General features: G+C 61.6%; 48 protein-coding genes and 1 tRNA gene (1 of these 49 only partly in view). 36 read left to right on the top strand and 13 right to left on the bottom strand.

Annotated features, from left to right (window positions below; all coding sequences use genetic code 11):
• The first annotated feature begins 16 nt into the window (after window positions 1–16).
• Both ACZ5G6_RS13045 and lplAB read left to right on the top strand, forming a co-directional pair.
• Window positions 17–274 carry a type B 50S ribosomal protein L31 gene (locus ACZ5G6_RS13045; RefSeq protein WP_223932840.1) on the top strand — a complete coding sequence of 86 codons (258 nt, stop codon included), beginning with the start codon at window positions 17–19 and terminating at the stop codon, window positions 272–274.
• Between the two features lie 87 nt (window positions 275–361).
• Window positions 362–1,480 (top strand): lipoate-protein ligase LplAB, encoded by a 1,119-nt coding sequence (gene lplAB / locus ACZ5G6_RS13040; protein ID WP_498685892.1) that lies wholly within the window; start codon window positions 362–364, stop codon window positions 1,478–1,480.
• Between the two features lie 12 nt (window positions 1,481–1,492).
• Here lplAB and pepN read toward each other — a convergent pair whose 3' ends face one another.
• Entirely contained in the window at window positions 1,493–4,096 is a 2,604-nt protein-coding gene (pepN, locus tag ACZ5G6_RS13035) for an aminopeptidase N (RefSeq protein ID WP_498685891.1), read from the bottom strand.
• A gap of 4 nt (window positions 4,097–4,100) precedes the next feature.
• Entirely contained in the window at window positions 4,101–5,165 is a 1,065-nt protein-coding gene (locus tag ACZ5G6_RS13030) for a YeiH family protein (RefSeq protein ID WP_498685890.1), read from the bottom strand.
• A gap of 111 nt (window positions 5,166–5,276) precedes the next feature.
• Between ACZ5G6_RS13030 and ACZ5G6_RS13025 the strand changes: the two genes are divergently transcribed.
• The 3 genes from ACZ5G6_RS13025 to ACZ5G6_RS13015 all read left to right on the top strand — a co-directional run bounded on the left by ACZ5G6_RS13025 (window position 5,277) and on the right by ACZ5G6_RS13015 (window position 8,690).
• Complete coding sequence (locus tag ACZ5G6_RS13025) at window positions 5,277–6,833, top strand: circularly permuted type 2 ATP-grasp protein (protein WP_498685889.1); 1,557 nt, start codon at window positions 5,277–5,279, stop codon at window positions 6,831–6,833.
• An 82-nt stretch (window positions 6,834–6,915) separates the two neighbouring features.
• Entirely contained in the window at window positions 6,916–7,842 is a 927-nt protein-coding gene (locus ACZ5G6_RS13020; RefSeq protein WP_144648266.1) for an alpha-E domain-containing protein, read from the top strand.
• Window positions 7,839–8,690: a transglutaminase family protein gene (locus ACZ5G6_RS13015; RefSeq protein WP_498685888.1), complete on the top strand. Its 852-nt coding sequence runs from the start codon at window positions 7,839–7,841 to the stop codon at window positions 8,688–8,690. Before ACZ5G6_RS13020 ends, ACZ5G6_RS13015 begins: the two co-directional genes overlap by 4 nt.
• A 3-nt stretch (window positions 8,691–8,693) precedes the next feature.
• Here the strand turns inward: ACZ5G6_RS13015 and ACZ5G6_RS13010 are convergent, their stop codons facing one another.
• The gene (locus ACZ5G6_RS13010) at window positions 8,694–10,145 is read right to left on the bottom strand and encodes an SDR family NAD(P)-dependent oxidoreductase (protein WP_223932834.1); all 1,452 of its coding nucleotides are present in this window, start codon (window positions 10,143–10,145) and stop codon (window positions 8,694–8,696) included.
• Window positions 10,146–10,221: 76 nt separating this feature from the next.
• The gene (gene glgC, locus ACZ5G6_RS13005) at window positions 10,222–11,634 is read right to left on the bottom strand and encodes a glucose-1-phosphate adenylyltransferase (protein WP_223932833.1); all 1,413 of its coding nucleotides are present in this window, start codon (window positions 11,632–11,634) and stop codon (window positions 10,222–10,224) included.
• Window positions 11,635–11,727: 93 nt separating this feature from the next.
• Here glgC and glgA point away from each other — a divergent pair, with 93 nt between their 5' ends.
• On the top strand, window positions 11,728–12,924 hold the full coding sequence (glgA, locus tag ACZ5G6_RS13000; protein WP_498685887.1) for a glycogen synthase: 1,197 nt from the start codon (window positions 11,728–11,730) through the stop codon (window positions 12,922–12,924).
• Between the two features lie 121 nt (window positions 12,925–13,045).
• Here glgA and ACZ5G6_RS12995 read toward each other — a convergent pair whose 3' ends face one another.
• Window positions 13,046–15,169 (bottom strand): acyl-CoA dehydrogenase family protein, encoded by a 2,124-nt coding sequence (locus ACZ5G6_RS12995; protein WP_498685886.1) that lies wholly within the window; start codon window positions 15,167–15,169, stop codon window positions 13,046–13,048.
• Window positions 15,170–15,214: 45 nt separating this feature from the next.
• Window positions 15,215–16,015 carry a TetR family transcriptional regulator gene (locus tag ACZ5G6_RS12990; RefSeq protein WP_498685885.1) on the bottom strand — a complete coding sequence of 267 codons (801 nt, stop codon included), beginning with the start codon at window positions 16,013–16,015 and terminating at the stop codon, window positions 15,215–15,217.
• On the opposite strand from ACZ5G6_RS12990, the gene ACZ5G6_RS12985 reads away from it, so the two are divergent.
• From ACZ5G6_RS12985 to ACZ5G6_RS12970, 4 genes are all read left to right on the top strand, one after another.
• Window positions 16,014–17,390 carry an acetyl-CoA C-acetyltransferase gene (locus ACZ5G6_RS12985; protein WP_498685884.1) on the top strand — a complete coding sequence of 459 codons (1,377 nt, stop codon included), beginning with the start codon at window positions 16,014–16,016 and terminating at the stop codon, window positions 17,388–17,390. The genes ACZ5G6_RS12990 and ACZ5G6_RS12985 overlap by 2 nt on opposite strands.
• A 10-nt stretch (window positions 17,391–17,400) precedes the next feature.
• A complete protein-coding gene (locus ACZ5G6_RS12980) occupies window positions 17,401–18,741 on the top strand; it encodes a 3-oxoacyl-ACP reductase (protein ID WP_498685883.1) in 1,341 nt (446 codons plus the stop codon).
• A complete protein-coding gene (locus tag ACZ5G6_RS12975; protein ID WP_498685882.1) occupies window positions 18,738–19,664 on the top strand; it encodes a MaoC/PaaZ C-terminal domain-containing protein in 927 nt (308 codons plus the stop codon). Before ACZ5G6_RS12980 ends, ACZ5G6_RS12975 begins: the two co-directional genes overlap by 4 nt.
• A gap of 70 nt (window positions 19,665–19,734) precedes the next feature.
• Window positions 19,735–20,676 carry a glycosyltransferase family 2 protein gene (locus ACZ5G6_RS12970; RefSeq protein ID WP_498685881.1) on the top strand — a complete coding sequence of 314 codons (942 nt, stop codon included), beginning with the start codon at window positions 19,735–19,737 and terminating at the stop codon, window positions 20,674–20,676.
• Window positions 20,677–20,739: 63 nt separating this feature from the next.
• Here the strand turns inward: ACZ5G6_RS12970 and ACZ5G6_RS12965 are convergent.
• Window positions 20,740–20,822: transfer RNA gene (locus ACZ5G6_RS12965), tRNA-Leu, on the bottom strand.
• 267 nt (window positions 20,823–21,089) lie between these two features.
• Between ACZ5G6_RS12965 and ACZ5G6_RS12960 the strand changes: the two genes are divergently transcribed.
• A complete protein-coding gene (locus ACZ5G6_RS12960) occupies window positions 21,090–22,394 on the top strand; it encodes a M20/M25/M40 family metallo-hydrolase (protein WP_498685880.1) in 1,305 nt (434 codons plus the stop codon).
• A 27-nt stretch (window positions 22,395–22,421) separates the two neighbouring features.
• Window positions 22,422–23,582 (top strand): acyl-CoA dehydrogenase family protein, encoded by a 1,161-nt coding sequence (locus tag ACZ5G6_RS12955; RefSeq protein WP_498685879.1) that lies wholly within the window; start codon window positions 22,422–22,424, stop codon window positions 23,580–23,582.
• Between the two features lie 59 nt (window positions 23,583–23,641).
• On the opposite strand, the gene ACZ5G6_RS12950 is transcribed toward ACZ5G6_RS12955, so the two are convergent.
• Window positions 23,642–23,875: a DUF5703 family protein gene (locus ACZ5G6_RS12950; RefSeq protein WP_216925728.1), complete on the bottom strand. Its 234-nt coding sequence runs from the start codon at window positions 23,873–23,875 to the stop codon at window positions 23,642–23,644.
• A gap of 39 nt (window positions 23,876–23,914) precedes the next feature.
• Between ACZ5G6_RS12950 and ACZ5G6_RS12945 the strand changes: the two genes are divergently transcribed.
• The 13 genes from ACZ5G6_RS12945 (at window position 23,915) to ACZ5G6_RS12885 (ending at window position 38,913) form a co-directional block, all read left to right on the top strand.
• Complete coding sequence (locus ACZ5G6_RS12945; protein WP_223932823.1) at window positions 23,915–24,172, top strand: hypothetical protein; 258 nt, start codon at window positions 23,915–23,917, stop codon at window positions 24,170–24,172.
• A 284-nt stretch (window positions 24,173–24,456) separates the two neighbouring features.
• Complete coding sequence (locus tag ACZ5G6_RS12940; protein WP_498685878.1) at window positions 24,457–26,136, top strand: sugar transferase; 1,680 nt, start codon at window positions 24,457–24,459, stop codon at window positions 26,134–26,136.
• Window positions 26,137–26,227: 91 nt separating this feature from the next.
• Entirely contained in the window at window positions 26,228–27,337 is a 1,110-nt protein-coding gene (locus ACZ5G6_RS12935; protein ID WP_498685877.1) for a Gfo/Idh/MocA family protein, read from the top strand.
• Window positions 27,334–28,353, top strand: a complete 1,020-nt coding sequence (locus ACZ5G6_RS12930; RefSeq protein WP_498685876.1) for an NAD-dependent epimerase/dehydratase family protein — start codon at window positions 27,334–27,336, stop codon at window positions 28,351–28,353. The genes ACZ5G6_RS12935 and ACZ5G6_RS12930 overlap by 4 nt, the downstream gene beginning before the upstream one ends.
• Complete coding sequence (locus ACZ5G6_RS12925) at window positions 28,350–29,516, top strand: DegT/DnrJ/EryC1/StrS family aminotransferase (RefSeq protein ID WP_498685875.1); 1,167 nt, start codon at window positions 28,350–28,352, stop codon at window positions 29,514–29,516. Before ACZ5G6_RS12930 ends, ACZ5G6_RS12925 begins: the two co-directional genes overlap by 4 nt.
• Window positions 29,513–30,175 (top strand): acetyltransferase, encoded by a 663-nt coding sequence (locus ACZ5G6_RS12920; RefSeq protein WP_223932818.1) that lies wholly within the window; start codon window positions 29,513–29,515, stop codon window positions 30,173–30,175. The genes ACZ5G6_RS12925 and ACZ5G6_RS12920 overlap by 4 nt, the downstream gene beginning before the upstream one ends.
• On the top strand, window positions 30,172–31,635 hold the full coding sequence (locus ACZ5G6_RS12915) for an oligosaccharide flippase family protein (RefSeq protein WP_498685874.1): 1,464 nt from the start codon (window positions 30,172–30,174) through the stop codon (window positions 31,633–31,635). Before ACZ5G6_RS12920 ends, ACZ5G6_RS12915 begins: the two co-directional genes overlap by 4 nt.
• Window positions 31,632–32,897 carry a glycosyltransferase gene (locus tag ACZ5G6_RS12910; protein ID WP_223932816.1) on the top strand — a complete coding sequence of 422 codons (1,266 nt, stop codon included), beginning with the start codon at window positions 31,632–31,634 and terminating at the stop codon, window positions 32,895–32,897. Before ACZ5G6_RS12915 ends, ACZ5G6_RS12910 begins: the two co-directional genes overlap by 4 nt.
• Window positions 32,894–34,954 (top strand): glycosyltransferase, encoded by a 2,061-nt coding sequence (locus ACZ5G6_RS12905; RefSeq protein ID WP_498685873.1) that lies wholly within the window; start codon window positions 32,894–32,896, stop codon window positions 34,952–34,954. The genes ACZ5G6_RS12910 and ACZ5G6_RS12905 overlap by 4 nt, the downstream gene beginning before the upstream one ends.
• 140 nt (window positions 34,955–35,094) lie before the next feature.
• Window positions 35,095–35,682 (top strand): hypothetical protein, encoded by a 588-nt coding sequence (locus ACZ5G6_RS12900; protein ID WP_498685872.1) that lies wholly within the window; start codon window positions 35,095–35,097, stop codon window positions 35,680–35,682.
• 2 nt (window positions 35,683–35,684) lie between these two features.
• Window positions 35,685–36,350 (top strand): YveK family protein, encoded by a 666-nt coding sequence (locus ACZ5G6_RS12895; RefSeq protein ID WP_223932813.1) that lies wholly within the window; start codon window positions 35,685–35,687, stop codon window positions 36,348–36,350.
• Between the two features lie 45 nt (window positions 36,351–36,395).
• The gene (locus ACZ5G6_RS12890) at window positions 36,396–37,778 is read left to right on the top strand and encodes an O-antigen ligase family protein (RefSeq protein ID WP_498685871.1); all 1,383 of its coding nucleotides are present in this window, start codon (window positions 36,396–36,398) and stop codon (window positions 37,776–37,778) included.
• Window positions 37,759–38,913 (top strand): glycosyltransferase family 4 protein, encoded by a 1,155-nt coding sequence (locus tag ACZ5G6_RS12885; protein WP_498685870.1) that lies wholly within the window; start codon window positions 37,759–37,761, stop codon window positions 38,911–38,913. Before ACZ5G6_RS12890 ends, ACZ5G6_RS12885 begins: the two co-directional genes overlap by 20 nt.
• 31 nt (window positions 38,914–38,944) lie before the next feature.
• On the opposite strand, the gene ACZ5G6_RS12880 is transcribed toward ACZ5G6_RS12885, so the two are convergent.
• Entirely contained in the window at window positions 38,945–41,716 is a 2,772-nt protein-coding gene (locus tag ACZ5G6_RS12880) for a WecB/TagA/CpsF family glycosyltransferase (protein ID WP_498685869.1), read from the bottom strand.
• 305 nt (window positions 41,717–42,021) lie between these two features.
• On the opposite strand from ACZ5G6_RS12880, the gene ACZ5G6_RS12875 reads away from it, so the two are divergent.
• Window positions 42,022–42,882, top strand: coding sequence for a glycosyltransferase (locus ACZ5G6_RS12875; protein ID WP_498685868.1), 861 nt, complete (start codon window positions 42,022–42,024; stop codon window positions 42,880–42,882).
• Here ACZ5G6_RS12875 and ACZ5G6_RS12870 read toward each other — a convergent pair.
• Both ACZ5G6_RS12870 and rfbB read right to left on the bottom strand, forming a co-directional pair.
• Window positions 42,874–44,283 carry a sugar nucleotide-binding protein gene (locus ACZ5G6_RS12870; RefSeq protein WP_498685867.1) on the bottom strand — a complete coding sequence of 470 codons (1,410 nt, stop codon included), beginning with the start codon at window positions 44,281–44,283 and terminating at the stop codon, window positions 42,874–42,876. The genes ACZ5G6_RS12875 and ACZ5G6_RS12870 overlap by 9 nt on opposite strands.
• A gap of 3 nt (window positions 44,284–44,286) precedes the next feature.
• Complete coding sequence (gene rfbB / locus ACZ5G6_RS12865; RefSeq protein WP_223932807.1) at window positions 44,287–45,285, bottom strand: dTDP-glucose 4,6-dehydratase; 999 nt, start codon at window positions 45,283–45,285, stop codon at window positions 44,287–44,289.
• A gap of 53 nt (window positions 45,286–45,338) precedes the next feature.
• On the opposite strand from rfbB, the gene rfbA reads away from it, so the two are divergent.
• Complete coding sequence (gene rfbA, locus ACZ5G6_RS12860) at window positions 45,339–46,205, top strand: glucose-1-phosphate thymidylyltransferase RfbA (protein ID WP_223932806.1); 867 nt, start codon at window positions 45,339–45,341, stop codon at window positions 46,203–46,205.
• 12 nt (window positions 46,206–46,217) lie between these two features.
• Here the strand turns inward: rfbA and ACZ5G6_RS12855 are convergent, their stop codons facing one another.
• Window positions 46,218–47,150 (bottom strand): aldo/keto reductase, encoded by a 933-nt coding sequence (locus ACZ5G6_RS12855; RefSeq protein WP_223932805.1) that lies wholly within the window; start codon window positions 47,148–47,150, stop codon window positions 46,218–46,220.
• 51 nt (window positions 47,151–47,201) lie between these two features.
• Here ACZ5G6_RS12855 and ACZ5G6_RS12850 point away from each other — a divergent pair, with 51 nt between their 5' ends.
• Window positions 47,202–48,035, top strand: a complete 834-nt coding sequence (locus ACZ5G6_RS12850; protein ID WP_498685866.1) for an undecaprenyl-diphosphate phosphatase — start codon at window positions 47,202–47,204, stop codon at window positions 48,033–48,035.
• A 15-nt stretch (window positions 48,036–48,050) separates the two neighbouring features.
• Window positions 48,051–49,328, top strand: a complete 1,278-nt coding sequence (mshC, locus tag ACZ5G6_RS12845) for a cysteine--1-D-myo-inosityl 2-amino-2-deoxy-alpha-D-glucopyranoside ligase (protein WP_223932803.1) — start codon at window positions 48,051–48,053, stop codon at window positions 49,326–49,328.
• 88 nt (window positions 49,329–49,416) lie between these two features.
• On the opposite strand, the gene ACZ5G6_RS12840 is transcribed toward mshC, so the two are convergent.
• Window positions 49,417–50,322: a PAC2 family protein gene (locus tag ACZ5G6_RS12840; protein ID WP_223932802.1), complete on the bottom strand. Its 906-nt coding sequence runs from the start codon at window positions 50,320–50,322 to the stop codon at window positions 49,417–49,419.
• 122 nt (window positions 50,323–50,444) lie between these two features.
• Here ACZ5G6_RS12840 and ACZ5G6_RS12835 point away from each other — a divergent pair, with 122 nt between their 5' ends.
• The 7 genes from ACZ5G6_RS12835 to prcB all read left to right on the top strand — a co-directional run.
• Window positions 50,445–51,164 (top strand): HAD family hydrolase, encoded by a 720-nt coding sequence (locus ACZ5G6_RS12835; RefSeq protein WP_223932801.1) that lies wholly within the window; start codon window positions 50,445–50,447, stop codon window positions 51,162–51,164.
• Complete coding sequence (locus ACZ5G6_RS12830; RefSeq protein ID WP_223932800.1) at window positions 51,165–52,328, top strand: site-2 protease family protein; 1,164 nt, start codon at window positions 51,165–51,167, stop codon at window positions 52,326–52,328.
• Between the two features lie 111 nt (window positions 52,329–52,439).
• Complete coding sequence (locus ACZ5G6_RS12825; protein ID WP_223932799.1) at window positions 52,440–53,516, top strand: tRNA (adenine-N1)-methyltransferase; 1,077 nt, start codon at window positions 52,440–52,442, stop codon at window positions 53,514–53,516.
• Window positions 53,517–53,612: 96 nt separating this feature from the next.
• Window positions 53,613–55,421, top strand: coding sequence for a proteasome ATPase (gene arc, locus ACZ5G6_RS12820; protein WP_223932798.1), 1,809 nt, complete (start codon window positions 53,613–53,615; stop codon window positions 55,419–55,421).
• A gap of 50 nt (window positions 55,422–55,471) precedes the next feature.
• Window positions 55,472–57,091 (top strand): depupylase/deamidase Dop, encoded by a 1,620-nt coding sequence (dop, locus tag ACZ5G6_RS12815; protein ID WP_498691850.1) that lies wholly within the window; start codon window positions 55,472–55,474, stop codon window positions 57,089–57,091.
• A 117-nt stretch (window positions 57,092–57,208) separates the two neighbouring features.
• Window positions 57,209–57,412, top strand: coding sequence for a ubiquitin-like protein Pup (locus ACZ5G6_RS12810; RefSeq protein WP_216925702.1), 204 nt, complete (start codon window positions 57,209–57,211; stop codon window positions 57,410–57,412).
• A 79-nt stretch (window positions 57,413–57,491) separates the two neighbouring features.
• A protein-coding gene (gene prcB / locus ACZ5G6_RS12805; RefSeq protein WP_223932797.1) for a proteasome subunit beta crosses the window boundary here: on the top strand, window positions 57,492–57,671 show its start. It continues 630 nt past the right edge of the window; only the first 180 of its 810 coding nucleotides appear in the window; it begins with the start codon at window positions 57,492–57,494; its stop codon lies off the right edge, out of view.

Here is a 57,671-nt window from a genome sequence, read left to right as displayed (position 1 = left end):
AACAAAAGGTCCCATTATGAAGTCTGATATCCACCCGAAGTACGAAGCTGTTGTTTTCAACGACCTGGCTTCCGGCACGAAGTTCCTGACCAAGTCGACTGTGTCTTCCTCGAAGACCATCGAATGGGAAGACGGAAACACCTACCCGGTTATCGACGTCGAAATCTCTTCGGAGTCCCACCCGTTCTACACGGGCAAGCAGCGCATCATGGACTCCGCTGGCCGCGTCGAGCGCTTCAACGCTCGCTTCAAGGGCTTCGGCGGCTCGAAGTAACCACTTCACCCCAAGGCTTTTCGAAGGCCCGCATCGCTGGAATTTCCGGCAATGCGGGCTTTTTCGTTTTCCGGCAAGATGGAACGCATGACGTCCCAGCCCGCACCCGAAAAACGCCTTAACGACATTACCGAGATTAACGACGACGGCACGCGCCTTCACGGGGAGTATAAGGTTCCCGGCGGCAAACTGGTGGTGGTGGACCTGGATGTCCGGGATGGTCGCCTGGCCAACGTTTCACTGAGTGGTGACTTCTTCCTGGAGCCCGATGAAGCCCTGCAGGACATCAATGCAGCGCTGACAGGACTGCCTTCCAGCACGCCTGCAGCGGACATCGCTGCGGCTGTATCAGCCGGGTTGCCCCAAGAGTCCGTACTGTTTGGATTCTCTGCAGAGGCGGTTGCCGTGACCGTCCGCCGTGCGCTGTCCAAAGCGACAGGCTGGCCGGACCACCAATGGGAAGTGATCCCGCCCTCGGTCCTGCCCACACACGTCAACGTGGCACTTGACGAAGTACTTACCGAAGCGGTGGGGTCAGGCAGCCGGAATCCCACCCTGCGCTTCTGGGACTGGGAAGAACCCTCAGTTGTCATCGGAAGCTTCCAGTCCGTCCGCAACGAAGTCGATCCGGCGGGTGTGTCCAGGCACGGCATCACCGTAGTCCGCCGTATCAGTGGTGGCGGGGCCATGTTCATGGAGGCCGGCAACTGCATCACCTATTCCCTTTACGTACCACAAACGTTGGTGGACGGCATTAGTTTCGCGGATTCCTACGCCTTCCTTGATGCATGGGTCATGGCAGCGCTCGAGAAGCTTGGCATTATGGCCTTCTATGTTCCCCTCAATGACATTGCCACTGACCAAGGCAAGATCGGGGGCGCGGCCCAAAAGCGTCTCGCCAATGGAGGCATGCTGCACCACGTGACCATGAGTTACGACATTGACGCCGACAAGATGGTGGACGTCCTGCGCATCGGTAAGGAAAAGCTTTCAGACAAAGGCACGCGGAGCGCCAAGAAGCGCGTGGATCCGTTGCGCCGTCAAACAGGCCTGGCCCGCGCCGCCATCATTCAGGCCATGCAGGAAGTGTTTACGGAACGGTACGGAGCTGTTGAGTCCCGCCTCACAGACCACGAACTTTCGGAGGCCAGGAAGCGGGTGGAAACGAAGTTCGGCACCGAGGACTGGCTCAACAGGGTTCCTTAAAGGCAGGCTTCCCTACCCGGCCGCCTGCGCAGTCAGCGCCCGCAGCAAGTGGCTGCGCTGTTCGATGATGATGCGGCGCAGGGCCCGCGGTGCGTCGTTGTGGTCATGCAGCCACTGGTCGGTTCCCAGAAGCACCGGATGCATGGTGGGCTCCGTGCCGGCCGCCAAGTCCTGGGCGCCGGGGTAGAGGCCCCTGACAATCCTGCCTGCGATCTCGATACTACGTTCGGCCCAGACACGTTCCAGGCATTCAAAGTAGGGCTCGATGTATGGCAGCAGGAGGTGCCCGGGGGCAATTGCGAAGCCGGTGATTGTTGCACTAAGGATCTCGTTGGACAGCCCGGTAGTGTTGACGGCCGCGTCCCACGCCGCAGCCTTCACCGAGGCGTCGGGGCGGGCCGCTGAGGCCACCGCGTGGCCCTCCCGGCCGGAGGCTGTCTTGTCCGCCTCAAGTTCAGCGTCCAGGTCGCGCTGTGTCGCTTTCCCCTGGGCGGCCAGCGCTTGCCAGAAACTCCATCGCAGCTCGGCGTCCACGGCCAGGCCGTCGATGATCGTGCTGCCATCCAGGATGCCGCGTACCAGGGCGAGCTCGCTGTCACCGTGCCTGGACACATCAGCCAGGGTTCGTGCCCACGCAAGCTGCTGGTCGGATCCAGGGGCCGCGGCTTGCAGCTGCGCGGCGGTCACTGCAAGGAAATCCTTGCGGACGCTTTCCCGCATGACGGCGGGGACATACCGTTCAACGGCGGTGGCGGCGTTGCCCAGCACGTTGAGGAGGACGCCGATGCCGCTTTCGGTGGGAGCGAATCGTTCGACGGCGGCGACGTACCGTACCGCTGGCGTCACGCCGTCGCGAGCCGAATCCCAAAGGGCGGTCCAGCACAGCGCCCGCGCCATGGGATCCTGGAGTGTGCCAAGGGAATGACGGATAGTGCGCTCGGAAACGGCATCCAGGCGGACCTTGGCGTAGCTAAGATCGTCATCGTTGACCAGCAGCAGGGCGGGCCGGGGCTTCCCCGCCAGTGCTGCCACCAGCGTGCTGGGGCCGGAGACGTCCAGCTCGATACTTTCTGTCCGGACGAGGCTCCCGGATGAATCGGAGTCATACAAGCCCAAACGGAGTCGGTGAGGCCGCAACTCCTGCTTACCCGTCAGGGGGTCGATGGCCTCTTGCTGGAGGGTTACAGCGCCCATAGTGCCGTTGTCGTCCACGATGTCCGCTGTGATCGTGGAAATGCCCGATGTCTGCAGCCACTGACGCGCCCAGCCGGCAAGGTTCCGACCGGAAGCGGAGCTGAGCGCTTGGAGAAGGTCCTGCAGGGACGTATTACCGAACTCGTGGTCCCGGAAGTACTGGCGGGAACCGGCAATAAAGTCGTCGAAACCCACGTAGGCCACCAGCTGCTTCAAAACTGAGGCGCCTTTGGCATAAGTGATTCCATCAAAGTTCTGTTTGGCCGCTTCGAGGTCCGGAATATCGGCAACGATGGGATGGGTGGTTGGCAACTGGTCCTGCACATAGGCCCAGGCTTTGCGCTTGCTGGCGAAGTTTACCCATGCCGTATCCCAGTCGGTGGCCCGATCCACTCCGAGCGTCCCCATGTAGTCGGCAAACGATTCCTTGAGCCAGAGGTCGTCCCACCAGGTCATGGTTACGAGGTCGCCAAACCACATGTGCGCCATCTCATGCATCAGCGTGTTGGCGCGGGCCTGGTACTGGGCGTCTGTTGCCCGGGAAGCGTAGACGTACTTTTCGGTGAACGTCACCAGCCCTGGGTTTTCCATCGCGCCGAGGTTGTATTCGGGCACGAACGCCTGATCGTATTTGCCCCACGGATAGGGATAGTCGAAGAGTTTGTTGAAGAACGCCAACCCGTTTTTTGTCAACCGGAAGAGTTCATCGGCATCGAATGACTCCGCCAAAGACGCCCGGCAGTAAAGGGCCAGCGGTACGTCAAGGCGGGTGCCGTCGTCGAGCGTGGCTCCCCAGTGGTCAGTCGCCTTGTAGTAGGGCCCGGCAAGGATGGTGGTGATGTACGTGGACATCCGGTGGGTGGCGGCGAAGTCCCAGCGGTGGGCCGCCGCGTCATCCTCCAGAGGCGTGCGAGAGGCCACCGCGCCGTTGGATGCTACCTCCCAGGCTGCGGGAGCGATCACATGGAAAGCGAATTCTGCTTTGAGGTCGGGCTGTTCAAAGTTCGCGAAGACGCGGCGGCTGTCAGCCGGTTCGTACTGGGTGTAGAGGTAGCACTGGCCATCGGCAGGATCTACGAAACGGTGCATGCCCTCTCCGGAGCGGCCGTACAGGGCCGTGCCTGACACCGTTACTACATTCTCGGCCAGCAAGCCTTCCAGGATGATCCTGTCGCGGTCCACCGCTTTATCCACATCCAGGGACTGCCCGTTCAACACAACGCTGTTCACGGCACCACTGATGAAATCAAGGAACGTGGCGGTTCCGGGTTCCGCTGAAAACTTGATGGTGCTGGTGCTCGGATAGCCGGCGACCGCGGGATCTGCCGCATTCCGGATATCGAGGGTGACGTCGTAGCTGTGGGTGGTGATCAGGGCTGAACGGCTTGCGGCTTCGTCGCGTGAGAGATTGTGATTCGACACACAGCTATCTAATCATGATCCATACGGCACCCAGGCCCAGCGTTGCAATCAGCAGCCATGATCCCAATGCCACCGCGACGGCGCGGCCTCCGGTGTGGATCAGGGTGCGGACACGCACGGCGGAACCGAGCCCAAACAGGGCAGTCGCGAGCAGGATGTCCTGTACTCCAGCGGCCGCTTCCAGCGCTGCAGGTGGCGCCCATCCCAGGGTGCGGACGCCCACCATCGCGATGAAGCCGAGGACGAACAGAGGGACAATCGGGGGAAACCTGCCGTCGCCGTCGTCCTTTCCTGATTGGCCTGGCATTCCGTTCGCCCGTCGCCGTACGTGCATCACCCGCTGGTGCAGCCCTGCTGCCGCGGCGATGGGCGCCAAGAGGACCACGCGCGTCAGTTTCACGACGACGGCGACAGCCAGCGCCGCTGTTCCGGCAGTTTGGGCGGTGGCAACCACTTGGCCGACATCATGCACCGACGCACCTGTCCACGCACCGAATTGTTCCGGGTTCAGGCCCAGGGGGTGCATGAGGAGGGGCAGCACGCCAATCGCCAGAGTTCCACACAAGGTCACGAGCGCCACAGGAAGTACTGTGTCCTGGTGTTTGACCCGCCTCACCGCTGCCATGGCACCGATGGCCGACGCACCACAAATCGAGAACCCCGTGGCGATCAGGAGAGCAGCCTCGTCCGGAAGGCGCAGGATTTTTGCGAGCCCGTAGGTCCCCGCGAAACTCAGTAAGACCACGGCCGCAATAAGGAGCAGTGCCAACCAGCTCAATCCAAGGACGTCGCCCATGCTCACCTTGAGCCCGAGCAGGACGATTCCGGCACGCATGAGGTGCTTCCCGGCGAAGTCCAGGCCAGGCCTGGCGCGCCCCGCGGCCCAGACTGCGGTACCCGGTATATTTGCAGAGAGCAGGCCCAATGCAACAGCGAGCGTCATGACGGGAATGACCCCAAATGCGGGAAATACCGCGTGGACGGTGAAGGCGACCCCCGTTGCGGCAATGCTCAGGACCAACCCGGGCCCCAGCCGGGACAGGTGGGGTGCAAGACTGTTGAAGGGCATGCCTCAACCCTGCCGGATGGGGGCACGGAAAGGCGAACCGGGAGTCCCCGGAAACCACGACACAATCAGTGCGAAATGCGCTTGACTCAAAAAGGTGATTGTCTAATTCCCATGTCTGACCTATTCCAGGATTATTCCGAGGCCGCTGCGCGCAGTGGCGCCTATGACGAGATGTTTGCACCAGGCCACGTCGCCAGAAAATCCTACGGTCAGGTTGCCGGTGCACTGCGCGAGCTCTCCCTGGCCGATGTCACCGCACGTGCCGATTCCATGGCGCGCACGTTCCTGGACCGCGGCGTGACATTCGACTACGCGGGGGAGGAGCGGCCGTTCCCGCTGGACATCGTCCCGCGCGTGGTCCCGGCGGACGAGTGGGACGTCCTTGAACGCGGCGTGGCACAGCGGGTCAAGGCGCTTGAAGCGTTCCTCAACGATGTCTATGGCCGGATGGCCGTGGTTACCGACGGCGTTATTCCCCGGCAACTCGTTACCACAAGCGCCCACTTCCACCGTGAGGTTCATGGCTTCGAACCTTCCGGTGGCGTGCGCGTCCACGTGTCCGGTATCGACGTCGTCCGTGATGCCGCCGGCACCTTCCGGGTCCTCGAGGACAACGTCCGCGTGCCCTCCGGAGTGAGCTACGTACTGGAGAACCGCCGCGCCATGGCCAAGGGCCTGCCCGAGGCCTTCGGCCAGCAACACATTCGGCCGGTAGAGGAGTACCCCCGCAGGCTCCTCTCGGCACTGCGCAAGACCGCACCAGCCGGCGTCGACGACCCCACGGTTGTGGTCCTCACCCCCGGGGTCTTTAACAGCGCGTATTTTGAGCACACCCTCCTTGCCGGACTCATGGGCGTGGAGTTGGTGGAAGGGCGGGACCTGATCTGCCGCGGCAACCGTGTGTACATGCGGACCACCGCGGGCGAACAGCGCGTGGATGTCATCTATAAGCGCATCGACGACGACTTCCTGGACCCCCTGCAGTTCCGTTCGGATTCCATGCTTGGTTGCCCAGGCCTGGTCAACGCTGCCCGTGCTGGCGGCGTGACCATCGCCAACGCCGTGGGCAACGGCGTAGCCGATGACAAGCTCGTGTACAGTTACGTGCCTGACCTGATCCGGTACTACCTTCACGAAGAGCCGATCATCGCCAACGTCGACACTTTCCGGCTCGAGGAAAAGGAAGCCAGGGAACATGTTCTGGACCGCTTGGAGGAGCTGGTGGTCAAGCCGGTCGACGGTTCAGGCGGCAAGGGCCTGGTTATCGGTCCTGACGCCTCCAAGGATGAGCTTGATGCTTTGCGGAAGCGCGTGATTGCTGATCCCCGTGGCTGGATCGCCCAGCCCGTCCTTCAACTCTCCACGGTGCCCACGCTGTCCGGAGACAAATTCGGCCCCCGGCACGTGGACCTGCGTCCCTTTGCGGTCAACGACGGCGACGACGTCTGGGTCCTGCCCGGCGGCCTGACCCGGGTGGCGCTGAAGGAAGGTTCCCTGATTGTGAATTCCAGCCAAGGCGGCGGTTCCAAGGACACCTGGGTGTTGGCCAATTCGCCGCAAATGCCGGCTGAGATCATTCCGCGCCAGTCGGTGACCGTCCGCGAACAGGTTTCTGTATGGCCTGTGGAAAGCAACTGGCGCGACCGCCAAACGGAGCAGCAGCAGTGAACAGGGCCCCAAGCCTCAAAGGAACCCTTATTTCATCAACCTCTGAACTTCGACAAGCACCACGCGAAGGAGGCACAGTTCCATGCTGAGCCGTATTGCCGAGTCACTTTTCTGGATCGGACGCTATGTAGAGCGGGCCGACGGCACTGCCAGGATTCTGGATGTGCACCTGGAGCGCCTGAACCACTTGCCCTTGGAGGAACAACGCAGTGTGGCCAGGGAACTCCTCGCCGTCATGGGTGCAAAACCACAAAGCGAAGATTTCGGACTGCCCGAGTTGTTGCATGCCCTTGCCTATGACAAGCAAAGCGCATCGTCCATCGCAGGCTCGCTTGGTGCTGCCCGCGAGAATGCTCGCAGGGCGCGGGAGACCGTCTCGCAGTCGCTCTGGGAAAGCCTTAACACCACGTATTACGGCCTCAACCAGCATCGCAAGGACGTCGTGGGAACCTACCGTTTCTGCAATTGGGTCCTGGAACGGACCGCCATGGTGCGTGGGCTGGCGGACACCACCGTTAGCCACGACGAGAGCTGGCTGTTCATGGTGCTCGGGCGCTCCCTTGAGCGTGCCGATATGACTGCCCGCATGCTTTCCACGCGCGACGTCCAGTCCGCCGGAATGTCGTGGGTCAACATGTTGCGGTGCGCTGGCGCCTACGAGTCCTTCATCCGGACCCGGAGGGCGGCATTTGGCGACCAGCACGCAGCTGAGTTCCTGCTTCTGGACCGGCTGTTCCCGCGCTCGATCGTCTACGCGCTCCGTGACGCCGACGAGTGCCTGGCGAAGCTGGATCCTTCCGCGCAGCGGGTCGGCTTTATCAACGATGCCCGTCGCATCGTTGGGCAGGCCAGAACGTTCCTTGAATTCCATCGGACGGATGACCTGATGTCCGAATTGCCCGAGCATATGGAACGTGTGCAGAAAGCCGTGACCCAGGCTTCGGACGCGATTTCCCGTAAGTATTTCAATCAGGCTGATGAGCACGCCTGGGTGGGAGAAGTTTCATGACCAGGCTGAATATCGTCCACAAGACGGCCTACAAATACAACCGGCGCGTGACGTTGTCCTACAACGAGGCGCGCATGACTCCGCTGACGGACGGCCAGCAGGTGGTCCTGGAATCCTCGTTGAAGGTTTCGCCCAATCAGGCTTCTGTCAGCACCTACCGCGACTACTGGGGGACCCGGGTCACTGCCTTCGACATGCAGATGCCGCATGAGAGCCTTGAGGTCCTTGCGACGGCCACCGTGGAAGTGCACCGGACCGAGCGTGTGGCAACCGAGGATGACATCGTGGGCTGGGACGTCATCGCGTCCGGAAAGATCCAGGACGAATTCAGCGATTGGTTGCCCCAGTCCCGCCTGAGCGGTCCCGGCGAGGAAGTCCTGGGCATTATTCCAGGCGTGGTTCAGGGTAAGAACCCTCACGAGGCCGCGCTGGCGGTCTTTTCGTGGATGGCCGGCGAGATGACGTACATGAAGGGCACCACAGGTGTCACGACGAATGCCGAACAGGCGTGGAACCAACGCCAGGGCGTCTGCCAGGACCTTGCCCACTTGGCTATCGGCGCGTTGCGCAGCCGGGGCATTCCTGCCCGCTACGTTTCGGGCTACATCCATCCCCGCTCGTCCGCTGATATCGGCGAAACGGTTGCCGGGCAGTCCCACGCGTGGCTGGAGTGGTGGGACGGTGAATGGCGCAGCTGGGATCCCACCAACCATAAGCCTGCAGGCGATTACCACGTGACAGTGGCCAGGGGGCGGGATTACCGGGATGTACCGCCGCTGAAAGGCATTTTGTCTGGCGGCGGCGGTTCGGGGCTGTCTGTTTCCGTGGAGATTACCCGCCTCGCGTAGGGCCTACCAGGGCGAGGGCTTGTAGTCCTTGAGGAACACGCCGTACTGGTCCTCGCCCTTTTCACCCATCACGATGGGGTCATAGACGCGGGCGGCGCCGTCCACCAGGTCCAGGGGTGCGTGGAATCCTTCTTCCATCAGCCGCACCTTGGTGTAGTGCGGGCGTTCATCGGTGATCCAGCCGGTGTCCACCGCTGTCATGAGGATGCCATCGGAATCCAACATTTCCTGCGCGCTGGTGCGCGTCATCATGTTCAGGGCAGCTTTGGCCATGTTGGTGTGAGGATGTCCCGGTCCCTTGTAAGCACGGGAGAACTGGCCTTCCATGGCCGAAACGTTCACGATGTACTTTCGTCGCGCCGTCGAGCGTTTCATGGCATCGCGCAAGCGGCTGACGAGCAGGAACGGTGCCGTCACGTTACAGAGCTGTACTTCGAGCATTTCGAGCGGATCCACCTCGTCCACCACCTGCGTCCAGCTGTTGATCGTGGCGAGGTCCGGGACCAGCCCACCGGCGTCAATAGCCGTTCCGGATTCGATACGGGCCAAAGATGCCGAACCCGTGGAGAGCGCCAGGGAAGTGATCGCATCGCCGGCAAGGACAGGATGTTCGGTGACGCTGCTGGCCAGGGCCAGCGGATGCTTGTCATGGGCGTGCCCGAACGTGACCAGCTCGGGTCCGCCGTTGGCAGCCTCCAAAGCGGCGGGCAACGGCTCGTCCTCGGCGTCAACCAGAGGTTTGTAGGCGTTTCCTGAGCGCCGCACAGTCTGGGCGGCGTTATTGATGATGATGTCCAGCGGCCCGGCTTTGTTCAGGGAGTCCGTCAGGGCCATTACCTGCGCGGGATCACGGAGGTCGATGCCAACGATCCGCAGGCGGTGCAGCCAATCCGCGCTGTCTTCCATGGCGGCAAACCGGCGTGCCGCGTCCTTGGGGAAACGGGTGGTGATGGTGGTGTGGGCGCCATCCCTGAGCAGGCGGAGCGCAATGTACATACCGATCTTGGCACGCCCACCGGTCAACAAGGCATTTCGGCCGGTGAGGTCCGTACGGGCATCACGTTTGCTGTGGCTGAAGGCCGCGCACTCGGGGCACAGCTGGTGGTAGAACGCGTCCACCTGCGTGTAGTGCTGCTTGCAGATATAGCAGGGACGTGAACGGATCAGGTGGCCCGCGATTTCGCCAGTTGCTGACGGAGCAAGCTTGTTGCCACGGGTTTCGTCATCAATGCGGTCCGGTGCGGCTGTGGCGGTGAGGGCAATGACTGCACGGTCCGCTTCCGCAATCAGATCCCGCTTGGTCACGCGGCGGTGGCGCTTGACAGCTTTAAACATCTTGCCCGTTGCACGGCGAACCGCGACGTAGTCCGGGTGCTCCTCGTCGTAGACGTGGATTGTGGTCAGAACCTTGAGGCAGGCCTGGATCTCTTCAGGCGTCAGATCGGTGGAGCTCATTGACCTGATTTTACAGCCTTGGGAGACTACGGCCTGCCTCGGGTTCTGCTACTGCAGCGGCTGGTGGGACGGGACCCTAGCGGGCAGCGCCCTGTGACGTTGCGTCTACCACCCTGGCCTGGATTCCGGCAGCTACCTTTTCGGCCGAATCCCGGATCACGGGGTCATCCTGCGTGGCAGCCTTGACGGCTTCCGGCAGACTCCGGCGGTACTCCGCGGACAAGGCGAGCTCTGCTTCGCCAGGTTCCGGGACAAGCTGCCCCTTGGCAAGGACGGTGATCCCGGATTCGGTGACCTTGTATCCGCGGGCCTTGTCCAACGCCGGATCCAGTCCGATCGCGGCGCCGGCGGGGACCTTGACGTTCTTGTCCAGGATTGCCCGCTTGATCACGGCACCTTCGCCAACGCGGACCTTATCCATCAGCACGGAGTCCTGGACGCGGCTGCCCGCCTCCACGAAGACGTCGTTGGACAGTACGGAACCTTCGACGATGCCGCCTGAGATCACCACTCCGCTGGCAACAATGGAGTCCAGGGCAGTACCCACGGTGCTGTTACCACCGCGCACAAACTTGGCGGGAGGGGAGATGCTCTGGCGGGTGTAGATGGGCCATTCGGAGTTGTACAGATTGAAGATCGGCATGGGGGAGATGAGGTCAACGTGGGCGTCGTAGAAGGAGTCGATGGTGCCGACGTCCCGCCAGTAGGTACGGTCACGTTCCGTCGCACCAGGAATGTCGTTAAGCGTGAAGTCGTAGACCCCGGCTTCGCCCTTGTCCACGAAGTAGGGAATGATGTCGCCGCCCATGTCGTGCTTTGTATCAAGGCGCTCGGCGTCAACGTGCAGCGCCTCAACCAGGGCGTCGGCGTTGAAGACGTAGTTGCCCATGGAGGCGAGGAACTGGGTGGGATCGGCTGCCAGCCCGGGCGTGCTGGCCGGTTTCTCGACGAATGCTGCAATCTTCTGGGGATCGTTCTGGTCAACCTCGATGACGCCGAACTGGTTGGCCATGTTCAGCGGCTGCCGGACGGCTGCTACGGTAGCCTTCGCGCCGCTGGCAATGTGCTGTTCCACCATTTGAGAGAAGTCCATGCGGTAAACGTGGTCTGCGCCGACCACAACCACAATGTCCGGAGCGTCGTCGTGAATAAGGTTCAGCGACTGGTAAATGGCGTTCGCACTGCCAAGGAACCAGCTCTTGCCGACGCGTTGCTGCGCCGGAACGGAGGCTACATAGCGGCCCAACTGCGTGGACATACGCCAAGTCTCGGAGATATGGCGGTCCAGGCTGTGCGACTTGTACTGCGTCAGGACCACGATTCTCAAATATCCCGAATTGACCAGATTCGATAGTGCAAAGTCAATAAGTCTGTAGCCCCCTGCAAACGGAACTGCTGGCTTGGCCCTGTCCGCCGTCAAAGGCATGAGACGGTTGCCTTCGCCGCCAGCCAACACGATTGCCAATACTTTCTTCAACGCCATGGTCATAGCTCCCCGTACGTCTTCGTAGCCCCCAAAAGTCCGATTTTCCGGACTCTTTCACACTAGAACACATAAGCCGGAACGACTACGTTGGGTAACGTGCGAATAGACATTGTGACTAAAGAATTCCCTCCGGAAATTTATGGCGGTGCCGGTGTCCACGTTGCCGAGCTCAGCCGGGTGCTGGCGAAGCACGTGGATCTTCATGTTCGGGCGTTTGGCGCCCCACGTGACGCCGACTACCATGGCGCCACCGTCGCCTCCTACGCCACGCCCGAAGACCTCGGTGACGCCAACGCCGCCATCCAGACCCTGGGCGTTGATCTTCGGATCGTTCCGGACATTGCGGGAGCGGACCTCGTCCACTCGCACACCTGGTACGCCAATATGGCAGGACACCTGGCTTCGCTGTTGCACGGCATTCCGCACGTGCTCAGCGCCCACAGCCTTGAGCCGCTGCGCCCTTGGAAGGCCGAACAGCTTGGGGGCGGCTACGCGTTGTCATCGTGGGTTGAGAAGACGGCCTACGAAGCGGCTGCCGCGATCATCGCCGTATCGGATGGAATGCGGCAGGACATCCTGCGCAGCTACCCCGACGTGGACCCGGCCAAGGTTCGTGTGGTCCACAACGGAATCGACGTTTCGTTGTGGGAACGGGACGAAGAGGACGACGCCATCCGCGCGTTGGGAATCGATCCTGCCAAACCGAGCGTGGTTTTCGTTGGCCGGAACACGCGTCAAAAAGGCGTGCCCTACCTGCTGCGCGCCGCTTCCAGCCTTCCCGCGGACGTGCAGCTTGTCCTCTGCCTGGGCGCGGCCGATACTCCCGAATTGGCGGCTGAAACGGCACGCCTGATTGAGGAACTCCAGAGCAAGCGTGAGGGTGTCATCCTGATTGAGCGGATGCTCCCGCGCCGGGAACTCATCCAGGTCCTCAGCCACGCCACCGCATTCGCCTGCCCCTCCATCTACGAACCGCTGGGCATCGTTAATCTTGAAGCTATGGCTTGCGGCGCCGCCGTCGTGGCAAGTGCTACCGGCGGCATTCCAGAAGTCGTCCAGCATGGCGAGACCGGCCTCCTGGTTCCGTTGGAGCAGGTCACTGACGGTACGGGAACACCGCTTGATCCTGAAAAATTCGTGGCCGATTTCGCTGCAGCCCTGAACGAAGTAGTCGCCGATCCAGAGCGCGCCCGCAAGATGGGCATTGCGGGCCGGCGCCGTGCCGAGGAACATTTCTCGTGGGAATCCATCACCGAAACGACGCTCGAGGTGTACCGGTCAGTGCTTAACTGAGCAACAAACCGTCCTGAAAAGCAGGCCAAACCACGACGGCGCCGCCCCCTGCCTGGGGGACGGCGCCGTCGCGCTTTGGCGAAACTTCCGAAAAAGTTCACCGTTCGGAAATCACGTCCTGCTAGCGGGACTTTGACGCTTTCAAGGCCAGTAACGACTTCTCGTCGGCCGGTGCGGAGCCGCTGGCGCGCTGTTTACGGAAGTGGATGGCGGCCTCATCCTGTCGCCGCGCTTCAGCGCCGGTCGCGATTGCGGCGCGCAGGTGCTCGGGGCCGTAGCCAAAGGCCTCCACAAGGTCAAGCGCGTGCGGACGGATCTTGACCAGCAGCCGGTTGATGTAGGTGCCCACGGTCCGGCCACGCTGCATCGAGAGCCGGCCGTTCATGAGGTACCACGCCAGGTGCTTCTCGATAAGCGAAAGACCGAACAGATCACGCAGCCATGTGAGGACCCGCTTGGTTCCGTCGTCGGAAACCTCGGCCAACGCCTCCGTGAAGGCTTCCCACTGGAGCAACTCGGCGTGTGCCTGCGCGGCTTCTATGAGTTCGTGCTGGTGCTGGTTGAAGAGGGCCGCGGCCTGGTGCTGGGGCAGCTTATTGGCGCCTTTCAGCGCAGCCCCGACTTCCGCCACCATGGACTGCACGCGGTCAGTCAGCAGGGTCCTCTGGCCTTCCTCGTCGCGCAAAGCCAGCGCTGCTTTCTGCACCGAACCCGTGTCCGCTACGAACTGGGCAACTTGGCGAAGTCCCGTCCGGTGCAAAGCGACGCCAGCGGCCTGGTCCACTACGTAACGTGCGAGCACGCCGAAGTCGGCACTGCGGAATTCCTTGGCATAGTCAGCCAGGAGACGTTTGGCCACCAACTGCAGCAGGACGGTGTTATCGCCTTCAAACGTCACATAAACGTCAAGGTCCGCACGCAGCGAGGCAAAGCGGTTCTCGATCAGGAATCCCGCGCCACCGCAGGCTTCACGGCATTCCTGCAGGGTGTCCAGGGCGTGCCACGTGCTGAGCGGCTTCAGAGCCGCTGCCAATGTTTCCAGGTCCTGGCGGTCGGCGTCAGTGTCGTGGGCACCGGAGAAGACGTCGTCGAACTTCTGCAGAAGCTGCTCGTGGGCAAAACTGGCAGCGTAGGTGGTGGCGAGCCGGGTGAACAGGCGCCGCTGGTGACGCTGATAGTCCAGCAGGACTTCTTCATCAGTGGGGGAAGATGCATTGAACTGACGGCGCTCGGTGGCGTACTGGATGGCTGTTTTGAGCGCCACCTTGCTGGCTGCCACAGCGGCACCGTCCAGGGAGACCCGGCCTTGGACCAAGGTTCCGAGCATGGTGAAGAAGCGGCGGCCGGGGCTTTCGATCGTTGATGAATACGTACCATCCACGGCTACGTCGCCATAGCGGTTCAGGAGGTTGGTGCGGGGGATACGCACATCAGTGAAATGCAGCCTTCCGTTGTCAATGCCGTTGAGGCCGCCCTTGATTCCGTCGTCCTCCCCGCCAATCCCTGGCAGGAACTCTTTGGTGACGGGATCCCGCAGCTCTACATAGAAGGCGTGGACGCCGTGGTTGACGTTCCTGGTGACCAGCTGTGCAAAGACGACGGCGGCAAGGCCATCGTTTGCCGCGTTGCCGATATAGTCCTTCCAGGCTGCCCGGAACGGGGTGTTGATGACGAATTCCTGGCGCGCCTCGTCATAGGTGGCCGTGGTGGCGATGCTTGCGACGTCGGAGCCGTGGCCGGTCTCGGTCATCGCGAAACAACCCGGGATGGCCAGGCTCATGATTCCGGGGAGCCATTGGTCGTGGTGCCCGCGGGTACCTAGGTGCATGACAGCGGAGCCAAAGAGGCCCCATTGAACGCCGGCCTTGATCTGCAGCGACGGGTCTGCCGTGACGAGTTCTTCGAATCCGGCAATGTTGCCGCCGTGGTCATCTGAGCCGCCCATGCGGGTGGGAAACGCCCGGTGCACGGCATTGTTATCCACCAGGAACTTCAACTGTTCGAACACGCGGGCCCGGTGTTCGGTGTGATGGAGCCCTTCAATTTTCTGGACATCGGGATGACCCGCTATTTCGCGGGCCTGGCGCCGGATGTGGGCCCACTTGCCCAGGAGCTGCTCGCCGAGCCCTGCGACGTCGACCACCGGGTCCCCAACCTGGCCGGCGGATCCACCAGTGTGCACTGCCGCTTCCTCGCGGCCGGATGGTTGATGGGCTGACGACGCCCGGTCCACTACTTCAGTCATGTTGATTCCTTCTTTGGTTCCTACAACTGATGGGTCTTTTTCATGTCAGGTGATTGGTTTGAGCTCCGGAGCGATGCCCAGGCATAGCCAGTCCGTGATGTGCCCGGCCATGGATGCCTGGTCCGGTTTGGTGTCGGAAGCGGGGCTTCCCAGCCACATTTCGCCGGCATTCCGAACGAGCCCGATGGCTGCTGTGGGCCAGTACTCGATCAACGCTTCGTTCTCGGTTCCGAGGTACTGCCGCATGGGTGTCGCGATCATGTCCGTGATTTGCTCGAAGAAGTTACCCAGTGCCCCTGACGCCGCAATGGCATCCTGCGACGAAGCTTCCCCGGGTGTCAGCCGGGTAATGAACGCGTAAACGTTGGGGCTGGATTCTGCCATTTGCAGGTACGCCGACACCATGGCGTAGAGCCCTTCCCGGGGCGTCTGCGCCAACTGGGCCGCTTCCTTCATGCGGCGTTGCATTTGCCCCAGGACTACTTCTCCCATGGCCTGTTGAAGGCCTGCCTTATCACCGAAATAGCGGTAGTACACAGACTTTGAGGTGCCGGCGGCTCCAGCGATGTCTTCCATGGAAGCCTCGCTGCCCAGGGCGTGCACGGCCCGGCGTGCTGCCTTGATGAGCTCGCGACGACGTGACTCGCGATGGCTTTGCCATCTGGCAGCGCGCCCATCGATTCCAGCGTCCGGAACGGCACCGCCGGAGTCCTCTGAGGCATCAACAGCATTGGCCCCGGAGGAGGCAGAAGCTTGCGGGAAATCTGTACTGCGACTGTTCACGATACTCAGCGTATCAGGTACGCTGGGTATCAGTAACTGGCATTGATCGAAGGAGTCAGGCATGGCCGCAGCAGAAACATCCGCAGGCACGAACACAGACACAAGCGGCTTCGCAACGGGGGAACAGGGCAAACGCCCTCAGGGAACGCGTTCTGCAGTCATTGTGGGCGGCAACAGGATCCCCTTCGCCCGCACGGGCGGCGCTTACGTGAAGTCGTCCAACCAGGACATGCTCACCGCGGCATTGGACGGGCTCATTGCCCGGTTCGGACTGCAGGACGAACGGATCGGCGAAGTAGCGGCAGGTGCCGTCCTGAAGCATTCACGCGACTTCAACCTCACCCGTGAAGCTGTATTGGGTTCGGCATTATCGGCGGAGACACCGGCATACGACCTCCAGCAGGCATGCGCCACCGGGCTGGAAACCGTCCTGGGGCTTGCAAACAAAATCAAGCTGGGACAGATCGATTCCGCCATCGCCGGGGGTGTTGACTCGGCGTCCGATGCCCCGATCGCCGTCAGCGAAGGACTCCGGGAGATCCTCCTGGACCTCAACCGCGCCAAGACACCGGTACAGAAGCTAAAGATCCTGGCACGCATGCGCCCCAAGGACCTGGCCCCCGATGCTCCCAACACGGGTGAGCCGCGCACCGGGCTGTCCATGGGCGAACACCAAGCCCTCACCACGGCACAGTGGAAGATCAGCCGGGAGGCGCAGGACGAACTCGCCTTCAACAGCCACCGCAACCTCGCCGCCGCTTACGATCGCGGCTTCTTCGACGACCTCATCACTCCGTACCGCGGCCTTAATCGGGACTCCAATCTTCGCGCGGACACCACCTTGGAGAAGCTCTCCACCCTGAAGCCTGTCTTCGGCAAGAACCTGGGGTCCGAGGCCACAATGACGGCCGGCAATTCGACACCATTGACCGATGGAGCCTCAACAGTCCTGCTTGCCACCGAAGAGTGGGCGGACAGCCGGGGCCTGCCCAAGCTCGCCACCGTCCTGGACGGTGAGGCGGCCGCCGTCGACTTCGTCCACGGCAAGGACGGACTTCTGATGGCGCCGGTCTTCGCCGTGCCGCGCCTCCTTGCCCGCCACGGGCTGACACTGGAAGATTTCGACTTCTTCGAAATACACGAGGCCTTCGCCGGGACCGTCCTAAGCACCATGGCCGCCTGGGAAGACGAGGACTTCGGGCGGACGCGGTTGGGGCTGGACGGCGCTTTGGGAAAGGTGGACCGCGCAAAGTTGAACATCAACGGGTCTTCACTCGCGGCCGGTCACCCATTCGCAGCAACCGGTGGCAGGATTGTGGCATCGCTGGCAAAGATGCTCCACGAGAAGGGACTTGTGGACGGCAGGCCGGCACGGGGCCTGGTTTCGGTGTGCGCCGCCGGCGGGCAGGGCGTTGTAGCCATTCTGGAAGCAGCCTAGGGGGAGCGTGATGACAGACAAGTACACCAGGATCGTCAGCCAGGGACTGGGCAAGGACGTCGCAAAAAGGCTCGGCCTGCCGCAACCGGTTGAGTTGCGCCGCCACCAACCAGGCGCACCGCTCATTACTGGGCCCGTGCTGGTCAACGGCGATAGCGTGGGCGCAGATGACCTCGCCACCACGCTTCTAGGTTGGGGCCTGGACGTGCGCCGCCACGCCTTGCCCAAGGAAAAGCTCGGCGCCATCGTTCTTGTCCTGGATGCCGTGCAGCACCCAGCGGACCTGGGCAAACCCGTGATGACAATCGGTGCTTCCTTGCGGGATCTCGCGCCCAACGGACGCATCATTACTGTCTCGAGGACGGCCCGGTCCGCGCCCACGCCCGCTTCGGCCGCCGCCCGGCAGGGCATCGATGGCCTCCTGCGTTCATTGGCCAAGGAATTACGTGCCGGAGCGACTGCGAACGGCATTCTTCTTGATGAGGATTTGGCCACCACCAGCCCTTCAGCGCTGGGAGCCCTGCGCTTCTTCCTTTCCGGGCGCTCCGCCTATGTGGATGGCCAGTTCCTGACGATCAGTTCATCCTCCGGCAGCCTGCCCGTCGAGGACGACAAACCGCTTGCAGGCAAAGTCGCCGTGGTCACTGGTGCAGCGCGGGGTATCGGCGCCGCGATCGCCCGGACGCTGCACCGTGATGGAGCGAAGGTGGTGTTGGTGGATATTCCCGCCGCAGGCGACCATCTCGCGGACGTGGCCAACGAGGTCCACGGGACAGCCCTCCAGCTCGACATCACGCGGGACGACGCCGGTCACCGGATTATCGACCACGCAGTGGAACGCCACGGCAGGCTCGACGTCGTCATCCACAATGCCGGCATCACCCGCGACCGCCTCTTGGCCAACATGGATGAGGGCCGCTGGCAGTCGGTCATCGCGGTTAACATCGCCGCCCAATTGAGGATCAATGAGGCACTTCTGGCCTCGGAGCACTTCAAGGAGGCTCCGCGCATCGTTTCGGTGGCGTCCACTAGTGGCATTGCCGGCAACAGGGGCCAAACCAACTATGCCGCGTCCAAAGGCGGCGTGATCGGAATGGTGCGCTCCACAGCCCCGCTCATGGAGTCCTTCGGGGGCACGATCAACGCAGTAGCACCGGGCTTCATTGAAACAGAGATGACGGCGCGGATGCCGTTCGCCATCCGGGAAGCCGCCCGCAGGCTCAATTCACTGAGGCAGGGTGGCCAGCCACAAGACGTCGCGGAAGCCATCGCCTTCCTGGCGAGCGACGCCGCGGGAGGAATCTCGGGGGGAGTACTTCGCGTGTGCGGACAGCAATTGGTGGGAGCATGAGCCAACCGCAGCCGGTCATCCTTGGAGAGCTGCCGTCCCTGTCCAAGCTCTACGTCAACGCCGCGGCAACCGCCGCCCGTCGCCGGGTCCTTGGTTCATCGACGGGACAGGCGACGTTGCCAACGGTCAGCCACGAGGTCAGGGATGTCCAGGCGGACGTCGCAAACCTGACTGCCTACCAGCACCTTCTGGGGGAGACGGCCAGTGACATCCTGCCAGCAGGATTCGTCCATGCCCTGGCCTTTCCGGTCTCCATGAGTGTGATGAACCGGGATGACTTTCCGTTGCCGCTGGTCGGCATGATCCACCTCAGGAACCATGTGGAACAGCGGGTCCCCATACAATTCACGGAAGCCTTGGACATCCGGTCATGGTCAGAAAACCTCTCCGGCCACCGGGCGGGGACGCAAGTGGACGTCATCGCGGAAGTCCGCTCCAGCTCCTCAAGCGAGTTGCTGTGGCGGGGCGTGTCCACCTACCTCGCGAAAGGGGTCTTCCTGCCTGGCATCGACAAGCCGGGAAACCCAAGCAACACGGGAGATAACAGTGATTTTTCCCCGCCGGATCCCACGGCCCTATGGCAACTGGACCTGGACATCGGACGCAACTACGCTGCTGTCTCCGGCGATTTCAATCCCATCCATTTGAGTGTCTTATCCGCCAAAGCCCTGGGCCTGCGGGGGTCCATTGCCCACGGGATGTATCTTGCCTCCCGTGCGCTGGCAGACGTCGGGTCGGTCAAGCCCGATGCCTTCACGTGGGAGGTGAGGTTTGAGGCGCCAGTTTTCCTGCCCGCGCGGGTGGCGCTGGACATCTCCACGATCCAGGCGGACACCGGGGCGTGGCAGCGCTCGGATTATGTGGCGTGGAACCCACGCAGCGGCCGGCGTCACTTCAGGGGCAGCGTCGCGCCGTTGTCTTAAGCCCTCCATAAATCCTTGCGAGCCGGATATTCTCTTGAGACGTATTGCCGGAGGAGGAGAGACTCGCCACATGAACCAGATCAGTTTGTGCGTCTCGACCTACAACCGCGTCGATGATCTCAAGAGGTTGCTTTCGAGTGCTCTTGCCCAGGAACCCGCAATCCCCATCATTGTCTACGACGACGCATCCTCGGACGGGACGCCAGAGGTGGTTCGAGAGCAGTTTCCCGGCGTTCAGCTCATTGCCGGCCAGGAAAACGTCGGCCTGATCGCTGCCCGGAACATTTGCATCAAGGCAGCATCCACTCCCTTCGTCCTCATTTTGGACGATGACGCATACTTTCGGTCCGTCTCCACGGCCCGGCAAACGCTGGCGGACTTTTCCTCAGCTGCCATTGCCGCGGTTGCCGTTCCCTTTACCGAGAATGGTGCCCTAATGCAGGGCGATCGGGCCGGCGATACTGTTGAGCTGGCCAGGAGCTTTATCGGCGCCGCACACGCTCTGCGCCGGGATGCAGTACTTGCCTGTGGCGGTTTGCGTGAATCGTATAGGTTCTACTGCGAGGAATCCGATATAGCGATTCGTCTTTTGGCCTCTGGCCTCGTAGTCAGGCACGGCACCGCAGATCCGGTTGAGCACTGCCCGAATGCTGACCGCCAACCTTTGCGAAGGCGCCAACTGCGGTGGCGGAGCGAACTTCGTTTCAAGTGGTATCACACGCCCGCTTTGCTTGTGGTGCCCGTGCTCGTTGGTCACCTGGGCCTTCTGCTGGTGAGGTCCGGGCAGTTTGGTGGCCTCGGGGAATCTCTTCGGCTGTGCTACACATCCTGCAGAGACGTCCTCGCGTCACGGTCCGAACGCAAGGGAGTGGATATCCGGACCTACCTCCTGTGGAGGCGGCTTGCCAAGCTTCCCCGAGTGACCCTGGACGCGGCCGACCATATCCTTGCGGCTGGACGTGCTCCCGGTGAGCGGAATCTTCAGGGGCGCGGCATATCCCTCAGACGATGAGCGGAACCAGGCCCCGCGTGGTTGAGGGCACAAAAAAACCCCGGTTTCCCGGGGCCTTCTTTGTGCGCGGAGGGGGACTTGAACCCCCACCCCCTTTCGAGGACTAGCACCTCAAGCTAGCGCGTCTGCCATTCCGCCACCCGCGCAGGTGGTGTTCGGAGAAGCCATTCTGCACCTTCCGGTGCTTCACTTTCCTCCGAAGCAGCGAGAAAAACTCTAACACGGTTTGAAGGAACTAAAAAATCGATGCGGGCCAAGGCTGGCCTGCAGACTTTCGAGGCGTGGCGGCGCCCGGAATTGCGCAACCGACGAGGCTTTCGGTGAGTAGGCTGGAGGAACACGGGACGGTAGAGCTGCGGGATCCGCAGTGCGCGTCGCCGGCACTGCAGCCCAGCCACGCAAGGAGAATTTCCATGTCTGTCATCCGCCCCGAAGACGAAGTTGTCCGGATCTGCCAGGAGCTCATCCGTATCGACTCCTCCAACTTCGGCGATGACACCGGACCGGGCGAACGGGCCGCTGCGGAGTACACGGCCGGCCTCATCAGCGAAGTGGGTCTCGATGCCGAGATTTTCGAGTCAGCACCGGGACGCGCCAACGTCGTAACGCGCATGGCAGGGGAGGACCCGTCAGCTGACGCCCTGGTTGTCCACGGACACCTGGACGTTGTACCGGCCCTGAAGGATCAGTGGAGCGTTGATCCGTTCAGCGGCGAACTGAAAGACGGCCTGATCTGGGGCCGTGGAGCTGTGGACATGAAGGACATGGATGCCATGATCCTTTCAGTCATGCGGAACTTCGCCAGGACTGGCCGCAAGCCCAAGCGGGATATCATTTTCGCCTTCTTCGCCGACGAGGAAGCCGGCGGCACTTATGGCGCCCGCTATGCCGTGGAGCACCGGCGCGAATTGTTCGACGGCGCCACCGAGGCTATCTCCGAAGTCGGCGGATTCTCCGCGACCATCGGCGGTCAGCGGACCTACTTGCTTCAAACTGCCGAAAAGGGCCTTTCCTGGTTGCGGCTGGTGGCCCATGGACGGGCTGGCCACGGCTCGCAGATCAATACGGACAACGCGGTCACCCGGCTTGCGGCGGCCGTCACCAGGATCGGAGAATACAAGTGGCCTGTAGAGCTGACCCCCACCACCAGGCAGTTCCTGGACGGTGTGACTGAGCTAACGGGTGTCGAGTTTGATGCCGACAACCCGGACATCATCCTCAAAGAACTCGGCACGGTTGCCCGGTTCGTGGGCGCAACGCTGCAAAATACCTCCAACCCCACCCTGCTCCGCTCCGGCTACAAGCACAATGTCATTCCGGAATCGGCCGAGGCATTCGTGGACTGCCGCACGCTGCCCGGCCAGCAGGAACTGGTGTTCGAAACCATCAAGGAGCTCGCTGGAGACGGCGTGGAGATCAGCTACGTTAACAAGGATGTGTCCCTGGAAGTGCCCTTTGCCGGCAACCTGGTGGACTCCATGATCGATGCCTTGCACTCCGAGGACCCGGGCGCCAAGGTGCTTCCTTACACCCTTTCCGGAGGCACCGATAACAAGTCCTTGAGCAAGATCGGCATCACAGGTTACGGCTTCGCTCCGCTGATGTTGCCGGACGAGCTGGACTTCACCGGCATGTTCCACGGAGTGGACGAGAGAGTGCCGGAGGAGTCCCTGAAATTCGGTGCGCGCGTCCTGAACAGGCTGCTGAGCAACTACTAGACCTTCCCAACATCAGGAGGCCCAGCCATGACTCCCGAGGAAATCCTGCCAGAGGCCCTTCTTGAGCGGCTACGTGGACGCGCTGCCGGCTACGACCAAAACAACCTGTTCTTCCACGAGGACCTCGAGGAGCTGGTGAACGCCGGCTATCTGAAGCTTTTCGTGCCGGAGGCCGACGGCGGCATGGGCCTTGGGCTCGAAGCGGTGGCTGCGCTTCAGCAACGGCTCGCGACGGCGGCCCCGGCCACAGCGTTGGCTGTCAACATGCACTTGGTCTGGACCGGCGTCGCGCAGGTCATGGCCACGCGGGGTGATGACTCGCTGGACTTCGTGCTTAAGGAAGCAGGCCGAGGCGAGGTTTTTGCGTTCGGCATTTCGGAGGCCGGCAATGATTCGATGCTGTTCGATTCCACCACGGTTGCTGAGCCGCTGCCGGATGGCGGCTATCGCTTTACTGGCCGGAAGATCTTCACGAGCCTCTCCCATGGCTGGACCCGTCTAGGGACGTTCGGCAAGGATGCGGACGCCAGGGATGGCGAGGGCGAACTCGTATTCGGCTTTCTCCGCCGTGACGAACCCGGCCATGAGACGCTCAGTGACTGGGACACGCTGGGCATGCGGGCAAGCGCGTCGAACACCACCTTGCTGCATGGCGCGGTCATTCCTCCGGAACGGATCTTCCGAAAATTGCCTGTGGGCCCCAACCAGGACTTGCTGATCTTCGCCATTTTCGCTTGTTTCGAGACGCTGCTTGCCGCCGTCTACACGGGACTGGCGCAACGTGCCTTCACACTGGGCGTTGAGAATGTGAAGCGTCGGACCTCGGCGAAGCACGGCGGTCGGAGTTTCGCGCAGGATCCGGACATCCGCTGGAAAGTTGCCGACGCGGCGCTGGCCATGGACGGTATCTATCCCCAGTTGTCGGCAGTTGCGCGCGATATCGATAACCTGGTGGACCATGGACCCCAGTGGTTCCCCAAGCTTGTTGGGCTCAAGTCGCGGGCCACGGAAAACGCCCGGTACGTGGTGGATCTGGCGATCAGGATCACGGGAGGATCCAGCTACTTCCGGGGCTCGGAAATGGAGCGCCTCTACCGCGACGTTCTCGCCGGAATTTTCCATCCGTCCAATGACGAGTCAGCGCATAACACAGTGGCAAACGCTTGGCTGGGGCCTTTGGAAAACTAAGGAAACCCTCTGCAAAACCAAGGAAACAGAGGGCCGGCCCGCGCTGCTTGTGACTTCAGCTAGACCGTGCGCTGCACGGAATAGACTTTGCGGCGCAACCAAAAGCGCCTGCCGCCGCCGAGGTATAGCCGGCTACGTTCCAACTCCCATTTCCCGTACTCCGAATGCTCCGCGAGCCGACGCCGGGCTTCGGGCAGTGAATCGTCAGGTCCGACCGTCAGTACGAGGTACTCGTACTGACGTGCATAGTCACGTTGGCGCTCTTCGGAGCTGCCTCGAAATTGTTCCTTCATCCCTCTCCATTTTCGTCCTTTTCGGGCTAACGTGAAGTCATGAGCATCGATCCGCGTGTCGCGCTTCAATCACTGACTGCTGCCCTGGAAGAGCATTTGGCCGCCGCTTCAGCCCGTCGAGGTGAGGGTGACCCCAATGTCGAGGCGGCGTTCTTCGCCGTTGCGGATGCCTTCGAAGTTTACGAAGACGCCCTGTACGAGGCATATTCAGAGGTTACTCCGCTGCAGGTGTTTGATGACGAGGAAGAGGACGACGACGAGGTCCTCGACGAAGACCTCGAAAGCCTGGAGGACTAAGAGCTGTTAGAACGGCAACTGACCGGACGGAACCGGCCACCGGTGGTGGCCGGTTTTTTGTGTCGTTTTTCAGGTTGTTTGTGTTGTGCTTGGCCCGGATTTCGGCGGTTTTCCGTGGTGTCGTGCGGATTAAAGCACGTAGTCCTGCATCAGCCAGCTAGGTACTGGCACGTAGGAGCCATGGGTAAAGCTGCGCAAACTTGAGTACCGACTACTGGTGCGCCTCCTGACCGCCGCCGCTTCACTGGGTTGTAGGCAATGGCAGGTCTGCGAAGAAGGCTGACATGGTAAAGGTTCCAGTCTTGCGTTCGGGCAAGGAGGGCGCACCACAAGGTGCGCACCCCTTTTCCTTGGGCGCGGCGTTCACAGCCAAACCTGCCGTCGCCGATGTCAATCCGCCGGTGTCTCCCTGGATTGACAAGTCCGTTGCTGCACAACGGGCTGAAAGGGCGGGACTGGCGGCGTTGAGGGCAGATGTCACCCTGAACCTCAAGCCGTCAGTCACCCACCGCCGCTCCCGCCGCACCTCCGCCCTGGCCCGCCGGTACGGCTGGACGCGGTTGCTTACCAACAGCCTTCGCTTGGCAGATACCGCTCTTGTAGCTGCGGCCGTGACGGCCGGTTTCCTCTTGAACACGGATGGCCTTTCCGTTGCGGTGGGCGGCACGGGCCATGAGCGGCACCTCATGCTCGGTTTTATACTCGGCGTTGCCTGGTTGGGCGCGCTGGAGGTCTACCGGACACGGGATCCGAAGGTGCTGGGGGTGGGCCCCGAAGAATACAAACGCGTCCTGTCCGCGAGCCTGCGTGTTTTCGGCTTCCTGGGAATCGTGGCGGTTGTTTTCCGGCTCGAGTCCGCAAGCTCATTCGTCCTGGTGTCGCTGCCGGTGGGCTTGGTGGCCCTGACAGGTAGCCGGTGGATGTTCCGGCGCTGGCTGACCCGTGAAAAATCACGCGGCCGTTGCCTCTCCCGTGCCATTGTGGTGGGAGAGCCCCAGGACGTCAGATACGTCATCAAGCAAATCAACCGGAAGTCCGGTGCCGCCTACAACATCCTGGGGGCATGCCTTCCAGGGGCACGGCGTGGCGCCGTCCTGGTGGTGGATAACGATCGCGTCCCCGTCCTGTCATCGATTTACGGCATTGCCCACACCGTGCGCCAGACGGGCGCCAACGCGGTGATCGTTGCCGGTCCTGTCCCCGGGGGCAACCAATTCATCCAGGAGTTGGGCTGGCGCTTGGAGGAAGATTCCGCCGAACTTGTCCTGGCAGCAACGTTGACCAACGTGGCCGGCCCGCGCATCCACTGGCGTCCCGTGGAGGGATTGCCCCTGATGCACGTGGATATTCCGCACTACTCGGGCGGCAAACACACGCTCAAGCGCCTGATGGACATCGTGGTCTCCGCTGCTGCTTTGCTCTGCCTGGCGCCGCTTCTGGCGGTTCTGGCGCTGATAGTCAGGTTGGACAGCCCGGGTCCCGTGCTTTTCCGGCAGGAACGGATCGGTAGGCGAGGCACCACCTTCCAGATGCTGAAGTTCCGTTCCATGGTGGTTGACGCCGAAGCGCGGCTGGAAGAACTCAGCGGGAAGGACCAGGGAGCCGGTGTCCTCTTCAAGATCCGTGAGGATCCCCGCGTCACCAAGTGCGGCCGTTGGATGCGCAAGTACTCCCTGGACGAGCTACCGCAGTTCTGGAATGTGCTGGCCGGAAACATGAGCCTGGTAGGCCCCCGCCCGCCACTCCTGCGCGAAGTCAGTGGCTACGAACGGCACACCCACCGCAGGCTTCTCATCAAACCCGGAATCACCGGCTTGTGGCAGATCAATGGACGATCAGACCTCCCATGGGATGAAGCCGTCCGGCTGGACCTCTATTACGTCGAAAACTGGTCCATAGCCGGCGATCTGATGATTATGTGGCGGACCTTCCGGGCCATGATCCAGCCCTCCGGAGCCTATTGAACGACCTGCCGGAACTTACTGACAGGAGAGCAATAAAAAGAAGCTTTACAGGGAAAGAACCGAGTTATCCAACACAGAATCCGAGTGGAAAATGAGCATAGGAACTATTCCATCAGGCCACCTTAACGGCCACGGGATGACCCCGAAGTTACGGATCGCCGTGGTCGGAGCAGGATATTGGGGGCCGAACCTCGCCAGGAACCTCAAAGCAAGCCCGGACTGGGAACTCGTGGCGATTTGCGATCTCGACGTCGAACGCGGCCTCCGGCTGGCCGAAACAGTAGGCGGCGTCGCCGTCGTCGAGTCCTTGGACGAACTCCTGGACACGTACAACCTGGACGCAGTCGCCGTAGCCACCCCGGCGCACACGCATCACGGAGTAGTGATGACAGCCTTGCGGGCCGGCATGCACGTGCTCGTCGAGAAACCACTGGCGGATAGCCGTGCCAAGGGCCTGGAAATGGTGGAGGAAGCCAAGGCGCGCGGCCTGGTCCTCATGGCAGACCATACCTATTGTTTTACGCCCGCAGTTTTGAAGATCCAGGAGCTCGTATCCAGTGGGGCATTGGGCGACATCCTTTATGTCGACTCCGTGCGTATCAACCTCGGACTCGTCCAACCGGACGTCAACGTGTTCTGGGACCTTGCACCCCACGATCTCTCGATCCTGGATTTCGTCCTTCCGGGAGGCCTGCACCCGACCGAGATCTCTGCCCACGGAGCGGATCCGCTGGGCACCGGACGTGACTGCGTGGGCCACTTGACCTTCGGCCTTCCAAACGACGCCATGGTTCATATCCACGTGAATTGGCTCAGCCCCACCAAAATCCGGCAAATGATCATCGGCGGCTCAAAGAGGACGCTCGTCTGGGATGACCTGAACCCGCAACAACGCCTGAGCGTCTACGATCGCGGCGTGAGCCTGGAACACCAGCCACGGTCCGCGGCGGACAAAAAGAACTCGGCCATCTCCTACCGCCTCGGAGATACATGGTCACCCGCATTGCAGGAACGCGAACCCCTGGGCCAAGTGGTGGCCGAGCTGGCCGGATCCATCCGCAACCACACGATACCGCGCACCAGCGGCGAATCCGGGCTCAGGGTCCTCTCAGTACTGGAGGCCGTCACCCAAAGCCTGGGAACGGACGGTCAGTCAACCATTGTTGCCGGCAACGAGGTCGCTCTCCAGGTCGCACAGTGAAGAAGCTGCTCGGCGCCAACGTCCTGGTCACCGGAGGCGCCGGAACCATCGGATCCACCCTGGTAGACCAACTGCTCGACGCCGGTGCGGCCCACGTGGACGTCCTGGACAACCTGGTCAGGGGACGCCGGGCCAACCTCAGCGACGCCTTGGCCACCGAACTTGTGCAACTGGTGGAAGGTGACCTGAGGGACCGGGACCTGGTCCACGACCTCACGCGGGGCAAAGATCTGGTTTTCCATCAGGCTGCGATCCGCATCACCCAATGCGCAGAGGAACCACGGTTGGCGCTTGAAGTCCTGGTGGATGGAACCTTCAACGTGTTCGAAGCCGCCGTTGACCACAACGTGGAAAAGGTCATCGCGGCGTCGAGTGCCTCCGTCTACGGAATGGCCGAGGAATTCCCCACCACCGAGAGACACCACCACCACAACAACGACACCTTTTATGGAGCCGCGAAATCGTTCAATGAGGGAATGGCGAGGAGCTTCCGGGCAATGTCCGGCCTGGACTACGTAATGCTGAGGTACTTCAACGTGTACGGGCCCCGCATGGACGTGCACGGACTTTATACAGAAGTACTGGTCCGTTGGATGGAACGGATAGTCGATGGTCTTCCGCCCCTGATCTTCGGCAGCGGCCACCAGACCATGGACTTCATCCACACCGCGGACGTCGCCAGGGCCAACATCCTGGCAGCCACCAGCGACGTCCGGGAGGGCGTGTACAACGTAGCCAGCGGCACGGAAACCAGCCTCGCCGAACTGGCACAAACCCTACTTCGGGTCATGCAGTCCCCACTGCACCTTGAACACGGACCCGAACGGGCAGTCAACGGCGTCGCCCGCCGACTCGCAGACGTCACCGCCGCCAAGCGGGACCTCGGCTTTGAAGCAGCGATAGAACTCGAAGACGGACTGCGCTCGCTCGTCACCTGGTGGCGTCCACTCCGTGAAGAAATCGCAGCCTCCCGGCAGCTGGCCCGGCCTGACGCACCCTCAGTAGGTGCCCGATGACCACCTCCGAGACCTCGCTGGCACGTATCGACGTCATGAAACCCTGGCTCGGGGAAGAAGAAGCCCAAGCCGTGGCCGAAGTCATCGCATCCGGCTGGGTGGCCCAAGGCCCCAAAGTCAGGCAGTTCGAGGAAGCCTTCGCCCTGGAGCAACAGGCTGGCTTCGCCGTAGCGGTCTCCAGTTGCACTTCTGCCCTGCACCTGGCGCTCGCCGTAGCCGGGGTAGGACCAGGAGACGACGTCGTCGTCCCGTCCTTCTCCTTCATTGCCACGGCCAACGCACCAACATACGTAGGCGCCCGGGCGGTCTTCGCCGACGTCGACGTCCTAACAGGTTGTGTCACCGCTGAAACCGTTGCCGCCGCCTTGACGCCTGCCACGCGGGCTGTCATTGCCGTGGACCAAGGCGGAGTGCCCGTTGATCTCGATCCTCTTCGGGCCCTCTGCGATCCCCTTGGCATCATCGTCATCGAGGACGCAGCCTGCGGCATCGGTTCACGCTACCGCGGCCGTCCAGTGGGAGCCGGTGCCGAACTGGCCGCCTGGTCCTTCCACCCCCGCAAAATCCTGACCACAGGGGAGGGCGGGATGCTCTCCACACCGCGGCAGGATTTCGCCGACCGGTCCCGCCGACTCCGCGAACACGCAATGAGCCTCTCAGCCGCGGAACGTCACGCCAGCATCCTTGCCCCCGCCGAGGAGTACCTCGAAATAGGGTTCAACTACCGCATGACTGACCTTCAGGCCGCCGTCGGGCTCGTCCAACTAGGCCGCCTACACCAAGCAGTACAACGCAGGCGCGAACTCGCCGCCAACTACGCGCATGCCTTCGCGGGCATCGAAGGCCTCCGGTTAGTGGACGACCCCGGATACGGAACCGGAAACTTCCAGTCTTGCTGGCTGGAAGTAGGCCCGGCGTTCCCCATGGGAAGGGACGCACTGATGACCCGCCTGGCAGAGGACGGAATTTCGGCACGACGCGGCATCATGGCCGCACACCGGCAACCCGCCTACGCCGGGACGAACACGGACGCGGTCTCACTGGAAGCAACTGAGTGGCTGACGGACCACACGCTCATCCTGCCCCTCTACCACCAGCTCTCCTTGGGCGACGAGATCCGGGTCATTGATTCAATACTTCGCGCGGCAGGACAGGGAAGATGACCGAGCTCCTCCTCATCGCCGCCAGCGGACTCGCCCGCGAAGTCCTGGCCATGGTCCGCAACACCGGACAGTACGACGTCATCGGAATCCTGGACGACGACGAAGACAAAGTGGGCCGCGTCGTGGACGGCGCCCACGTCCTGGGCCCCATCCGTGATGCCCTGACATTCCCGCACGCCATGCTGCTCGTCTGCATCGGCTCGGGCCGTGGACGGGAAAGCGTCGTCATGAGACTGCGCACCTTGGGCCTCGCCGAGGACCGCTACGCGACGGCGATCGACTCGTCCGTACACCCACCCGAAGGATGCAGGATCGGCCTGGGGAGCATCCTGCTGGCGAACGTCACCATGACAGCCTCCGTCACTGTCGGAAGCCACGTGGTAGCCATGCCAGGAGTCACGCTCACACACGATGACGTCGTCAGCGACTTCGCCACCCTGGCCGCCGGCGTATCCCTCGGCGGGAACGTCCACATCGGCCGGGCAGCCTACATCGGCATGAACGCCAGCGTCCGCGAGCGCCGCACTGTCGGCGCCGGGGCAACCATTGGCATGGGAGCGGCAGTGCTTACCGATGTCCCTGACGAGGAGACCTGGGCCGGGGTGCCCGCACGGGTAATACGCCGCGGATTCTCCCCCGAACTGGAGGACGCCCTGTGACCCTCCGCAGCCGTGCTGCAAGCCCGCGAACGCCCACTCCAACACGGGCGTTCGTCATCAGCGTCCTGAACGCAGTGGTGACACGCCTTGGAACAATCGCAATCGGCATAGCGCTCGCGCGGCTACTCGGGCCCGAACAGTTCGGAACATACGCTGTGGCCTTCGTAGCACTCATGGCCGTATTGAGTTTCAACGAACTTGGGGTCAGCCTGGCAATCGTTCGGTGGCCGGGGGAACCCAAGGAAATCGCCGCGACCGTAACAACGATCTCAACAGCCTGCAGCATAGTCCTCTTCGCAGGTTCCTACGTGATGGCCCCCTATTTCACGGCAGCCATGGGAAACGGAGCCGCCACCGACGTGGTCAGGGCGCTCGCCTTCTGTATCGTGCTCAATGGACTGGTGGCTACGCCTGCGGCCCTTCTGCAACGGAACTTTCGGCAGGGCCAACGCATGGTCATTGACCAGGTCAACGTTTGGCTCGGAGCGGGTGTGTCCCTGGTTCTGGTCATCATGGGCCTGGGAGCCATGAGCCTGGCCATCGGGCGGGTGCTGGCCAGCCTCATTTCCGCTGTCCTTTTCTTCATCTACTCGCCGTTACCTTACCGTTTTGGGTTCTCCAGGAAATTGGCGGGACAGTTGCTGGCTTTTGGGTTGCCTCTGGCAGGGGCAAGCATGGTGGTCTTTGGAGTGGGTTACGTGGACCAACTGGTTGCCGGAAAGATGCTCGGGCCAGTGGTGTTGGGGTTCTATGTCATGGCCACCAATATGGCCGGTTGGCCGGCCAGCTTGCTGTCCCAGCCTCTGCGCAGCGTGGCTCCGGCGACCTTTGCAAGACTGCAGGGTGCACCCGCGGAGATGCGTGCCGCGATGCTATCCATTGTCGCGGTGGTGGCTTCGGCGATGCTACCGGTCTCCGCGGTCCTGACAGCTTGCGCTGTTCCTGTCGTGACGCTGCTGTATGGCGAGGCATGGGCGCCCGCTGCTGTTGCGTTGGCTTGGCTGGCACCTGTTGCCGTCTTCAGGGTTTTTCACGAACTCATTTACGACTACCTGGTGGTGATCAAGCAGTCGGTTTCTATTCTGAGGGTCCAAGTCTTGTCACTCCTGGCCTTGGTGCCGGCGCTGGTTTTGGGCGCACAAGTGGGTGGCCTCGCTGGCTTGGCAGCAGTTCCCCTTGTCATTGCGGCAGCTGTCACTTCGCCTCTCTATCTCGGAGCTCTCTCACGAGCGGGCGTTCCCTTGAGAAGCCTTGGAGCCAGCATCTGGGTTTCCACCACCATATCGGTCGCCGCCGGAGTGGTCTGTTTCGTCCTGTCCTCTTCGATTCCGTCGCCAGTCATGGCAGTTGCTGCGTGCCTGTTCGTTGGGGTGCTGGCACTTACGGCATCGGTGTTCCTCAGACTGGGAGACATCCATCAATTACGTCGGATGGGTCTGGAACAGGAGGCTGTCCGGTGAAGATCCTTGTCTATCCGCATGACCTTCGAATCGGTGGCAGCCAGACCAATGCCATTGAGTTGGGAGCCGCTGTCCGGGACCTTGGCCACAGTGTCGTCATCTTCGGACAGCCCGGGACGCTTATGCGGAGGGTTCGGGAGCTTGACCTCGAATTCATTCCGGCACCGACTCCCCGCAAACGCCCGTCCCCGACAGTGTGCGGCGCCCTGGGCAAGCTGGCCCGTGACCGTTCCATTGACATTCTCCACGGCTACGAGTGGCCACCGGCGCTGGAGTGCTTGATCGCTTCCAAACTCGCATACGGCAGCACCAGCATGGCGACTGTCATGTCCATGGCAGTGGCCCCGTTTATCCCTGCGACGATGCCCCTTCTCGTGGGAACTGAACAGATCCTTAAGGCCGAATCAGCATTTGGCCGCCAGAGGGTGGGGCTTATGGAGCCCCCAATCGATGTCGTCCAAAACAGTCCGTCGGCCGCGGTAGGACATGACAAATTTCGGGAACGGTTCGGGCTGGCTCGCCATGCACAAATAGTCGTTTGCGTTTCACGACTTGCCCGGGAGTTGAAGCTCGAGGGCATCTTGGCCGCGATGGATGCTGTCGCAGGATTGGCCCGGAATAGAGACGTTCGCCTTGTGATCGTCGGCGACGGGCCCGGGATGCGGGAAGCGGTTGCCAAAGCTTCTGTTGTCAATGACCGGCTAGGACGGCCCGTTGTCCTGTTAACGGGTGAGCTGGACGATCCCCGGCCAGCGTATGCGGCTGGTGATGTTGTTCTGGGGATGGGCGGCTCGGCCTTGCGTGGTCTTTCCTTTGGGAAGCCACTGGTTGTTCAAGGAGAGCGCGGCTTCTGGGAATTGTTGACCCCTGAAACGCTGGACCGCTTCCTATGGCAGGGGTGGTACGGGGTGGGCAACGGCACGGAGGTGGGCATGGAGAACTTAACCTCCATCCTTGGATTCCTCTTGGACAACGGACACGAACGGGCACAGTTGGGCTCCTTTGGACGCCAACTTGTTGAGGATAGGTTTTCGCTGACCAACGCCGCCCGGGTGCAGGTTCAGTTCTACCGGCGATCATTGGCGGAAAGCGCTGGAACACTCTCTACGTTGTGGGCCGAAGCGGCAGCTGGTGCCAGGTATGCCGCGTACGTGGGGCATCGGCGCCTCCACCGCTACTTCGGACGCAATGCAGCTGATGACTTCAATGCGAAGCCGGTCGCCTCGCTGACTTCCCTGGCCGTGCGCGGGCGGAGCAGATGATGGAAACAATCGTCTACATGTCCGGTACCCGGTGGGACAGTCTCTCGGGAACTGACAAGATGCTGGCCAAATCACTGGCCAGGACACACCATATTTTGTGGGTTGATCATCCGGTTCCACTGACCAGCTTCCAGGATGTTCGGAGCCACCTGATCCACAGTCTTCGTGGTGTCACCGAAAATGTCGCGACGGACATCACCCGCCTGCGGATTCCGGCGCTGCCCGGTGTGAGCAAACCAGTTGTGCGTCGCTCTACGGATGTTCTTGTGCGCCGCTGTATAGATGCAGCCATGGAACGGGCTGTCGGGCCTATTGCCGGCATCGTCAACTCATCGCCGATCATGCTGTTTCCGTCCTACCCTGAAGGGACGCGGCTCCTGCATTTGACCGATGATTGGCTGGCGGGGACGAACCTCATGGGCTTCACTTCGTCCCATTTGATCCGGGTGTTGGAAGCGAACATCCGATCGGCCGACGCCATTTCTGCGGTCTCCGAGGAGCTGGCAGCCAAAATCTCGAAGTTCTCCGGCAGGGGTGTTGAAGTCTTGCCCAACGGCTGCACTCCTGCGACCCTTGCACCGGATTCGCGCCGCCGTCCGGTTGTGGCACTGGTTGGTCAACTCAACAATCGGTTGGATCTTGATGCACTGGAATCCGTAGCGGCAGCAGAGGTCCAACTGCTCATTATTGGGCCCCGGGCTGACGGCGATCCCGTTGTCCGCTCCAGGCTGGACGCCCTGTTGTCCAGGCCAAACGTGGATTGGCGGGGGTTGATGGGTCACGACGACGTTGCCCGGCTCCTGCAAACCGTGTCAGTTGGTATCACTCCCTATGCAGACACGGAGTTCAACCGGTCAAGCTTTCCCTTGAAGACCCTCGAATACCTTGCCGCAGGGCTTCGGGTGGTGGCCACTGACCTGCCATCGACCCGGTGGATCGGCTCTCCGGCCATTTCTTCAGCCAAGTCACCGGCCGAGTTCTCAAAACTCGTCCTGAACGCCCTCCGTGAGCCCCTAACACAGGAACTTCGGGAACATATTGACGCCACTGCCCGGTCGCATAGCTGGGATTCGAGGGCCGCCAAAGTCCGTGCGCTCCTGGGCACTGGAAAGCAGGCACCCAACAACAGCGTAGGGCACCCAACGGAACAGGCAGCTCCTGCCGGACAGGGCCGACCGGATGACGTGCAGCCAACGGTAGACCACGCGCTCCTCACCAGGTTCAACCTTCCGTCCAAGGGGTTTGAGAGCCTTGTCCGGGCCAAAGAGGGATGGCTTCACAACCGCGTTGAACTCTTCGAGAGATATTGCCTTCCCTCAGTTCGCGCCCAGACACGCAAAAGCTTTCATTGGATTGTCTACTTCGACCCCGAAAGTCCTGATTGGTTATTGGACCGGATTCAGGAAATGAGTGCGGACGGCCTGTTCACTCCGATTTTCCGGGCCGAGGTTGATGCCGCCGAGCTCCTCTCGGACATCGAGCGCGTCACCGGTCGGCGTACGCAAGATCTGTTGACTACCAATGTCGACAACGACGACGGTCTGGCGGCTGACTTTGTGGCCCAGGTACAGGACGTCCAGTGCTCCCAGTTGCCTTCAGCCATTTATCTCTCCGCCGGATTGGTCAAAGGAGGTGCCTCGGTCTACTTGAGGCACGATGACAGGAATGCATTTTGTTCGGTGCGGTGCACTTGGAGTGCTCCCGTTACATGTTGGTCTGCCTGGCATAACCAGCTGGGCGGGATCATGGCCACCGAGGAAATCGGTGGGCCGCCAGCATGGTTGCAGGTTGTGCACGGGTCAAACGTCAGTAACAGAATCCGCGGACGACTTGTGGCTGCTGATCCATTTGCAGACAGGTTCCCCGGGTTGCTGGACGACGTGGCTACCGTGCGCACGCTGGAATTAGTGCGCGACGCCCTGGTTGAGGGGCCAGTACGCCTCCTTCGCGACGGCCTTCGCAGCGCCATCAAAGCGGCCACGATCAGGCTCCTCGGCAGAAGTGGAATCGACAGGGTGAAGGTTTTCCTGGGACAGAATAGGCGGGAGATCGGATAATGCAAATTAGAACGATTCTAAGGAGCCTGGGCCGAAGGTGGTACTTCGTTGTCCTCGGCCTGATGATGACGCTTGTGCTGTGTTTCCAGGTCCAACAGAACACCCCCGAGAAGTTCAAAGCGCAAGCAAGCCTCGTGATCATGCCATCCACGCATAGTGTTGGAACTGACGGTAATCCCTACTTGAACCTGGGCGGGATGGGTGAGGCGCTGGATATCCTCACGCGCCGGCTCTCGGCCGAGGACATCCGTGGCAAGATCGCGGAGGACTTTGCAAACGCAACATATACGGCTGAAACCGACCGAGGCACCAGCGGGGCTATCCTCCTGATCACAGCCACGTCACCGAACCCGGATGAATCCTTGGGCACCATGCGGGCCGTCATGGACCAAGCCCCACTGTTGCTGGAAAACATGCAGAGTGCGCTGAATGTTCCGCAGGAGTCCCGCATTTCAACCATGACCCTTCTGGTCGATAGTCGGGCCACGCCGGAATCCAAGGCACGAACCCAAATCCTCCTCGTGGCAGCAGCCGGGGGAGTAGGGCTGACCTTGGTACTCACCGTTCTGTTGGACAGCCTGATGAAGTCCCGGAAACACCGCCGCGACAGGGCCAGGACGCGTACTCCGGAGGACACCACCCGTCCAATGCCCGCGGCGGCGACAGCACTGGAACCTGCCCACGATGAAGTTCCGGCCGCATTGCCAGTCTCCCAAAGGCCCTCGTAGCCATGACTCCCAAAACTCTGCTCCAGGTCCTGCGTAGGAGGTGGTACGCCGCCGTTGCTGTTCTGTTGATTGGCTTTGCAGGGCTGGGGGCCATCCGGTCCCTGGATCCTGTGTATTGGACGCAAGCAGAGGTCTCATTCGTTGCACCCAAAGGCGAACCGGCCTACTGGGTTCCAGGAGGAGATGTGGCTGCGCTCGTGCCCTTTGCCGCTTTGGTGGAGAAGCGCGTCAACGATGACTCCGCATCGGTCAATTTGGTCCTGTCCCGGGGAACCCTCTATGGAGCAGGGGTCAAGCACGGATATTCCGTGACGCTGCCCAACACCGGAGGCCAGTGGACCAAGAGCTTTTCCCGGCCGGTGTTGGCGGTCCAAGTGGTGGACTCGAGCGCGGAGAGGGTCAACGAAGTCCTGTCTGCAGTCATCGAGCGAATCAAGGAGGAATCCGCCGCACTGCAACAGGAACAGGACGTCCATGGCGCCCTGATAACCACTGTGACCACGCCGTCAAGTCCCGAGATTATCTTCGGCGGGGGTACGCAGACGGACCGCGTCAAAGGCGCCAGCGCCTGGCTGGCCCTGTCAGGCGCTGCCGCAATCGCCTTTGCCGCGACTGTTGAACGCCAGATTGCCCGGCGCCGCGGAATACCTCGAGGGGCAGGGCAGTAGGAGATGCGAGGCACATCAGATGGCTGGGCCGCGCAGGGTGTAACCATGGGCCAGACAGCACAGCAGCCCGAGCGCTCGGAGGTCGCAACGTTTGTCACCATATATCTGGTGGTCACGTGCGCGGTTCCCTCCAACCTGACAATATCCGCCTTAGGCACTGTAGGACGGTTGACTACCTTGTGGGCGCTGTTGGCACTCATATGGTGGGTGCTGTACCAAGTCCATAGGACGAAGCCGGAGGCCGTGGGGCGGCGCCCGGTCCGGCTCGCATTAGCCCTCTTTTTGGCCGTCGCTGTGGCCAGTTACGCCGTCGCCATGCTGCACGGCTTACCCGATAAGGAATCCAGTCCCGCTGATGGTGGACTCATTCGGTTGCTCGCCTGGGCCGGGATTCTCCTCCTGATCCACGATGGGCTGAAGAACCGAGATGGACTGGTCACCGTCATGCGCAGTGTCGTATTGATGGGAACATTCACCGCAATCCTTGGACTTCTTCAGTTCGTCACAGGAGCATCCCTCATCGACTGGATCACCATACCGGGCATGTCATCGAGCGCCGACTTCTCCAACATTGACGTCAGGGGCGGATTTGTCCGCGCTGCTGCCATGGCCTCCCACCCTCTTGAGTACGGAGTTGTCCTTTCGAGTTCATTCCCCATTGCGTTGACGTTGGCACTCACGCAAACCACCAGGAATTGGCTACTACGGTGGCTGCCAGTGATAGCTATCGCCGTAGCTTCCGTCCTGTCGGTATCGCGGTCCGCACTGATCGCGGTCGCCATAGCCTTCGTTGTCCTGATCCCCGCATGGTCCAGATCATTGCGGCGCCGAGCCTATGTGGCGTCCATAGGACTTGTGGCCGCTGTCTATGTAGTCACTCCCGGATTGCTCGGTACGCTTCGGGGGCTGTTCACTGTTGGAGGCGACGACAGCAGCATTACTTCCCGGACAAATGGGTACTCGACAGCGTTGGGGATGCTGGAGAACAATCCCATCGTTGGACGGGCTTTCGGAACATTCCTTCCCGAGTACATCATCGTCGACAACCAGTATTTGGGACTGCTTGTGGAACTGGGGGTTCTTGGACTGGCAATGTTCCTTGCCTTGATCGCCAGTGGGCTAAGTTGCGCATGGCGTGCGCGTCGCCTGGCAGTAGACAACGAAATGCGTCAAATGAGCCAATCAGTCCTGGCGTCCCTGGCCGCAATTGCTGCTACCTTCGCGTTTTTCGATGGGCTCTCTTTTCCCATGGCCGCAGCCATGTTGTTCGTCATGCTTGGAGTCGCGGGTGCGTTGTGGCGCATCGTGCAGGATGAACGGGGAGGCCTCCTTACGGAGAGGCTGCGCGCGCTGCCCGGCGGAAAGACGGCTGTTTTCGGATTACTGCGCCCGCGTCGAGACGGAGTTCATGATGGTTCGAACAGATGAAGCCTTCCCGGCAGATGCGCCGAGAATCCTCCTCGTCAAGACCCGGGGTCGCTCCACCGTGGAACGTTCCGAGCGGCAGCGCCGCGAATCGGCTGGCGAAGAGCCTCGCAGTCTCCTGTTTGAGGAAACCCTCAAGTGCGATGTCCTGGATGAAAATACCATTCGCCAGACAGCGGGCTTCCGAGCACACATCTATAAGCGTTTGCCGGCTTTTGCCGCCCAGGCCTTGGAAGCAACGCGGATCAGCCGCTCCTACGACGTCATTATTACGTGGTCGGAGCGGCATTCAGTCGCCGTTGCGGCATTGTTCGCAATCCTTCGTGTCAAGACCCCGCATTTGGCCATGATGTTCTGGCTGTCAAAACCGGCAGTCCGATGGCCTCTCAGGTTCGTTCGGACAGGCATTGACAAAATCGTCACGTGGAGCTCGATCCAACGGGCCGTGGCGATTGAACAGATTGGATTTGATCCCGGGGATGTTGTCCTCGTTCGTCATCCTGTCGATCTGGACTTCTTCAAACCAGCCGGCTCCGGGCACGAAATCATTTTCTCAGCAGGGTCCACGCAACGGGACTTTCAGACCTTCTCAAACGCCGTCAGGGGACTGGACGTTCCGGTTCACATTGCGGCCTCGCTGGTGGTTGCCCTCGACGGATACAAAATCGTCACGCGGGACGTTCGCGATGAACCGGGGTGGCCTGATAATTGCCAGGTTCGCCCGCTCACGTCCCTTGAGCTGCGTGACTCGTATGCCGCCGCCAAGGTAGTGGTTGTCCCGCTGCTGCCCACCGACATTGACGCAGGCGTGAATGTCATTCTGGAGGGTATGGCCATGGGAAGACCGGTCATTGTCTCCCAAACCCTCGGCCAGGTGGACGTTATACGTGACGGCGACAACGGAGTATTCGTACCAACCGGGGACTCCTCTGCGCTGAGGAGTCGCATAGAGTCCTTTCTTGCCGATCCGGAAGCTGCGGAGGAACTTGGGCGCCGTGCCCGCGCCTATGTGGAGCAAAACCATCGTTTGGAAGACTTCATAGAGAACGTTAGGGGGACTGTGCTGGAATTGTCGGTGGGGTCAAGCAGAAGGAACTTTTGGTCCAAGAGGAGCAGAGTCCCACTAAGGTCCAGCTAGGCCCCGCCCGTCCTCTGCGCCCCGAAAAGCATTATTGCCTGCTGCTTTCATCGCGTTCCCAGCCATCGCTCCGTCCCCCGGGAAAGAATGCTCCGTACCGGCCAACAACAGCGAAAACTGCATAGACAAAGGCATCGAAGGCGCTGACTGGCCCTCGGATTGAAACGGCAAGCTCCCGCAATGTCTGCCGCGTTGAGGAAGCTGAGCCAGATGCCCCCGACCCACGGTCCTGTGACGCTCTTTGCTGGCGGTTTCCCCGGTAGTTTCGCCGAAGAATGGCAAGCAATGCCCTCGATGAGCGTGGGGTCCTCACGACAACCGGGTCTGTCGCCAGAACCCGCTTTTCGCCGGCTTGGAACAAACCGTCCACGTAGTAGTCGTCGCCGATCAAAGCTGGAAACTCGCCGAGCCGTTCATGTCCCTTCGCGTTCAGCGCGTAGGCGCCGGCACCCCACATTCCTTGCGCGTTTCCAGGAATCCGGTTCCGGGCGCGGTAATACGCCCGGACCAACGCAGGGGCCCCTGTGGTTTCGTAGCTGAAGGCCGGCCGCGCAGCCAGAAGGGTCCCGCCCTCAAGGGCCTTGAAGACGGCACGGACAGCCTCAGGTGTGAGCTCTACGTCCGCATCCAGATATAGGCGCGGCCACAACTCCGTAGCACCGTCTGCGGCGTTGAGCGCCGCTGTCTTGGACGCTTCCCCGACGTGCAGAACTTTGACGCCTCGATAGTGGGAGGCCACAGTTTCCGTATCATCGGTACAGCCATTGCACGCCACGATGACGTCCACGGTTCCGGCATTGATGACTTCCTTCAAGGATTCCAGTGTCCGGCCGATGACTTTTGCCTCATTGTGCGCCGGGATGATGACCGCTCCGGCTGGAAAGACCTGAGGGAGAGCAGGGGATCGGGTGGCATGGGGCAATGTCGGCCAGAGCCGCTTCCTTAGCAGGGCCCGTGCTGCTTCCCGGTGGCCCGGCTTATTTATTCGTGCCAATTCCGCAGCGAATACAGCCGCCCGGAACAGCACGGCCGTGCTCCGCCCGAGATGTTTGGATGCGTAGCGAACGCGATTGACGGACATAAGCGCCGTCAATTGGGGCGAGGTGCCCGAGCCTCCGCCTTCATGCCACATCCTTGCTGTGGGCTCGAACCAGATCGATTTCCCTGCTTGGCGGATTCGATGGCAATAATCTGTCTCTTCCGAGTAAAGGAAGAATTGCTCATCCCATTCCCCAACGGCCCGTGCTGCATCTTCGCTTATCAGGAGGGCTGCGCCGGTGGCCCATTCGACGCGATGGGCGTATTGGTAGCCCTCCTCGTCAAAGTCCATTTCGGAGAGCCAGGAGGGGCGGCGGCGCAGATGGCTGCCCAGTGCGGCATCGCCCAGGGCACGCATCACACTCGGCTCGCGGCGCAGCGACGGATAAACTTTGCCATCGTTTTCCAGCAGGACCGGCACAACCACGCCAGCGTGGGACTCACTCATCCTTCGACGCAATGCTGCTACCGCGCCAGGACCCACGCGCAGGTCCGGATTCAAGATGAGGTAGGCGTCGGCAGGGCCCGCCACGCGCAGCGCCGCATTGATCCCACCCGCGTAGCCGAGGTTTCCTCCCGTGCGCAAGGCCATAACGTCCGGATGATGAGCAAGCTCGGTCATCGTGAGCTCGTCAGGGGAGTTGTCGGCAACCACTACCTTCATGGTTTGGTCAACCGTCTCTGCCCTCAGACTCGAAATCAAAGGCCCAACGTCGTCGGCGTTATTGTACGTAACTACTATGACTGCGATCTCCGCCTTGGCCCCAGCCAGCAGGAAAGGCCTCGGAGCCTGTTTGCCGGCCTCGGCAGGGGCAACGATTGGGTCCTCTGGCCTTTGGTTCATCGGCAGTGCGGTTGGCGGGACGTCTGCGGCGCTGACCTGGCGCAGCTTCAGGTAGGCCTCGGGCCCATCCACCAGGTACCGGCGAGCAAGCCTGCGCGGCTCAAGCATAAGTCGCCAGGCCCACTCGAAGCCGTGGGAACTGATCCAGGATGGGGCGCGCCGGATCCTTCCAGCAAGAAAATCGACAACGGCACCGAACGCGAGCAGGATCTTGGCTCCTGTGAGGCGTCCATACTTACTGACCCACAGTTCCTGCCGGGGCTTGCCCATGCCCACCACAAGGATGTCCGGCGCAGTGGCCGCTATCTGCGCGGCGAGTTCCAACGAAGCCTGCTCGTCGCTGATCACGGACCTTTCCGGAGCCCACCAGCCTGCCACGGCCAAATCCGGACGCTCCACTGCGAACCTGCTGCGGATAAGTTCCTGTGCCTGCTCGGTCCCACCCAGGAATCCTACGCTGAGCCCGCGGCGTTCAGCTTCGTCCAGCAATGGCTCCACAAGATCGCTTCCTGCCAGTCGCGGCCACGGCTGGTCCGTCAGGCGCCGTGCCTGGGCAACCAGCGGGGCTCCATCCAACAACGTCAGCCACTCGACAGACGTGTGCTCCGCCATGGTGCCCATCCACCTGCTGCCGGCACCAAAGTGCAGGATATGGTCCAGGTTCGCAGAACAAACGCCAAGAGGTGAAGAGCCAACCGAAGTCGCCCGGTCCATGATTTCCTGCAGGGCACCGTCAAACTCCAGGAGCTTCACGGGGACACCACCCAGGCTCACCCACAAACCCTGCCCGGGTTGGGAAACGGCTGGACGCTTGGAAACGGCTGGACGCCTGGAGTCATGCCCTCTGGCTTCTCCCGGGCGAAGACGGGAAGAAATGTGGCGGGTTGCGACCCGGGAGGGCGCAGTATCTGGGTGCAGCATTCTCGGCTCCAGGCTCGATGATCCAACTCACGGCACAAACGTGCCCGGCGATCCAAGTTGCTGCACTTCCCAGATCGCCGAAGCCGGACGGCGGGTGCCGTCCGAGCAATTTACTTACTTGAGTTGTCTCCCGGCCCTGCTTGTGTCGAGCCTGCCGTAGGGCTACTTTAGGACGATTTCCCCGGGTGCACCAGAGCGTCCGTCCACGATCGGCTGAGTCAGGGTATTGCTTGCGGGCCCCTGCCGGGAGAGGATGCGTTATGTCGATACGAAGGGGACCAGCTCTGACCACGTAGAGGACGGACATGGGCAGCGAAATCACAGATTGCTCGGGGGGCTCGGCAACCCATTTTGTTCTGACACGCTTCAATGTCCGCAGCTTTTATCACAAGGCAGAACCCACGGACGCATGGCTTCGCGAGCGCCTTCAACTCTTTGAGATGTACTGCATCCCGTGCTTCCGGAATCAAACGGAACCTCGGTTTACCTGGCTGGTTTTCCTTGATTCCCTGTCACCGTTGTGGTTGAGGCAGGAGATTGACAAACTATCGCAAGGTGTCTTTCGCCCCGTTTACGTTGAGGGTGCCTTCTCACAGGAATTTCTTAGCCGCACAATCGGCCAGCTTAGTGCCACTCCCTATGTGATCACCACCCGGGTTGACAACGACGACGCCGTATCAAATGACTTTATTGAGACAATCCAACGGTGTTTCAGGGAACAGGACAAAACCTTCGTTAATCTGGTGAATGGGGCGCAATATGCCCAGCGGAAACTTTACATCCGCCCGTATACGATGAATCCTTTTTCGAGCTTGATTGAGCGGACCGCAGACCGCCGTCCGGCCACGGTGTTTGTTGAACATCATTACCGGATCGATGCGTACGCCCCCGTCCTGAATGTGCGGACCGCCCACCCGATGTGGTTGCAGGTGATCCACGGTGGAAACGTCCTCAACGAGGTCGTGGGGTTGCGGGCAAGTGCCCGAAGCATTTCCCCACACTTTTCCGTTTCCCTCGATGTGGACGACCACTTGCCCAGCCGCATCGTGGACAGCGTCCTGGGCGCCTGGAAAATTCTGCTTCGCCTCCTCCGAAAACCCGCGCGGCTAAGGGAGTTGACCAAGACCCTCGTGGCGCGAAAAGCGGGACGCTTCGTCTCAAAGTGACGTTTCGGAGCGCAGGTACGCTTCCAGCCGGGAATGGGACGTGGGTGGACTAAAGCCCGTTTCCTTGATTTTCGAAAGGTCCAGGACGCTGCTGCCTGGACGCGGCGCAGTTCCGGGCTTTGCGTACTCGGACGTGCTGATGGTGATGATCTTTCGGGGATCCGCGCCGCAGAGACGATAAACATCCTGTGCAATTCCCGCCCAGGACTGCGGCTCGCCGTCGCTACTGAGGTTGTAGGTTCCGTAAGGTGCGTGGCTGTTGATCAGGTGCCGGATGCCTGCGGCAATATCGGACGCAAATGTCAGCCGTCCCCACTGGTCGCCCACCACAGTGGGCGCTGCACCTTTCGCGGCCAACGCAGCCATGGTGCGGACAAAGTTGCGGCCCTCGCCCACTACCCAACTGCTCCGCACGATGTAATGCCGTGGCACGGCGGCCACAGCAGCGTCTCCGGCGGCTTTGCTTTGCCCGTAGACGCCCAGGGGAGCTGGTGCCTCGTCCTCCTTGTGCACGGCAGCCGTACCGTCGAATACGTAGTCGCTGGACACATGGACAAGCGTTAGTGAATGCTCGACGGCGGTCCTCGCCAAACGGGACACTGCGGCTGCGTTGATGCTCCAGGCAGCAGTACGGCCTTCCGCTGTCTCCGCCGCGTCGACTCCCGTAAAGGCAGCCGCGTTGATGATGATGGAGTATTTCCGCCAATCTGTGGCGAGAAAGGAATCCTCTGCCGAAATATCGAACTGCGTCCTGCCCGCAAAGTCCACTGTCGGGTCGCCGTCGAACTCCTGCCTCAGTGCTTTCCCCAGCTGTCCGTCCGCACCAAGCACCAGCGTCCGCCTGGGTTGCATGGGAGCGACGGCTGGCAGCCGAGGATGATTGCGGTCCTGCGGTGACAGGATGGCCCGTTCCAACGGAATGGGCCAAGGCACGGCGACGTTTTCGTCAGCAAGGTTCAAGAATGTATATTCGGCCTGCGCCCCGGCGCTCCAGTGGTCATTGACCAAATAGGTGTATGCGGTGTCGTCCTCCAGGGTCTGGAAAGCATTGCCCACACCGCGGGGAACGAAGATGGCATCCTTGGCCGTCAGTTCGGCATGGAAACTCATTCCGAAAGTGGGGCCGTCCCGCAGGTCCACCCATGCGCCAAAGATCCGCCCCGATGCGAGGGAAATGAACTTGTCCCACGGTTCGGCGTGGATACCGCGGGTGGTCCCGCGTTTGGCATTGAAGGAGATGTTGTTCTGCACGGGTCCAAAATCCGGAAGGCCCAACGCCATCATCTTGCTACGGTGCCAGTTCTCCTTGAACCACCCACGGTTGTCTCCGTGGACCGGTAGATGGAAAAGCACCAACCCGGGAATCGGCGTGGTAAGCGATGTCAATTCAGCAGGCTCCATGGGCTAGTGGCCCTGGCCTGCATATTTGGTCTCGGTTGCGGCCTTTTGTGGCCGCCACCAGGCCTCATTGTCCTGGTACCAGCGAACAGTGTCAGCCAGTCCGGCGTCGAAGTCCGCATATCGGGGCATCCAACCCAGTTCGTTCCGGAGCTTGCTGGAGTCGATCGCATACCGGAGGTCGTGTCCGGGCCTGTCAGTTACCAGGTCATAGGCCTCCGGGGACTGGCCCATGTGCAGGAGCAGTTTCTCCACGACGTTCCTGTTGGATTGCTCACCGTCGGCACCGATCAGGTATGTTTCACCAATCCGCCCATGCTCGAGAATCGCTGCCACGGCCGAGGAGTGGTCCTCGACATGGATCCAGTCCCGCACATTGCGCCCAGTGCCGTAGAGGCGGGGACGGTTGCCATCCAGGATGTTGGTGATCTGACGGGGAATGAACTTCTCTACATGTTGGTACGGCCCATAGTTGTTGGAGCAGTTGCTGATGGTCGCTTGGAGGCCAAACGACCGAACCCAGGCCCGCACCAACATGTCGGAACCGGCCTTGGTTGCAGAGTAGGGGCTCGTGGGCCGATAGACCGACGCCTCGGTGAAACGCTGCGGGTCCTCCAACGCCAAGTCCCCGTACACCTCATCTGTGGATATGTGGTGGAAGCGGGTCCTGTGTTTCCGCGCCGCTTCGATGAGCGTGAAAGTCCCCACGAGGTTCGTGTCCACGAACGGCCGGGGATCCTCCAGTGAATTGTCGTTGTGCGATTCAGCCGCAAAATGGACCACTGCGTCAACGGCTGCCGTCATGCGGTCTACCAGCGGGGCATCGCAGACATCGCCCCGGACGAAATCGAAGCGTTCAGGAGGCAGTCCCGCGAGGGACTCGATGTTTCCCGCATAGGTGAGTTTGTCCAGGGCCGTGACATGGAGGCGTGAGTGCTCCATGATGTAGTGGATAAAGTTGCATCCAATGAATCCGGCCCCGCCGGTGACAAGGATTCTCTGCATGGCCATAGCGTAGCCGTCAATTGTGGCTAGTGCAGCGGGAAGGGACAGCTAATATGCGCGGCATCGTTCTTGCAGGCGGCACGGGCTCCCGGCTTCATCCAATAACGCTTGGAATCAGCAAGCAATTAGTCCCTGTATTCGACAAACCCATGATTTATTACCCCCTTTGCACGTTGATGCTGGCCGGCATTCGGGACATTCTGGTGATTACTACGCCCACTGATGCGCCGCAGTTTGAGAACTTGCTGGGCGACGGATCCCAATTCGGCATAAATCTCACATATGCACAACAACCCACCCCTGATGGATTGGCCCAGGCATTCATCCTGGGGGAGCAGCACATAGGCAGCGGCAAAGTGGCGCTCATCCTGGGGGACAACATCTTCAACGGCCCAGGCATGGGTAACCAGTTCCGCAAGTACGCCGACGTAGAGGGCGGAGCGATCTTCGGCTACTGGGTCAAGGATCCGAGTGCTTACGGCGTGGTGGAATTCGACGACGATGGGCTGGCCGTCTCCATCGAAGAAAAGCCGACGGCACCGAAGAGCAACTACGCGGTCCCGGGCCTGTACTTCTACGACAACGACGTCGTTGCCATGGCAAAGGACCTCAAACCCTCGCCTCGAGGGGAACTTGAGATCACGGATATCAACCGGCAATACATGGAACTCGGCAGGCTCCACGTGCAAAAATTTCCACGCGGGACTGCCTGGCTGGATACAGGAACCTTCAGCGACCTCAACGATGCGTCAAACTATGTCCGCACCACCGAGAACCGGCAGGGCCTGAAGATTGGAGCGCCGGAGGAAGTGGCCTGGCGGATGGGATATCTGAACGACGACGAACTCCGCCAGCAGGCTTCCAAGCTCGCCAAGAGCGGCTACGGCAGTTACCTGCTGGATATCCTCGATCGCCAATAGGGACCGCAACGGCTATGTCGCGGAAACGTCCTCCAGGGCACGCGAAATCTCAGCCGGGAGGACCGTCAACTGCGCATCCAGCAATTCCTTGAGCTGGACAGCGTTCCTGGCCCCCACGATCGCGGTGGCAACGCCAGGACGCGAGAGCAACCAACTCAGGGACACGTCCAAGGGCGAACGCCCCAAACCCCGCGCCGCCATAGCCACGGCCTCCACTACCCGTGATGCCTTCGGCTCAAGGTATGGCTCGACATACCCGGCGAGCCGGCTCTGCGCGGCACGCGAATCGGCAGGAATCTGGCCGCGGTACTTCCCGCTCAAAACACCACGCCCCAGGGGAGCCCAGGCCATCAGGCCAAGCCCGGCGTCTTCCACGGCCGGAATGAGTTCTTCCTCCGGTTTGCGCTGTACCAGGGAGTATTCGGATTGGTTGGCTACGAGTGTGAAACCAGCGACTGCCGCTGCCTTGGCCGTCTGCCAGCCGTTGTAGTTGGAAATTCCCACATAGCGGGCGCGTCCTGTCCTCTGCGCGAGCTCCAATGCGGACAGAGTCTCGTCCAGGGGAACATTCGGGTCCCACTCATGGACAAACCAGATGTCAAGGTAATCGGTTCCGAGCCGTGCCAGGCTGGCATCCAACGCTGACAGCAGGGCACCGCGTGATGCGTTGATACTGCGCCTGGATTCCGACGACGAGACGCCGGCTTTGGTAGATATGACGACTTCCGAGCGGGCCACGACGTCACCCAGCATGGAGCCCAGCATCGCCTCAGCCTGCCCATGGGCGTAGGACGCAGCGGTGTCGATGACTGTGCCGCCGGCGGCTACGAAAGCATGGAGCAACTCGGCAGCGTCCTGCTCATCCGTCTCCTGCGCCCAGGACATGGTTCCGAGGGACAAAGAGGAGACACGGAACCCACTGTTCCCGACATAACGCTGCTGCATGCTGATAGCTTACGGGGAGTTCCCAGTCTTCATGACGTAGGGTCTATTCACGTGAACTGGATAGAAGCAGCCCTGCTGGGCCTGGTGCAAGGCCTCACCGAATTCCTCCCGATCTCTTCAAGCGCTCACCTGCGGATCGTTGGCTCATTCCTTCCGAATGCAGCAGATCCCGGAGCGGCCTTCACGGCCATCACCCAGCTGGGTACGGAGACGGCGGTCATCGTCTACTTCTGGCGCGATATCGTGCGGATCATCGGTGCCTGGTTTAGGTCCTTGGGCGGAAAGGTCGATCGAAGCGACCCGGACGCCCGCATGGGATGGCTGGTAATCCTGGGCAGCCTTCCGATCATCGTGCTGGGCTTGTTGTTCCAGGACCAGATCGAGTCGGTCCTGCGGAGCATGTGGATCGTGGCCACCATGCTCATCGTCTTCGGCATGTTCCTTGCAGTTGCCGACGCCGTGGGCCGCCAGGAACGCGATCTCACACAGCTCAGCTACAAGCACGGTATTCTGTATGGCTTTGCGCAGGCGATGGCCCTGATTCCGGGCGTTTCGCGTTCCGGCGGAACCATTACGGCCGGCCTGCTGATGGGGTACACGCGTGAGGCCGCGGCCCGCTACTCATTCCTCCTCGCGATTCCCGCGGTTTTCGGCAGCGGCCTCTACCAGCTCTATAAAACGGTCTCCAAGGAGGGCCTGGCCGGTCCCTACGGCCTTCCGGAGACCGCACTGGCCACAGTCATCGCCTTCGTGGTGGGCTATGTCATCATCGGCTGGTTCCTGAAGTTCGTCTCAACACGTAGTTACAGGCTCTTTGTCTGGTACCGCATCCTTCTCGGCCTGGCCCTGTATGTCCTGCTCGGTTTCAATGTGATCAGCGCCTAGCACTAAGGTTGAGTCGTGAAATCGTGGACTTCCCGCCCTGTTCCTGAGCTGCCCGGCAGTATGCCCCAACTACGCCTCTTCGACACCGCCTTGGGCCGCGTCGTGGAGATAGAGCCGCAGCCGGAACAATCGATGTACGTCTGCGGTATTACGCCGTACGACGCCACGCATATGGGACACGCCGCAAGCTATGTGGCCTTCGACCTTCTCAACAGGGCCTGGCGGGACGCCGGAATCCGCGTAGCCTATGTTCAGAACGTCACCGACATCGATGACCCCCTCCTCGAGCGTGCCACCGCCACCGGCGTGGACTGGCGTGACTTGGCGCAGAGCCAGATTGAACTGTTCCACACTGACATGGACGCCCTGAACGTCCTTGCCCCGGATCACTACATCGGCGCGGTCGAGGCCATCCCGGACATCGTGCCCGCGATCGAACAGCTCATTGCTGACGGCGTCGCCTACCGCGTACAGGGTACGGATGGCGAGCCCGACGGCGACGTCTACTACGACGTCGAAGCGGCAGGCAAACGCTCCGACGCCACGGATGCGTGGACGTTGGGCGACGTTTCAGGCCTTGGCGAAGCGGAAATGCTTGCCCTCTTTGCAGAGCGTGGCGGCGATCCGGGCAGGGCGGGAAAACGCCAAGCACTCGATCCATTGCTCTGGCGGGTAGCCCGGGAAGGCGAACCCAGCTGGCCGGGGGCCACCTTGGGGGACGGCCGTCCCGGTTGGCACATTGAGTGTACGGTCATCGCGCAGAAGTACCTGCCCGCACCCTTCACCGTTCAGGGCGGCGGCTCTGACCTCGTGTTCCCGCACCACGAAATGGGAGCAGGACACGCCTATTCATTGGCTGGCGTTCCGCTGGCCAGGCACTATGCCCACGCCGGTATGGTGGGCCTTGACGGAGAAAAGATGAGCAAGTCCAAGGGCAACCTGGTACTTGTCTCCAAACTCCGCGCCGCCGGAGAAGAACCAGCGGCCATCCGCCTTGCAATCCTCGCCCACCACTACCGCTCGGACTGGTCCTGGACCGATGAGGACTTTGCGGCAGCAAAGGACCGGCTGGCCCGGTGGCGAAAAGCGCGCGACGTGGCTCCTGCTGGTTCGGCTTCCGCACTTGTCGAGGCCATGCGCCGGGAATTGGCCAATGACCTCAACGCTCCCGGAGCCATTGCCGCCGTCGACCGCTGGGCTGAGGAGGCATTGAGCACCAATGCTCCGATGTCTGAGCTGGACGCCGCGCTTATGGGCGATGCCGTCGACGCGTTGCTCGGCGTGGAGCTCTAGCCGAACCGGGGCAACACAAACCAACGGCCCTGGCTAATCGCCAGGGCCGTTGGTTTTGGAGATGGTAGTTGTCTAAGTGGTTCTGCCCCTAGGGCCGGTCCTTGCCACGGCGCTTCAAATACCGCTCGAATTCCCGGGCGATGGATTCGCCCGACGCTTCAGGGAGGTCCGCAGTGTCCTTGGCTTCCTCCAGTTGGCGCACGTAGGCAGCAATCTCAGGATCTTCTGTGGCGAGTTCATCGACGCCCCGTTCCCAGGCCTCCGACTCTTCTGCCAGGGCCTGGCTGTCCAAGGGAACCTGGAGCAGGTCTTCAATCTTGTGAAGGATGGCCAGCTGGGCTTTGGGTGAGGGCGGTTGTGCGACATAGTGGGGCACAGCTGCCCACAGGGAAACCGTTGGCAGCCCGGCAAGCATGGCGAACTCGGCCAGGACACCAACAATTCCCACGGGTCCTTCGTACTGGGAAGCCTCCAGATTCAGCCGTTCCCGCAGCGAACTGTCTTCCGTGGTGGTGCTGACCGGAATTGGCCGGCTGTGGGGTACATCGGCCAGCAGTGCACCTACAAGAATGACCGAATCGACTTTTAGCGCCTCGGCATGGACCAAAAGTTCGGTGGTGTAGGCCCGCCAACGGTATGAAGGTTCGGTGCCGAGAACAAACACCACGTCCACATTGCTGTCCGGAACTGAGGCCTTGTAGATCCGCGTTGAGGGCCACTTGACCTTCCGCGCACCCGAGGACGTGCGGCGCACGGTTGGCCGGGTGAACTGGAAGTCGTAGTACTCCTCGGCATCTACCGTGGCAACCTTCTTGCCGTCCCAGACTTTGTTCAAGTAGTGCAGCGCATCGCTGGCGGCCTCACCGGCGTCGTTCCAGCCTTCAAACGCAGCGATCATTACGGTGACGCGTTGGCCTTCCGCGGGTTCCTTAAGGAAACGCTCGGGCTCCGCGGTGATGTCCTGTCCTTCGGGGGTCCCGTCCACACTGTTCATCCACTCACCCTACGTCCAAGACCCTTGTGGATGCATGGCATTTCGCGTCGAAGCGTGTCCTGTATTCGCCCACAGCGCAAGCCCGGCGGGAAGCGCCCCGGGTTCCACGTAGACTTGAAACCATGCCTTCGTCATCCAGTCAGCCCCTTCTCAAAGCCGTGCTCTGGGATATGGATGGCACCCTTGTGGACACTGAGCCTTACTGGATTGCCGCCGAGCGCGCACTGGTGGAGGCGCACGGGGGGAGGTGGTCACACCAGCAGGCGATGCAGTTGGTGGGCCAGTCCCTGCTGCACTCGGCCGCGGTGCTGCAGGCCGCTGGAGTCCGCCTTGAAGCCCGGGAAATCGTGGATACGCTCAGCGCGCAGGTGATCAAGCAGGTCCGTACTGAAGTTCCCTGGCGTCCCGGCGCCCGCGAGTTGCTGGACGAATTGCACCAGGCGGGCATCCGTTGCGCCCTGGTCACCATGTCCGAGGGCCCGTTGGCCGGCGTTATTGTTGAAAGCCTCCCCAAGCCGTACTTCGAATTCCTGGTCACCGGAGACAGTGTGACCAACGGAAAACCCCACCCCGAGGCCTACCTGACGGCTGTCGAACGACTTCGGCTCGATGACTCCTCGCTGACCATCGATCACTGCGTCGCCTTGGAAGATTCCATTCCGGGAGCCACGGCCGCCTTGGCATCCGGCGTACTGACTGTGGGCATCCCACACCAGGTTCCGCTTCCCGAATATCCCGGAATGGTCATGTGGGAAACCCTGGTGGGCCGATCCGCGGCGGACGTCAGCCAATTGGTGGTAGACCGTTTCGCGCCACGGAACCTCCTTGAAGGGGCAAACTAGGTGAGCAGCTCCTCCACGCCACATCATGCTGCCACCAAAAAGGACGGCATCCCACTAGGAAAAATCGGCGGTATCCCCGTATACCTCGCGTACTCGTGGTTCGTCATCGCCGGTTTCACCGTGATCGTCTATGGGCCAGCGCTGCTGGTGCGAATGCCGAACCTCGGCATCTGGGCCTACTTTGTTGCCCTCGGCTATGCCTTGCTGCTCGCGCTCTCCGTCTTGGTCCACGAGCTTGCCCATGCGCTCAGCGCCAAGGCGTTCAACTGGCCCACGGAAAAGATTGTCCTGAATCTGTGGGGCGGACATACCCAGTTCGAGAACTTCACCGCATCGCCGGGACGCTCTGTAATCGTTGCCCTCGCCGGACCGGTTTCAAACTTTGTCCTGGCCGCCGGAATGTGGGCTGTCCTTTCGGCGGGTATCCTCGGTGGCGTCACTGAAATCCTGGCAAACATCCTTATGTGGGCCAACCTCCTCATTGGCATCTTCAACGTTCTTCCCGGTTTGCCCTTGGATGGCGGCCGGCTGGTGGAATCAGCGGTCTGGAAGGCCACGGGCAGCCAGGACAAGGGAACCATTGCCGCGGGCTGGTCCGGGCGCGTCATCGTTGCCGCACTGGTCATTTGGTTTATCGCAGTGCCGCTCTTGAGCGGCGCACCCTTGGACATCAACCTCATGCTGATCACCGTCCTCGTCTGCGGCTTCCTGTGGATGGGCGCATCGAGTTCAATCAACCACGCAAAGCTCCGCAGCCGCCTTTACCTGGTTAGCGCGGCCGGCCTCGCGGAGCCAGCAGTGGGCCTGCCGAACGCGGCCACTGTGGCAGACGTCCTGGCGGTGTCCCCGGCAGGGAGTCCCGCCGTCGTGATTTGCGGACCTGACGGAAAGCCGCAGGGAGTAGTGGATCCGGGCGCAGCTGCCGCGGTCCCTCCTGAGGCGGTAGCGACGACGCCGGTCACCGCCGTAGCGCACGCCTTGGCGGCCGGTGCCTACGTCCCGGAATGGTCCAAGGGCCAGGAGCTGATTCAGTATCTGGCGCGGCTGGAGGGTGGCGAATACGCTGTGGTGGACCACAACGGAACCGTGACCGGTTTGCTCCGCCAGCAGGCAGTAGTGACAGCGATTACAGGTAAAGAAGCCCGGGGCAGCGGGCGCGCCTGACGCCCTTGCCGGTAGAGTTACCTGCCGGTCCACAAAACAAACCATCGATTTTCGGCGCCCATACGGCAGCAACACATGGCGGCGCAGCCGCCCAGGAGCGAGGAACACCACATGAGCAGCGAAACCGCCGCGGCTGAGACAAGCGCAGGCACGGAGACCGGCACCGACAAGCCAGCCACTGACTCTGCCATGCAGCCAACAGGGGCAGCGCGGCGCCGTGGGCCTTTCCGCGTGGGCGAGCGTGTGCAGCTCACGGATGAGCGTGGCCGGATGAACACCATCACGCTTGAAGTGGGCGGAGCTTTTCATACCCACCGCGGTTTCCTGAACCACGATGAAATCATCGGCCAGGTTGATGGCTCGGTGGTCAGCAACAACATCGGGCAGCAGTACCAGACTTTGCGTCCCCTGCTCTCGGACTTCGTCTTGTCCATGCCCCGTGGCGCGGCCGTTGTCTATCCGAAGGACGCCGGCCAGATTGTCACCATGGCTGATATCTTCCCGGGTGCGCGCGTTGTTGAAGCCGGCGTGGGCTCCGGTGCGTTGTCCATTTCCCTGCTCCGTGCAGTGGGCGATGGCGGCTACCTCCATTCCTTTGAGCGCCGCGAAGAATTCGCGGACATCGCCCGGGGGAACGTCGAGACGATATTCGGTGGCCCGCACCCGGCTTGGCAGATCTCCCTGGGGGATTTCCAGGAAGAGGTGGTCCGTGCCGAGGCACCTGGCTCCGTAGACCGTGTAGTGCTTGACATGCTTGCTCCGTGGGAGTGCCTTGACGCGGTGGCAACCGTCCTGGCCCCTGGCGGCGTCTGGATCAATTACGTGGCCACCGTGACGCAGCTTTCCCGCACCGCCGAGGCCATCCGGGCGGACGGACGCTTCACGGAACCGGACGCCTGGGAATCCATGGTCCGCGGCTGGCACCTCGAAGGACTCGCAGTCCGTCCTGATCACCGTATGGTGGCCCACACGGGATTCCTTCTGGTCACCAGGCGGCTCGCCGACGGCGTCACTGGGATCTCCGTCAAGCGGCGCCCATCCAAGACCGAATTCAGCGCAGAAGACCTGAACGCCTGGACTCCGGGGGCGGTGGGGGAACGCGCGGTATCAGACAAGAAACTCCGCCGCGCCGCACGCGATGCCATTGCCGGAACCAACGTCCAGGACGACCCCTCGGTCACAAACTGAAAAGGTCACAATAGGGTCCGCATTCCGGATGTCACGAAGCACCCTGAGCTTTTCGGGACTAAGGTCTTGTTAAGCGCAGGAAGGGGCTGATGAATCGTGGATACGTCGAACAACGACATTGGACGGCCGACGCCGGAGGAAGCTAACGCCGCAGCTGAAGAGGCAGCAAACCGGAGGCTTGCCGCCATCCAGCCGCCCGACCCCTCGAGTGAATTGACCGTGGCCGAACGGCAGATCAACATCCTCCGGGACAAGCTTCGCCACATCGACCGCCAGCTTGCCGCCGCCACCCAGAACAACAGCAAGCTCGTCAGCATGCTTGAAACGGCGAAGGGTGAAATCCTCCGCTTGAAGGGTGCCTTGGAGCAGGAAGGGCAGCCGCCTTACAGCTTCGGGACCGTGGTTCAGATCAACCCCCGCAGGCAGCCAAGCCCAGGCAGTTCGGGGCAGGCGGCCACGGAAGAATCCGTGGACATTTTCAATGCGGGCCGCAAGATGCGCGTTGGCATCAGCCCGCTGGTGAATGTCAACCAACTCGCCGTCGGACAGGAAGTCCTCTTGAACGAGGCCCTGCTGGTGGTCGCCGGACTTGGCTACGAGCGTGCGGGTGAACTCGTCACGCTCAAGGAGATGCTGGGCAAGGACCGCGCTCTGGTAGTTGGTCGGGCCGATGAGGAGCGGGTGGTCCGGCTTTCCGGAGCACTGCAAAGCGTGCACCTGAAGGTGGGCGACGCCTTGTCATTGGATTCCCGCACCGGCTATGCGCTGGAGAAAGTCCCGCGCGCCGAGGTAGAGAACCTTGTCCTGGAAGAAGTCCCGGACATTACCTATCAGGACATCGGCGGCCTAGGCCCCCAAATCGAGCAGATCCGCGATGCTGTGGAACTCCCGTTCCTGCATCCGGACCTGTACCGGGAACACGGTCTCAAGGCGCCCAAGGGCATCCTGCTGTACGGTCCGCCAGGCTGCGGCAAAACCCTCATCGCCAAGGCCGTGGCAAATTCCCTGGCCGCCCGTGCTGCTGAGCGCGCCGGAAACACCGACCTCAAGAGCTACTTCCTCAACATCAAGGGACCCGAGCTCCTGGACAAGTATGTCGGCGAAACCGAACGGCATATCCGGCTCATCTTCTCCCGCGCCCGCGAAAAGGCATCCGATGGCAGCCCCGTTGTGGTTTTCTTCGATGAGATGGACTCGCTGTTCCGCACCCGTGGCACCGGTGTGTCTTCCGACGTCGAAACCACCATCGTCCCGCAGCTGCTCAGCGAGATTGACGGCGTGGAGCGATTGGACAACGTGATCGTCATTGGTGCTTCAAACCGTGAAGACATGATCGATCCCGCGATCCTTCGTCCCGGCCGCCTGGACGTAAAGGTCAAGATCCAGCGGCCCGATGCCGAGGCCGCAGCAGACATCTTTGGCAAGTACATCACCACGGACCTGCCGTTCCACGCGCAGGACCTGGCTGAGTACGGCGGGGACGTCCAGGCCACGGTCGACGCCATGATCCAGCGCACGGTTGAGGCCATGTACTCCACCGAGAAGTCGAACGAGTACCTGGAAGTCACCTACGCCAACGGCGATACGGAGATGCTCTACTTCAAGGACTTCAACTCAGGTGCAGTGGTCCAGAACGTGGTGGACCGGGCTAAGAAGTACGCGATCAAGGACCTGCTGACCAACCACCAGAAGGGTCTGAGGATCGACCACCTGTTGCGGGCCGTAGTGGACGAATTCCGGGAACATGAGGACATGCCGAACACCACCAACCCTGATGACTGGGCAAGGATCTCGGGGAAGAAGGGTGAACGGATCACGTACATCCGCACGATCGTGCAAGGCAAGGCCGGCCAGGAACCTGGCAAGTCGATCGAGACCACGGCCAACACGGGCCAGTACCTGTGACGGCCCGAACCGAGGGCGTGCCCGGCGAGAGGTTGCCTGTTGGCGGCGCCATGCGCGTCATGGGTTCCGAAACCGAGTATGGAATCCATGCGCCATCGGCGCCGGGGGCCAACGCCACCATGATGTCCGCCCGGATTATCCAGGCCTATGCCACGGTTACCCGGCAACGCGCCGCCGGTGGAGCGGAAACCCGATGGGACTACACGGACGAAGAACCTTTGCACGATGCCCGCGGCTGGACCGTTGACCGGGCAAGCGCCGATCCCAGCCAGCTGACTGACCAGCCGCCAGTGCTCGACGCCGAGGCAGTAGCGTTGGCGTATGGTCGCCAGGAGTTGGAACTGGATGGCCAGGACGAATCCGGTTCGCTCCTCATGAACATGGTCCTTGGCAACGGTGCACGCCTTTACGTAGACCATGCGCACCCGGAGTACTCGAGCCCGGAGGTTACCAACCCAAGGGACGCGGTTGCCTGGGATGCCGCCGGCGATCTCGTAGCCCTAGCCACCGTGAGGAAAGTAGCGGCGGACACGAGCCTTCCGCCGATCAACCTCTACAAGAACAACACTGACAACAAATCGGTGTCCTATGGCTCGCACGAGAACTACCTCATGCCCCGGTCCGTTCCCTTTGGTGACATCATCCGGGGGCTCACACCGTTCTTTGTGTCCCGGCAGGTGGTTTGTGGGGCCGGACGTGTGGGGATCGGACAAGACAGTTCCACTGCCGGCTACCAGATCAGCCAACGGGCAGACTTCTTCGAGGCTGAGGTTGGCCTTGAAACTACCATCCGACGCCCCATCATCAACACCAGGGACGAGCCACACGCGACGGCGGATAAGTACCGTCGGCTCCATGTCATCATCGGTGACGCGAACCTCAGCCAGGTTTCCAACTACCTGAAGTTCGGCACCACGGCCATGGTTCTCAGCCTCATCGAGGCAGGCCAGGCACCCCGGATCGAAGTCCACGAACCCGTCCAGGCGCTGCAGGCCATCAGCCATGACACAACCCTGGCCACTACGGTCCGGCTGTTGGATGGACGTAGGGTAACCGCTCTGGACATCCAGTGGATGTACTACGAGGCGGCGGCGAAGCTGGCGCAAGAGACCGGAGTTGCCGATTCGGTCACTGGCGACGGGCACACGCACGCCCTCCTGGAGCGCTGGGAATCGACGTTGTCAGTACTTGGCAGCGATCCTGCTGCCGCGGCGCCATCCGTTGAGTGGGTGGCGAAGAAGTCGCTCCTTGAGGGCTATCGAAACCGGGACGGCCTTGGTTGGGACGACGCCAGACTCGGGTTGGTAGATCTCCAGTGGTCAGATATACGGCCAGAGAAGGGCCTCTACTACAGGTTGCTGTCCAAGGACAGGATGGCCCGAATCGTTGACGACGCCGAGATCGCCCGGGCGGTGGGCGAACCGCCGTCGGACACTCGCGCGTACTTCCGCGGACGGTGTGTTTCGACCTTCGGCAAAGACGTTGTTGGCGCCAGTTGGGACTCGGTAATCTTCGATGTTCCGGGACTCGGGAAGCTGCAGCGCGTCCCCACCCGGGAACCACTGCGGGGAACCCGGGCGCTGACCGGTGCACTCTTTGACAGGCACCAGGACGCTGGCTCGTTCCTGGCCGAATTGCTGGGTCAAAAACCGCCGCCGCCCAAGAGCTGAGGCATTCAGCCACGAGCAAAAATGGTGCCCTGGCAAAGCCGGGCGCAGCAGCCCATGGCGTGGCAATATGGCAGTAGGAAGTCCCCACAAACGGGGGCTGACAGTAGGGAGATAGAAATGGCAGCTCAGGAGCAACAGCAACCGCAGTCACGGGACACCGAGACTGAAGTCGACGTCCCGGAGGCCCCACCGGCAGCACCCGAAGCCCAGGCCTCGGATGCCACCCAAGGTGTGGACGACCTCCTTGACGAAATCGACGGCGTCCTGGAATCCAACGCTGAAGAGTTCGTCAGGGCCTTCGTCCAAAAGGGCGGCCAGTAAGCGGACCCGACACACCATGTACTGCCCGGCTGGCGCGAGGCCACCGGGCATCGGAATGCAGAGTCGAAGGAGTGCAGCAATGCAGGACCCATCAACCGGCCCCCTGGCCACCCAGGCAACGTCTTCATTCACGGAGCACCTTCAACGCTCGCGTCCCGAACTCCTTCCCTTCAACCAAACGTTGCCGGCCGGCACCGTACCGTCCTCGCCGCACGCAACCACGATCGTCGCCTTGACGTATGCCGGTGGCGTGCTGATG

The organism is Arthrobacter sp. TmtSoilC51, from assembly GCF_055388015.1.
This window is presented reverse-complemented; position numbering and strand designations above follow the sequence as displayed.

What these genes read in the sequence shown, in the direction of transcription:
- dop (WP_498691850.1), top strand. Translation starts at nt 55,472, where the DNA reads ATGCGCGTCATGGGTTCCGAAACCGAGTATGGAATCCATGCGCCATCG.
- ACZ5G6_RS12945 (WP_223932823.1), top strand. Translation starts at nt 23,915, where the DNA reads ATGAGCATCGATCCGCGTGTCGCGCTTCAATCACTGACTGCTGCCCTG.
- ACZ5G6_RS12890 (WP_498685871.1), top strand. Translation starts at nt 36,396, where the DNA reads ATGGGCCAGACAGCACAGCAGCCCGAGCGCTCGGAGGTCGCAACGTTT.
- ACZ5G6_RS12840 (WP_223932802.1), bottom strand. Translation starts at nt 50,322, where the DNA reads ATGAACAGTGTGGACGGGACCCCCGAAGGACAGGACATCACCGCGGAG.
- ACZ5G6_RS12895 (WP_223932813.1), top strand. Translation starts at nt 35,685, where the DNA reads ATGACTCCCAAAACTCTGCTCCAGGTCCTGCGTAGGAGGTGGTACGCC.
- glgC (WP_223932833.1), bottom strand. Translation starts at nt 11,634, where the DNA reads ATGACCATGGCGTTGAAGAAAGTATTGGCAATCGTGTTGGCTGGCGGC.
- ACZ5G6_RS12885 (WP_498685870.1), top strand. Translation starts at nt 37,759, where the DNA reads ATGATGGTTCGAACAGATGAAGCCTTCCCGGCAGATGCGCCGAGAATC.
- ACZ5G6_RS12955 (WP_498685879.1), top strand. Translation starts at nt 22,422, where the DNA reads ATGACTCCCGAGGAAATCCTGCCAGAGGCCCTTCTTGAGCGGCTACGT.
- ACZ5G6_RS12875 (WP_498685868.1), top strand. Translation starts at nt 42,022, where the DNA reads ATGGGCAGCGAAATCACAGATTGCTCGGGGGGCTCGGCAACCCATTTT.
- lplAB (WP_498685892.1), top strand. Translation starts at nt 362, where the DNA reads ATGACGTCCCAGCCCGCACCCGAAAAACGCCTTAACGACATTACCGAG.
- ACZ5G6_RS12975 (WP_498685882.1), top strand. Translation starts at nt 18,738, where the DNA reads ATGAGCCAACCGCAGCCGGTCATCCTTGGAGAGCTGCCGTCCCTGTCC.
- ACZ5G6_RS12940 (WP_498685878.1), top strand. Translation starts at nt 24,457, where the DNA reads ATGGTAAAGGTTCCAGTCTTGCGTTCGGGCAAGGAGGGCGCACCACAA.
- ACZ5G6_RS13030 (WP_498685890.1), bottom strand. Translation starts at nt 5,165, where the DNA reads ATGCCCTTCAACAGTCTTGCACCCCACCTGTCCCGGCTGGGGCCCGGG.
- ACZ5G6_RS13020 (WP_144648266.1), top strand. Translation starts at nt 6,916, where the DNA reads ATGCTGAGCCGTATTGCCGAGTCACTTTTCTGGATCGGACGCTATGTA.
- ACZ5G6_RS12880 (WP_498685869.1), bottom strand. Translation starts at nt 41,716, where the DNA reads ATGCTGCACCCAGATACTGCGCCCTCCCGGGTCGCAACCCGCCACATT.
- ACZ5G6_RS12855 (WP_223932805.1), bottom strand. Translation starts at nt 47,150, where the DNA reads ATGCAGCAGCGTTATGTCGGGAACAGTGGGTTCCGTGTCTCCTCTTTG.
- ACZ5G6_RS12950 (WP_216925728.1), bottom strand. Translation starts at nt 23,875, where the DNA reads ATGAAGGAACAATTTCGAGGCAGCTCCGAAGAGCGCCAACGTGACTAT.
- ACZ5G6_RS12925 (WP_498685875.1), top strand. Translation starts at nt 28,350, where the DNA reads ATGACCACCTCCGAGACCTCGCTGGCACGTATCGACGTCATGAAACCC.
- rfbB (WP_223932807.1), bottom strand. Translation starts at nt 45,285, where the DNA reads ATGCAGAGAATCCTTGTCACCGGCGGGGCCGGATTCATTGGATGCAAC.
- ACZ5G6_RS13045 (WP_223932840.1), top strand. Translation starts at nt 17, where the DNA reads ATGAAGTCTGATATCCACCCGAAGTACGAAGCTGTTGTTTTCAACGAC.
- ACZ5G6_RS12835 (WP_223932801.1), top strand. Translation starts at nt 50,445, where the DNA reads ATGCCTTCGTCATCCAGTCAGCCCCTTCTCAAAGCCGTGCTCTGGGAT.
- ACZ5G6_RS13010 (WP_223932834.1), bottom strand. Translation starts at nt 10,145, where the DNA reads ATGAGCTCCACCGATCTGACGCCTGAAGAGATCCAGGCCTGCCTCAAG.
- ACZ5G6_RS12825 (WP_223932799.1), top strand. Translation starts at nt 52,440, where the DNA reads ATGAGCAGCGAAACCGCCGCGGCTGAGACAAGCGCAGGCACGGAGACC.
- ACZ5G6_RS12920 (WP_223932818.1), top strand. Translation starts at nt 29,513, where the DNA reads ATGACCGAGCTCCTCCTCATCGCCGCCAGCGGACTCGCCCGCGAAGTC.
- ACZ5G6_RS12995 (WP_498685886.1), bottom strand. Translation starts at nt 15,169, where the DNA reads ATGACTGAAGTAGTGGACCGGGCGTCGTCAGCCCATCAACCATCCGGC.
- ACZ5G6_RS12900 (WP_498685872.1), top strand. Translation starts at nt 35,095, where the DNA reads ATGCCATCCACGCATAGTGTTGGAACTGACGGTAATCCCTACTTGAAC.
- ACZ5G6_RS13015 (WP_498685888.1), top strand. Translation starts at nt 7,839, where the DNA reads ATGACCAGGCTGAATATCGTCCACAAGACGGCCTACAAATACAACCGG.
- ACZ5G6_RS12870 (WP_498685867.1), bottom strand. Translation starts at nt 44,283, where the DNA reads ATGGAGCCTGCTGAATTGACATCGCTTACCACGCCGATTCCCGGGTTG.
- ACZ5G6_RS12935 (WP_498685877.1), top strand. Translation starts at nt 26,228, where the DNA reads ATGAGCATAGGAACTATTCCATCAGGCCACCTTAACGGCCACGGGATG.
- ACZ5G6_RS12970 (WP_498685881.1), top strand. Translation starts at nt 19,735, where the DNA reads ATGAACCAGATCAGTTTGTGCGTCTCGACCTACAACCGCGTCGATGAT.
- ACZ5G6_RS12905 (WP_498685873.1), top strand. Translation starts at nt 32,894, where the DNA reads ATGATGGAAACAATCGTCTACATGTCCGGTACCCGGTGGGACAGTCTC.
- ACZ5G6_RS12980 (WP_498685883.1), top strand. Translation starts at nt 17,401, where the DNA reads ATGACAGACAAGTACACCAGGATCGTCAGCCAGGGACTGGGCAAGGAC.
- ACZ5G6_RS12960 (WP_498685880.1), top strand. Translation starts at nt 21,090, where the DNA reads ATGTCTGTCATCCGCCCCGAAGACGAAGTTGTCCGGATCTGCCAGGAG.
- ACZ5G6_RS12985 (WP_498685884.1), top strand. Translation starts at nt 16,014, where the DNA reads ATGGCCGCAGCAGAAACATCCGCAGGCACGAACACAGACACAAGCGGC.
- rfbA (WP_223932806.1), top strand. Translation starts at nt 45,339, where the DNA reads ATGCGCGGCATCGTTCTTGCAGGCGGCACGGGCTCCCGGCTTCATCCA.
- ACZ5G6_RS12810 (WP_216925702.1), top strand. Translation starts at nt 57,209, where the DNA reads ATGGCAGCTCAGGAGCAACAGCAACCGCAGTCACGGGACACCGAGACT.
- ACZ5G6_RS13025 (WP_498685889.1), top strand. Translation starts at nt 5,277, where the DNA reads ATGTCTGACCTATTCCAGGATTATTCCGAGGCCGCTGCGCGCAGTGGC.
- ACZ5G6_RS12990 (WP_498685885.1), bottom strand. Translation starts at nt 16,015, where the DNA reads ATGCCTGACTCCTTCGATCAATGCCAGTTACTGATACCCAGCGTACCT.